Raw genomic sequence first — 55837 nt, forward strand, 5'->3', positions numbered from 1 at the left:
GGCCGAGCGGACGCTGACGGAGGAGGATCTCGAAGCGGTCAGCGCCAAGATCGTGGCGGCGGTCGCCAAGGCGACGGGCGGCACGCTCCGGGGCTGAGGCGCAGGCGTTTGGCGGGTCGGGTCGCCGCGCGCGGCGCGCGCCTCGATCCGTCCGCGCGGGCCGGTGGGAGGCCGGCCGACAGGTTCGGGCAAGATCCAGGGCGCCAGTGTCGGCTTTCGCCATCAAATGGTCGGACGGGCGCGGCATGGCCCCGAGCATTCCGCCCAAGGGGTTGCCGTCATGTTCTTCGAAAAGCCGAGCCGCGTGGCCGCCATCCTGGCGCTCCTCGCTCTGGCAACAGGTTCGTCGCCGGTCGCGGCCGAGCCGGCCGCGCGCGATCTGTTCGGCGCCAAGCCCGTTCCCTCGGCCCAGACGCCCGAGGCGATCGGCTTCTATTCGCACGGTTGCCTCGCCGGCGGCGTCGACATGCCGAAGGACGGGCCGACCTGGCAGGTGATGAAGGTGTCGCGGAACCGGGCCTGGGGGCACCCCGCCCTGATCGACTATCTCCAGCGCCTGTCCCGGCAGGCGGCGGCCGAGGACAATTGGCGCGGGCTTCTCTTCGGCGACATGGCCCAGCCGCGGGGCGGCCCGATGAAGAACGGCCATGCCTCGCACCAGATCGGTCTCGACGCCGACATCTACCTGACGGAGATGCCGAACCGCCGCCTCTCCGACGACGAGCGCGACAACATGGACCTGCCCTCGGTCATCGACCCCCGCACCAAGCGCGTGGACGAGCGGCGCTGGCGTCCCGAAATGCTGAAGCTCATCCGCACGGCGGCGAAATCGCGCGAGGTCCAGCGCATCTTCGTCAATCCCGGCATCAAGGAGAAGCTCTGCAAGACCGCGGGCGGCGACCGCGCCTGGCTGAACAAGGTCCGGCCGATGTACGGGCACGATTATCACTTCCATGTCCGCATGTACTGCCAGACCGGCGAGGCCGATTGTCAGCCGCAGGAATCGACCGGACGGGACGAGGGATGCGATCTCGACTGGTGGTTCAAGGTCGCGCTGAAGCCGGCCCCGCCCGGCGCCAAGCCGCCGAAGCCGCGTCCGCCGCTGACGCTGGCCGCCCTTCCCAAAGTCTGCCGCACCGTTCTGGCCGCTCCCGCCCGGCGCGGCGGCGAGCCGCAGATCGCCGCGCAGCCGGCGTCCGCACCGGCCGCCCCCGCCGCGCTGGCGCTGGACGCGCCCGATGGGGGCGCTGCCTTCCCGCCCCTTCCCGGCGCGGTGCCCATTCCGGGGTCGCGCCCTCTCCCGTGATTTCGCGAGGAAGCTCTCGGGAAAGGCGCGAGCGCGGCTTTACTTTGCCGCCTGCGATGCTTTATCGCTGGCGCATCCAAATCGATTGAAATGCAAGGCGGTGAGGCCATGTCCCTGACGCTCGACAGCACGCAGGCGCTGAAGTTTCCGATTCTCATCGGCGACATCGGCGGCACCAACGCGCGCTTCGCCATTCTCATCGACGCCTTCGCCGATCCCCGCTCCTTCCCGATCGTGCAGACGGCCGACTACGCCACGATCGACGAGGCGATCCAGGCCTCCGTCCTCGACAAGACCTCCGTGCAGCCGCGGTCTGCCGTGCTGGCGGTCGCCGGTCCGGTCGACGGCAACGAGATCCATCTGACGAACTGTCCCTGGGTCCTGCGTCCGACGAAGATGCTGGAATCGCTCGGTCTGGGCGAAATCATCGTCCTCAACGACTTCGAGGCGCAGGCGCTCGCCGTCTCCGCCTTGCCGGAGGCCTCGCGCCAGAAGATCGGCGGCGGCACGGCGCACGAGGGCGCGAGCCGCGTGGTGCTCGGACCCGGCACCGGCCTCGGCGTCGCCGGGCTCGTCCGCGCCCGGCGCATGTGGATTCCGGTGGCGGGCGAGGGCGGCCACATCGACCTCGGGCCGCGCACGGAGCGCGACCGCGCGATCTGGCCGCATCTGCGCACCATCGAGGGCCGCGTCTCGGCCGAGGAGGTCCTCAGCGGCCGCGGCCTCGTCAACGTCTACGACGCGGTCTGCCGCTCCGAAGGCGCCGAACCCGTGCTGACCACGCCGGCGGAAGTGACGGATGCCGCGATCGGCAAGAAGAACAGCCAAGCGTCCGAGGCCGTCGATCTCTTCGCGACCTATCTCGGGCGCGTGGCCGGCGATCTCGGCCTGATCTTCATGGCGCGGGGCGGCGTCTACATCGCCGGCGGCATCTTCCAGCGGATCATCCCGATTCTCCGGCAGGCGGAAATGCGCGAGGCCTTCGAGGACAAGGCGCCCCATCGCGCGCTTCTCAAGGACATGCCGCTCTACGTCATCACCGAGCCGCTCGCCGCGCTCGCCGGTCTTGCGACCTTCGCCCGGACCCCGCGCTTCTTCGGCATCGAGACGACGGGGCGTCGCTGGACGGTCTGAAACCGCAAAGCGCCCTCGACCGCGCGGCCGTCCGGGGGCGGCGGCGGGCCGGCGAGGCATCGACGCCATAGGCAGACCGGCGCGGGCGGTCTATAGAGCGGTCCGATCCGAACGGCCGACCGACTGGCCAAGCCCGAGCGCATGACGTCTTGAAGAAGCACCCGACCCCGTCCCTGCCGCGCGAACGCGGGCTCGTGATGCGCCTCCTCCGGCGGGTCTTCGCCGAAAACGGCCGGGACTATTTCGGAGCCTACGCGCTGGCGGTCCTCTGCCTCGTGCTGGGCTCGGCCGCCACCGCCTTCCTCGCCTGGATCATGCGGGACGTCATCGACCAGATCTTCGTCGAGCAGAACCGCGCGCTGCTCGTCTCTCTGCCGCTCGCCGTCTTCGGCGCCTTCCTAGTGCGCGGGATCGTGACCTATGGGCAGGGCGTCATCCTGTCCCGCATCGGCAACAACATCGTCGCGCGCTATCAGCGCCGGCTCTTCGCGCATCTGACGGACCTCTCCGTCGACTTCTTTTCCGAGAACCGCTCGGCGCATCTCGCCGCCCGGATCAACCAGAACGTCTCGGGCATCCGCGACACGCTCAACCTCACGATCACCTCGATCGCGCGCGATGCCCTGACGCTGGTCTTTCTCGTCGGCGTCATGATCTGGCAGGACCCGGTCCTCTCCGCGATCGCGCTGCTGGCCGGCCCGCCGGTCGCCTGGATGATCTCCAGTCTCGCCCGCAAGCTCCGCGTCGCCACCCGGCAGTCGATCGATCTCAACGCGCGCGTGCTCGGCGCCATGCAGGAGACCGCGCAGGGGATCACGGTGGTCAAGGCCTTCACGATGGAGGAGGTCCTGCGGGCTCGCGTCGAGACGCTGATCCTCGCGGCCGAGGAGCGCTCGAACCGCATCGCCGCGATCACCGAGCGCTCCGGCCCGGTCATGGAAGCGGTTGCCGGTCTCGCGGTTGCCGCGGTCATCGGCTATTCCGGTTATCGCGCCATCGTCTACGGCTATTCGCCAGGCTCGATGTTCGCCTTCATCACCGCGCTGCTGCTCGCCTACGATCCGGCACGGCGGCTCGCCAAGCTGCAGGTCCAGCTCGAGCGTGCGCTCGTCAACGCCCAGATGATCTACGAGATCCTCGACATCAAGCCGCGCCAGGCGGACGATGCCGAGGGGCGAGCTCTGGCCGTCACCGGCGGCGAGATCGCGTTTCAATCCGTCGACTTCGCCTATCACGCGGGCGAGCCGGTCCTGCGCGGCGTCTCCTTCCACGCGCCGGCGGGCAAGACGACGGCGCTGGTGGGCGGATCGGGCGGCGGCAAGTCGACGATCATTTCGCTTCTGCAGCGCTTCTACGATGTCGGCGGCGGGCGGATCCTCATCGACGGGCAGGACATCGCGCGCGTCACCAAGCGCTCGCTCCGCGCCCGGATCGCCTATGTCTCCCAGCAGCCCTACCTCTTCGAGGGCACGATTCGCGACAACATCCGCTTCGGCCGTCCCGATGCGAGCGACGAAGAGGTCGAGGAGGCCGCGCGCCTCGCACAGGCGCACGAGTTCATCCTCGCCCAGCCGAACGGTTTCGACACGCCGCTCGGCGAAAACGGCGCCAGCCTGTCCGGCGGCCAGCGCCAGCGTCTGTCGATCGCGCGCGCGCTCGTGCGCAACGCGCCGATCCTCCTTCTCGACGAGGCCACTTCGGCTCTCGACACGCGGTCCGAAACCCTCGTGCAGGCCGCCCTCGACGAGGTGATGAAGGACCGGACCGTGCTCGTCGTCGCACACCGGCTGTCGACCGTCGTCAATGCCGACCAGATCCTCGTCATGGAAAACGGTCGCATCGCCGAGACGGGGACGCATCGCGACCTCATCGGCCGGACGGGCGGGCTCTACGCGCGGTTCCACGGCCTGAACGAGTTTTCCGCGCCGGCCGAGGCCGACGCTCCGGCCTGACGGGCCGACCTTCGCGAAAGACGGGGCAGGACCATGGACGAGATGCGCTTGGTGGTGATGGGGGCGTCGGGCCGCATGGGGCGCGCGCTCATCGCCGCGATCGAGGAAACGACCGGTCTCGTTCTCCACGCGGCCGTGGAGCGGCCGGGATCGCCAGCAGTCGGCGCGACGGTCGGCGCGACGGTCGGTTCTGGTGCGATCGAGATCACGGACCGTTTGGACCACGCGCTGGACGGTGCGGACGGCGTCGTCGACTTCACGGCGCCGGCCTCCAGCGTGGCTGTCGCCGCCCTCGCGGCACGGCTCGGGCTCGTCCATGTCATCGGGACGACCGGGTGCTCGGCGGCGGACGACGAGGCCATCGCCGCCGCCGCTGCGGCGGGCGCGCGCATCGTGAAGTCGGGCAATATGAGCCTTGGCGTCAATCTTGTCGCCGGCCTCGTGAAGCTCGCGGCGCGGTCGCTGCCGGCCGACGCCTTCGACATCGAGATTCTCGAGATGCATCATCGTCACAAGGTGGATGCTCCCTCCGGGACGGCGCTGCTTCTCGGAACGGCTGCCGCCGAAGGCCGGGGCGTGCCGCTGGCGGAGGCCTCCGTGCGGGTCCGCGACGGGCATACCGGTGCGCGTCCGCAGGGCGCGATCGGCTTCGCGACGCTGCGGGGCGGCTCGGTCGTCGGGGACCATCAGGTGATCCTGGCGGGCGAGGGCGAGCGGATCGAACTGTCCCACCGAGCCGACGACCGCTCGATCTTCGCGCGGGGCGCCCTGCGCGCCGCTCTTTGGGCCCGATCGCAGGCGCCCGGCCTTTATTCCATGCAGGACGTTCTCGGTCTCGGCTGAGGCAGGACGCGGATCGGCAAGGCTGCGCCCCGAGCCTTTCTCCAGGTGCAAGGCCGGGGGCCGCGAGCGGTCACGCCGACGGAAAGACCGATGCTCGGGGAAGGTGGCTTTTCAAGCCGCCCGAACTGGTTCACACCGACAAGGCCACGAAGACGCTGCTCCGGAGCCTTGCCCATGACCCGTACCCTCGTCCTCGTCCGTCACGGACAGAGCGAATGGAACCTCAAGAACCTCTTCACCGGCTGGAAGGATCCCGACCTCACGCTCAAGGGCATCGAGGAAGCGCGCCGGGCCGGCCGTCTGATCAAGGCCTCGGGTCTCCACTTCGGCACGGCGTTCACGAGCGAGCTCTTCCGCGCCCAGCGCACGCTCCAGCTGCTGCTCGCCGAACAGGGCCAGGTCGGCGTGCCCGTCGTGCGGGACGTGGCCTTGAACGAGCGCGATTACGGCGAGCTCTCCGGCCTCAACAAGGACGATGCGCGCGCCAAGTGGGGCGAGGATCAGGTCCACATCTGGCGCCGCTCCTACGACATCGCTCCGCCCGGCGGCGAAAGCCTCAAGGATACGGGCGCGCGCGTCTGGCCCTATTACATCCACCGTATCCTGCCGAAGGTCCTGTCCGGCGACAACGTGATCGTCGCGGCGCACGGCAACTCCCTGCGCGCTCTCGTCATGGCCCTGGAAGGCCTGTCGCCGCAGGACATCGTCGCGCGCGAGATCGAGACGGGCGTGCCTCTCGTCTATCGGTTGAATGCCGATTCCACGGTGCACGAAAAGGAAATCCTCCACGGCTGAGACAGCAAACAACAACGCCCGGTCCAGGAGTGACCGGGCGTTCCGAATTTCGATCCTGACAGCCTTTTAATCAGGCGTCCTTGCTGCTCTCGTCGATGATGGCGAAGTCGTCCGCATCGACCTCCGCGTCGGTGTCGAAGCCCTCGGTTTCATCCTCGGGAACCACCGGCCGCGAGCCGTAATCGTGGCCGCCATCGGCCAGCATCGACAAGGCGTCGGTGATCTGGACGTCGAGCGGCACGTCTTCCGACTCGTCCCTATCGCGCGGCAGGGACGGGGCGTCCGCCGTCGGGGTGAACGAGCGGTTCAGTTCGGGGTTGATACCACCCGTCCCGACGTCGACGATGTCGTCGGCCGGCCACGGATCGGTGCGCGGCCCATCCGAAGAAGGCCCGCCCGTTCCGCCCATGTCGCGCGACTGGGTCATCTCTGTTCTCCCCATCGTTGCAGGCGTCAGTTCGAAGTGCCGTCCGTGCCGGGAGCCGTGCCGGTCGTGGCGTTCGGCGTCGTGGTCGTCGTGGCAGGCGTGCCGGCGGTATCGGTCGAGGTCGGCGCGGTCGTCGTGGACGTGTCGCCGCCGGCGGCCGAGCCCGGAATGTTTTCATCCGGCAGGATACTGCCGTAGATGCCCATGCCGATGAAGGCGATCACGGCGAGAACGAGAGCGATGATGAGAACGCGAAGGACCGGCGTTCCCTTCTTGCCCTGCCGGGCGTCCTGAGCGTCGAGACGGGGTGCCATGCGTGACTCCTGAACGGGTTCTCGCGCGAAAGGGCGCGGTGGATGAAGTGGCAACAAGGTGGGGGATGGAAGGTTCCGTCGCGGTTCCGGGGGCACGGCGGCGGATCGTCGCGAGACCGCCGGCCCTGCATCGACCGGTCGGGATCGGTCATCCCGGATCGGCCCCTATGCGGGGCGCGAGGCCGCGACGTCGGAGATGCAACGAGCCTCCGCGTCAATAGAAGCGTCCGGCGCGACAGGGCTCGACCCGATCGCGCCGGACGTTCCGGCACATGTGCGGGACCTCAGCGCCCGCGAAGGAACGACAGGATGCCGTAGAGCCCGGCAAAGCCGACCGCCGCTGCCGGAACGATCACCAGTCCCTTGCGCTGGCGCAGGACGCGAAGGAGTTGCGGCGCGTTGGAGAGCGCCGTCACGCCCGCGATCGACGCGATGTCGCGTTGAAGGCGATCGTCCGCCCGGTTTGCCGGCTTCCGGCCCGTGATCTTCGCCATGACGAAGGTCACCACGAGCAGCACGAAGGTCACGCCCGCGAAGATCAGCGCGGTCTCGATCACGCCGATATGCGACGCGATCCAGGCGAAGAGGGCCAGGAGAAGGAAGGCGAGCATGACCAGCGCGAGGATGGCCATGAGAAGATAGAGGCCGGCGAGCCTCTTCAGGCGAGCGAACATGATGCCCGCTTCGCCCGTGAAGAGGCGCATGATCAGCGCCAGAACCATGTCAGCGGAACAGGCGGGCGTAGAGGTAGCCGGCTGCCGCCGCGATCAGCACTGCCTTGATCGGCTCGGCCCGGACGCGCTCGGTGATCTCCGCCTCGAAGTCGGACGCCGCTTCCTGCGCCTGCTGGAGATAGCGCTCGCCGCGGTCGCGAACGTCGTCGCGCAGCGCGAAGGCCTGACGTTTGGCGCCGTCGGCGCGCTCGGACGCGAGCGACTTCAGGGCTTCCGCGACGCCGGCGACGTCTTCGCGCAGACGCGAGACCTGAACCTCCAGATCCTTGTCGGACGAACGCCCGGACCCGATCGGATCGGAATTCGAGGAAAAGTCGTTCGACGTGGTTTCGGGCTGCATGTGTCGACCTCGCGTGTGATGTATCAAAAGGGGGCGGCGACATCACGCCGTCCCGATGTGCTTCTCAAATGACCCCGCGAAAGCGAGGTTCCATGACATCCGGGGAAATTGCTCATGGAGCACCCGGCATGGTTCACGCCGCCGGCGTCAGCCCGATGATCTGCGAGGAGATCGAGTCCGGACCGTATTCGCCGTCGCCCTCGATGCCGAGAACGTCGGCGATCCGCGTGCGGGCGCGCGACACGCGGCTCTTGATCGTTCCGACCGCGCATTTGCAGATTTCGGCTGCTTCCTCATAGGAGAAGCCGGACGCGCCGATCAGGATCAGCGCCTCGCGCTGGTCGTCCGGCAACTGGTCGAGGGCCTTGCGGAAATCCTGCAGGTCGAGATGGCCGTGCTGCTCGGGATGGCCGGCGAGCTGCATCGCATGGATGCCGTCGACATCCTGGACCTCGCGGCCCTTCTTGCGCATCTGGGTATAGAACTCGTTGCGCAAGATCGTGAACAGCCAAGCCTTGAGATTGGTGCCCGGCTGAAACGTGTGCTGCTTGTCCCAGGCCTTGACCAACGTCTCCTGCACGAGATCGTCGGCCCGGTCGAACGAACCCGAGAGCGATGCGGCGAAGGCTCTCAGATTGGGGATGATGGAGATGAGTTCGCGACGGAATTCGGGATCCTGACTCATGACGACTGCCTCCTCAGGACCGCTCTGTCCGCTTGGACGCGGACTCGGCGGCATCCAGCGCATCGAGGAGCGACAGAAACCGATCTGGCACGGGCTCGCTGGCGAAGTCGTCGTAATAGGCTTTCAGCTTCTTCCCGATCGCGGAGTTCAAGCCGAGATCCACCGTTTGTCCGGATGTGGCGCCGTGCGGATTGTCCATCGGATCATCCTCTTTCTTGCGGTCTTCCATCAATCCTCACGTCACTCTCGAACGATCCTGTCGAAACGCGTGGCGATCAAGCCGCCGCCCGTTCCTGATGCAGGAAGATGTAAGCATTCCGCGATTCAGCAAGCCCAAACCAATCAAAAGGATGAGTCCATTGGATCGTCCGGCCGATCCAATGGAGGCACAGGGTTTCCTCCTTAGGACCTGACCGAATAAAACCCTGAAACGCGTGAAAGGTTCCTGTGCCGGGAACTTTTGGGCTATGATCACGTTGGCGGATCGTTCGTCTGCACTTACCAGTTCGACACGAGGGGAGAATTCATGTCGATGTCGTCGCGCATAGCGCCCCACATTCCCTATCTTAGACGCTATGCTCGCGCTCTCAGTGGTTCCCAGGCCAGCGGCGATGCCTATGTCGCTGCCGTGCTCGAGACCTTGATCGCCGATCCCTCGCTCTTCGATCCCGACGAGAGTCCGCGCCTGTCGCTCTACCGGCTGTTTTCGTCGCTCTGGCAGTCCGTCGAGGTGAACATCCGCGAGGATGCGCCGGTCTCGGCCTGGGAGGAGAAGACCTCCCGCAATCTTCGCGGCATCTCGCCCCTGCCGCGTCAGGCGTTCCTTCTCGTCGCGGTGGAGGGATTCACGACGAGCGAGGCGGCTTTGATCCTTTCGGTCGGCGAGGCGGACTTCTCCGCGCTGATCGATCAGGCGAGCATCGATATCGGTCGCCAGGTCTCCACGCAGATCATGATCATCGAGGACGAGCCGCTGATCGCGATGGACATCGAGCAGATGGTCGAGAGCCTCGGCCATGGCGTCACCGGCATCGCGCGCACGCACAAGGAAGCGATGACGCTGTTCGAGCAGCAGAAGCCGGGCATGGTCCTGGCCGATATCCAGCTCGCCGACGGTTCGTCGGGCATTGATGCGGTCAACGACATCCTGGCCAAGGTCTCGGTCCCCGTGATCTTCATCACGGCCTTTCCCGAGCGGCTGCTCACCGGCGAGCGGCCGGAGCCGACCTTCCTCGTCACCAAGCCGTTCAATCCCGACATGGTGAAGGCTCTGATCAGCCAGGCGCTGTTCTTTGAAGCGGACAAGAAGGCCGCAGCCTGACGAACGGTGGGAGGCGGCATCGTTTGCCATCCTTCAAACCGGCAGCCGGTGCCAAGATCCTCCCGGGGAACTTCTCCTGCGAAACATCGTTTGTTAGCCGGGTGCCGTGATGGCGCGGCACCCGCGTCTGCCTGTCGATCGCCGCCCCGCATTCCTTGACCATGAGGAATGGGCGACAGCTCTTTGCTGGGGGCGAGGGAGATCTTCGGGGCTGTTTGAGCGGGCGGGCCCCACGGCCCGGCGGACGTAGGCTGGACCAAGGTGGTCGTCAATTAACGGTTCGAGCGTCTGCACATGGTCGCGTTCAAGGCTCTCAAGGCCCTTGCCAGCACCGAGATGACGATCTTCGCGCAAGATCGGGATCTGCGGTACCTGTGGGTGTTCAATCCCGGCGACTCCTGGCTGACGGAGCAGGCCCATGGCCGCACCGACGAGGAAGTGCTGACCGGGCCGGTTTCCGAACGCGCGATCGCGGTGAAGCGGGAGGTGCTGGCGTCGCAGCGGCCGGCTCGTTTCGAACTCACCATGACCTCCGGTTCCGCGACGCGGTGGTTCGACGTTCGAGTCGACGTGGACCGCGACGAGGCGAACGGCGTCGTCGGGATCATCGGGTCCTCCTTCGAGATCACCGAGCAGAAGCGGCGTGAGGAGACCTTGAAGACCCTCCTGCGCGAGCTGTCGCACCGATCCAAGAATCTCCTCGCCATCATCCAGAGCCTCGCCAGCCAGACGGCCCGCCATTCCGTCACCGTACCCGAATTCCTTGTGCGCTTCCGCGGGCGCATCCAGTCGCTCTCCTCCTCTCAGGACATCGTGACCGATGCGGACTGGCGGGGGGCCGATCTCGGCAGTCTCATCGTCATGCAGGTCGAGCGCTACGCGCCGGACGGGATGGGGCAGGTCCGGTTCGAGGGGCCCGACGTCTACCTCTCGCCGACCGCGTCCCTGCATGTCGGCCTCGCGCTGCACGAACTCGCCGTCAATGCCGCGTCCTACGGTTCGCTTTCGGTGCCGGGCGGGCACGTCTCGATCGATTCCCGCTTCGTGACGAAGGAAGACGAGCGCTTCCTTCAGCTGACCTGGCAGGAGCGGGACGGTCCGCGCGTCCGGGTCGACAATGATGCGCGGTTCGGGACGTCGACGCTGGAGCGGATCGTTCCGAACTCCGTCGGCGGCGAGGCTGCGCTGGAATACAGGCCGGAGGGGATTTCCTACTCCCTGCTCATTCCCGATTCTCAGTTCGAGACCGCCCCCGCGACGGGTTGAGTTGCGCCGGGTCGCGCGTCCGTCGGCCGAATTCCCGAAAGCGCCTCCATCCCGCCATCCTCGCCTCCGGTCTGCAGAGGTCGCGACCGACCCGTCCGGCTGAACCCGCTGCGGATGATGGTGCGCCTCTTGCGCGTCCTCTGCCGCCGGGAGAGGCCGTCCCTTCGCGTGGATCGATGACGTTGCGTCCGGACGTGCCATGTCCTGCGTGCGATGCGTCCCAACCGAAGGAAATCCAACGCGCTGAGATCGCCCAGGAACGGCCGGATGGTCCGATGCTTCGCAGAGGGAAGCGCGGTTCCGATGCCGGAAAAAGCCGGTCAGTTCAGTGGCGTCATCAGTCTTCCTTAAAATCCAGTGCAAAATGGCGGCATCACGGACTCGTGATTTCCGGCTGCCGGGTTCCGGGAACCGCCCTGCGCCGAGTCCATTGTATCTGCAAAAGGAGATGCAGTCATGGAACATGTCGCCGCTTTCATGTTGCTTGTTGGTTGCAATGCCGACGCCAGCGTCTGCCAGGAAATTCCAGTTCCCGTTGCGGCATATGAGAGTGCCGACGAATGTCAGCAGGAGCTCGCGGTGCAAATCCGCTTGAGCGGTGCCGGCGAGGAAAAGGTCTACGGCGCCTGCAAGGAGATCGACGAGGAGGCGTTCGAGCAGTCGGCGACGATCGATTGGTCGATCAGCCGTTCAGGCAAGTTGCTCGTCACGTTCGATGCAGAACCGCAGGTCGTCGCGGCACGCTAAGATCCGCTCATCCCGACATCGTCGCTGCTGGATGCTGCCCGCGCCGCCGCATCCGTGCTTGCTGACGAGGCCGGGGAAAAAGTTTCCAGTTGATGGAACCAGGAACCGGCGCCATGGTTCAGCGTTCGGGACACACTGACAGTCAAAGGGCGTAGGGTCGATGAGAAAATTGATGATGGGGGGCCTGATCGGCCTGACGCTGGTTTCGGCCGGTTGCACGCAGACCGACCGCTCGACGGCGATCGGTGCGGGCCTCGGTGGCCTCGGTGGCGCGGCGATCGGTGCCGGAATTTCCGGTGACGCCAAGGGCGCGCTGATCGGCGGTGCCCTCGGTGCCGGTGCAGGCGCCATTGCCGGCAACGTGATCGGCCGCTCGCAGGCTGGCGATTGCATCTACCGCGATCCCCGCACGGGTCAGCGCTACGTGGCGGCTTGCCCGTAATTCTTTTTCTTTCTGCGAACGCGTGAGAAGGCACTGCCGAGAGGCGGTGCCTTTTTCATTGCGATGCGGTCATATCCGAACCATGGCGAGGGAGCGCTCGAGTTCATGTTGGGACTTATCCGATCGGTTGCGGCCACGAGCTTCCTTCTCCTGGGGGCCGCTTTTGGTTTGTCCGCCTGTGGCCAGCGCGATCGTCTTCCGCCGGTCTTCGGCGCGGTTTTCGGTGTGACCGGCGCCGAGGTGACGCCGTTCACGCAAGGACGGATTCCGGAGGCCGCCGTCCGGTCGAACTCCCGTCTCGTCGGCGCGGCCGCCGCCAATCCCGGTTCCTGCATCTGGCGCGATCCCGCGGGCCGGCGTTTCCGCGCGCCGTGCCCCGAAGGATCGGACGGTCTCGGCCCGTCGTCCTGACATCGGGTCGGTCCTCGACCGACGATCCATCGCCTCAACCTCACGGCCGGGTTGCCGAGAGGTGCGTTGGCGGTGTTTGCGCGGAGCGGCGTCGAGGTCTATCTCTCGGGCACGACGAGGCCTCGGCCTTTGCCGAACGACGGGATCGACATGAGCGAAGCTGCCAAGAACGACATCCTTTCCCTGCTGCGACAGATGCAGGCCCCGGACGGAGCGGGCGACGTCGTTGCGCGCGGCATCGTTTCCGACATCTTCATGGCCGATGGAAAGGCCTTCTTCTCCCTGACGGTCCCGGCCGATCGTGCGGAGCGGTTCGAGCCGTTCCGTCAGGAGGTCGAGCGGCGCGTCGCCGCGCTGCCGGGCATCGCGTCCGCGATGGTCGCGCTCACCGCCGAGCGGAGTGCCAGCTCGGCGCCGCCCGCGCGACCGCCCGTCCCTCGACCGCCCGTCCCAAGATCCGCGCCGTCCGCGCAGCCCCACGATCACGGGCATTCCCACGCTCACCCTCATCCCCATCGCCCGGCGCAGCCGCAGCGCACGCCGCCCGCTTCCGGAGGGGCGGCGCCTCGTTCGGGCAAGCCCGGCGTGCCCGGCATCGACCGGATCGTCGCCGTCGCCTCCGGCAAGGGCGGTGTCGGCAAATCGACGACGGCGGTCAATTTCGCGCTCGGCCTGCAAGCCCTCGGCCTGAAGGTCGGCTTGCTCGACGCCGACATCTACGGCCCCTCCGTCCCGCGCCTTCTCGGCCTCAAGGGCCGGCCGGAAACGGTGAACGGGCGGACCATGGTGCCGCTCGAGGCCTTCGGACTGAAAGCGATGTCGATGGGCTTCCTCGTGGAGGAAGACACGCCGATGATCTGGCGCGGCCCCATGGTCATGTCGGCCTTGACGCAGATGCTGCGCGAGGTGGAATGGGGCAAGCTCGACGTCCTCGTCGTCGACATGCCGCCCGGCACCGGAGACGCCCAATTGACCATGGCGCAGCAGGTGCCGCTCGCCGGCGCCGTGATCGTCTCGACCCCGCAGGACCTCGCGCTCCTCGATGCCCGCAAGGGTCTCGCCATGTTCCGCAAGGTCGACGTTCCGGTTCTCGGCATCGTCGAGAACATGAGCTATTTCCTCTGCCCCGAATGCGGAACGCGATCCGACATCTTCGGCCACGGCGGCGCGCGGGCGGAAGCAGAAGCCCTCGGGGTTCCCTTCCTCGGCGAGGTGCCGCTTCACATGACGATCCGCGAAACCTCGGACGCCGGACGCCCCGTGGTCGCCGCCGAGCCGGACGGCGTTCACGCCGCCATCTTCCGCCGCATCGCGGAGCGGGCGCTGGATGCGATGTCGGCATCCGCCGCCGCGCGAGGGGAAGGCCCGCGGATCGTTTTCGAAAGCTGACGGCAGGCGACGGTGGTCGGGCCAGGGCCGCTTCGCGGTCCCCGACCTCGGCCGTTTCGGCTGAATAGTAAGTTTATCGAATAAACCTGGGGAGATCGCTGCGCTGCAAAACGGCAGATGGGCGTATTGATCAAAAAATAGCTTGCAAGCCATTCCAGAACGTTATCGGATGCGGCTCCCTGCGGGGAGGCCCGCACCGATCTTCGGAGACGACAGGAATGAAGCGAGTATCGACGGTTCTGGCGGCGACGGCCCTGGCTCTGACCCTCGGCAGTGCGGCCTCCGCCAAGACCTTGGTTTATTGCTCCGAAGGCTCGCCCGAAGGCTTCGACCCCGGCCTCTACACGGCCGGCACCACGTTCGACGCCTCGTCGAAGACGACCTACAACCGCCTGACCGAGTTCAAGAAGGGCACGACCGAAGTGGTGCCGGGCCTGGCCGAAAGCTGGACCGTGTCCGACGACGGCCTCGTCTACACGTTCAAGCTTCGTCCCGGCGTGAAGTTCCAGACCACGGACTTCTTCACCCCGACGCGCGACTTCAACGCCGACGACGTGCTCTTCTCCTTCGACCGCCAGTCGAACAAGTCGAACCCGTTCGCCGCCTATGCCGGCGACAACACCTACGGCTACTACAGCGACATGGCCATGCCGACGCTGGTCAAGTCCTTCGAGAAGGTCGACGACCTCACGGTGAAGCTGACCCTGACGCAGCCGAACGCGCCGATGCTGGCGACGCTTGCGATGGATTTCGCGTCCATCATGTCGAAGGAATATGCCGACAAGCTGATCGCCGACGGAACGCCGGAAAAGCTGAACCAGGCGCCGCTCGGCACCGGTCCCTTCGCCTTCGTCGCCTACCAGCAGGACGCCGTCATCCGCTACAAGGCCCATGCCGACTATTGGGGCGGCAAGCAGGCGATCGACGATCTGGTCTTCGCGATCACGCCGGACGCCTCCGTGCGCATCCAGCGCCTGAAGGCGAACGAGTGCCAGATGGCGGCCTACCCGAACCCCGCCGACGTTCCCGCGCTGAAGGCGGACACGACGCTCAACGTCATGGAGCAGTCGGGTCTCAACGTCGGCTACATCGCCTGGAACACGACGCAGGCGCCCTTCGACAAGCCCGAGGTTCGCCGCGCCATGAACATGGCGATCAACAAGCAGGCGATCCTCGACGCGGTCTATCCCGGCGTCGGCCAGATCGCCAAGAACCCGATCCCGCCGACCCTCTGGAGCTACAACGACGCGGTCGAGGACGACAAATACGATCCGGATGCCGCCAAGGCAGCGCTTGAAGCGGCCGGCGTCAAGGATCTCTCGATGAAGCTCTGGGCCATGCCCGTGGCGCGTCCCTACAACCCGAACGGCCGGCGCATGGCCGAGCTGATCCAGGCCGATCTCGCCAAGGTCGGCGTGACCGCCGAGGTCGTCAGCTACGATTGGACGCAGTATCTGAAGCTCGCGGGCGACCCGAAGCACGACGGCGCCGTCATGGCCGGCTGGACCGGCGACAACGGCGATCCCGACAACTTCTTCACCCCGCTGCTCGGCTGCAACGGCGTCGGCTCCGGCAACAAGGCCGCCTGGTGCAACAAGGAGTTCGACGCGTTGATCCAGAAGGCTTCGGCGACGCCGGATCAGGCGGCCCGCACGAAGCTGTACGAGGAGGCGCAGCTCGTCTTCAAGAAGGACGCGCCCTGGGCGACCATCGCCCACTCGCTCGTCGTTCTTCCCATGGCCAAGTCGATCACCGGCTACGCCATGGACCCGCTTGGCTCGCATCGTTTCGACGGCGTCGACATCGCCGAGTAAACCGGCTGTGACCGACGGGCGCCGCGGGACGAGGATATCCTCCCGCGGCGCCCGTTGCGTTTTGGTCGGTCAGTCCTGTAAGGGCCCCTTATGCTTAGCTTCATCCTGAAACGGATCGGGCTCCTGATACCGACCTTCTTCGGCGTCACGCTCATCTCGTTCTTCTTCATCCGCATGCTGCCGGGCGATCCGATCATCGCGATGGCGGGCGAGCGGGGCCTCAGCCCGGAGCGCTACGCGGCGCTTCAGGCGTCGTTCGGCTTCGACAAGCCGCTGATCACCCAGTACGGCATCTTCCTCGGCAAGCTCCTGCAAGGCGATCTCGGCCAGTCGATCGTCACCAAGCAGCCGGTGATCTCCGAATTCTGGACGCTCTTTCCCGCGACGCTGGAACTCTCGCTCGTCGCGATCCTCCTCGCCGTCGTCATCGGCATTCCCGCCGGCGTCTTCGCCGCGGTAAAGCGCGGCTCGTGGCTTGACCAGACGATCATGGGCACCGCGCTCGTCGGCTATTCCATGCCGATCTTCTGGTGGGGCCTCCTGCTCATCATCTTCTTCTCCGGCACGCTCGGCTGGACGCCCGTCTCGGGCCGTATCTCCCTGTTTTACTTCTTCCCGCCCGTCACCGGCTTCATGCTGATCGACAGCCTTCTCTCCGGTGCCAAGGGCGCCTTCTCCTCGGCGGTGAGCCACCTCATCCTGCCCGCCATCGTCCTCGGCACGATCCCGCTCGCTGTCATCGCGCGCCAGACGCGCTCGGCCATGCTGGAGGTGCTGGGCGAGGACTATGTGCGCACCGCGCGCGCCAAGGGCCTGTCGCGCTTTCGCGTCGTCGCGGTCCACGCGCTGCGCAATGCGCTGATTCCGGTCGTCACGACGATCGGCCTTCAGATCGGCACGCTGCTGGCCGGCGCGATCCTCACCGAGACGATCTTTTCCTGGCCGGGCATCGGCAAGTGGATGGTCGAGTCCGTCTTCAAGCGCGATTACCCCGTCGTGCAGGGCGGGCTTCTCATGATCGCGGTGATCGTCATGGCGGTGAACCTCATCGTCGATCTCCTCTACGGCACCATCAATCCGCGAGTGCGCGTCAAATGAGCCAGATCGACGCCGGCAAGGCCGCCGAGGGCATCGGCACCGACATTCCGACCCGGCCGATGGAGCCGAGCGTCCGCCGCCGCCAACTCTCCGAGTTCTGGTTCTACTTCTCGGTCAACAAGGGCGCGGTGATCGGCCTTGCGGTCTTCGCGGCGATCGTCCTCATCGCGATCTTCGCGCCCTGGCTCGCTCCGCACGATCCCGCGATCCAGGACCGCTCGGCGCTTCTCGTGCCGCCCGTCTGGCAGGATGGCGGAACCTGGACCTACATCCTCGGCACGGACGCGGTGGGCCGGGACCTTCTGTCCCGCCTGATCTACGGGTCGCGCTTCTCGCTCTTCGTCGGCGTCATCGTCGTGTCGATCGCGGTTTCGACCGGCATCGTGCTCGGCCTTCTCGCCGGCTATGTCGGCGGCTGGGTCGATACGCTGATCATGCGCGTCATGGACGTGATTCTCGCCTTTCCCTCGCTTCTCCTCGCGCTGGTGCTCGTCGCCATTCTCGGACCGGGCCTCGGCAATGCGATGATCGCGATCGCCCTCGTTCTCCAGCCGCACTTCGTCCGCCTGACGCGGGCGGCCGTGCTGGCGGAAAAGAACCGGGAATACGTCATCGCCGCCCGCGTCGTCGGGGCGGGGCCGATCCGCCTGATGGTCTCGACCATCCTGCCGAACTGCCTGGGGCCGCTGATCGTGCAGGGCACGCTGTCCTTCTCGAACGCGATCCTCGAGGCCGCCGCTCTCGGCTTCCTCGGCATGGGTGCCCAGCCGCCGACGGCCGAATGGGGCACGATGCTGGCCGAAGCGCGCGAATTCGTGCTGCGCGCCTGGTGGGTCGTGACCTTCCCGGGCCTTGCCATCCTCATCACCGTGCTCGCCATCAACCTCGTCGGCGACGGGCTGCGCGACGCGATGGATCCGAAGCTGAAGCGGAGCTGAGGCGATGACGGCGCTGATCGGGCTCCTCGGCGTCGTCATCGGCATTCTGCTCGGCAAGGGACTGGATCGCCTGCTGGACCTTCGGCGGCGACGGGACCGGCAGATCGATATGGTGTTTGCGCTTCATGCCGAGATTGCCGCGGGACTGGGAGCCGTGGAGGAACAGACGGAGACGAGCCAAGCCGCCTATCTCGTGGAAGATGAATGGCCTTTCGGCCCATCCGATCGAACCGACTTCGTTTTCGAAGGGTTGAAGGCCGATCTCACGGTCCTGCCGCAGGAGGTCATCCATCCCGTCGTCCGCTATTATCGTCTGGCCCTGCAGTCGAATCTGATGATCGATCACATCGAACACGAGGGCTATGCCCGCCAGCCTCCGGCCGCACGAAAGCGCTACGCGATCAACCTGATCGCGCTTCTGAACACGCAGAAGATGGCTGCCGATGCAGCGCTTCTCGCATTGGAACTTCGAATGAAGGAATGGGGGCTCGCCTCTCCCCAACGGGGGAGAGGGCCGTCAGACGAGAGGCTTGATGGGTCCGCGCATGGCTCGACTCCGCAAGGTTGACGCATTCAACATAAACAGTGACCGGAAGATTTCCTAGCCCATGCCCCTTCTCACCGTCCGCAACCTCTCCGTCTCCTTCGCCACCTCGACCGGGCCGTTCCGGGCCGTGGACGGGATCGACTATTCGGTCGATGCCGGCGAGGTGCTGGCGATCGTCGGCGAATCCGGCTCCGGCAAGTCCGTCGGCATGCTGGCCGTCATGGGCCTCCTGCCGGCCACCGCCACCGTCACGGCCGACGAGATGCGCTTCGACGGGCGCGACATGCAGACGCTCACGGCCGCCGAGCGGCGCGAGGTGATCGGGCGCGACGTCGCGATGATCTTCCAGGAGCCCAATGCCAGCCTCAATCCCTGCTTCACGGTCGGCTACCAGCTGGAGGAGGTGCTGCAGCAGCACCTGAAGCTCGGCCGCCGCGAGCGCCGGGAGCGGGCGGTGGAGCTGATGCGCTCCGTCGGCATTCCGAGCCCGGAGGAGCGGTTGTCGAGCTATCCGCACCAGATGTCGGGTGGCCAGTGCCAGCGCGTGATGATCGCCATGGCCATCGCCTGCAGCCCGAAGCTCATCATCGCCGACGAGCCGACCACGGCGCTCGACGTGACGATCCAGAAGCAGATCCTCGATCTCCTGATGAAGCTCCAGGCCGACAAGGGCATGGGCCTCATCATGATCACCCACGACATGGGCGTCGTCGCCGAAACCGCCGATCGCGTCATCGTGCAGTACAAGGGCAAGAAGATGGAGGAGTCCGACGTCCTGACCCTCTTCACCGCGCCGACGAGCCCCTACACCAAGGCGCTGCTCTCGGCCCTGCCGGAAAACGCGACGGGCACGCGCCTTCCCACCGTTTCCGACTTCATGGCCCATGCGGGAGCCACGGCATGAGCGCACCCATTCTCGAAGTCCGCGACATCCGCCAGGACTACGTCGTCCATCGCGGCCTCTTCGCCAAGAAGAAGATCGTCCATGCCGTGAAGGGCGTCAGCTTCTCGGTGGAGAAGGGCCGGACGCTGGCGATCGTCGGCGAAAGCGGCTGTGGAAAGTCGACGCTGGCGCGCATCCTGACGCTGATCGACGCGCAGACGAGCGGCGAGCTGATCATCGAGGGCAAGCGCGTCGACATCGCCCGGGAGAAGACCTCGCCGGAGCTGCGCCGCAAGGTGCAGATCGTCTTCCAGAACCCCTACGGCTCGCTCAATCCGCGTCAGAAGATCGGCAGCGTCCTCACCGAACCGCTGATGCTGAACACCGACAAGCCGGCCGCCGAGCGGCGCGACCTCGCCATGGCCATGCTGGTCAAGGTCGGGCTGCAGCCCGAGCACTACAACCGCTATCCCCACATGTTCTCCGGCGGACAGCGCCAGCGCATCGCGATCGCGCGCGCGCTGATGCTCAATCCCTCGATCCTCGTCCTCGACGAGCCGGTCTCGGCGCTCGATCTCTCGGTCCAGGCGCAGATCCTGAACCTCCTCGCCGACCTCCAGGACGAACTCGGCCTCACCTACGTCTTCATCAGCCACGACCTTTCGGTCGTGCGCTTCATCGCCGACGAGGTGATGGTCATGTATCTCGGCGAGGCCGTGGAGCACCGCTCCACGGACGCGATCTTCGCCGACCCGCAGCACCCCTACACCCGCACCCTCTTCGCCGCGACCCCGAGGGCCGATCCCGACACGATCCGGGCGCGCGTGGCGGCGAAGGCGCGGGCGCGGGCCTGAGATCCGTCAGGTTTCCGGCGTGTTGGAAATGATCTCCATCGCGCGTCTTTCGATCCGGTAGCACCAGGTGAGCGCCTTTCCGATGAAGGCGAGGGCGGCAGCGTAGAAGGCGATGTTCAGCGGCCAGACGATGCCGAACATGTCGCCGAGATAGGCGACGAACACGGCGATCAGGAAATAGCGGATCGCACGGCTCTGGGCGATCCCGAACGCGAAGGGCGCATAGGGGCTGCTCGCCTTCAGAGCGCCTTCGAACAGATCCTGCGCTTGCTTGGATCGGATCAGGGTCTTGCGGCTCGCCGACAGCGCGTTCCGGGATATGAAAAGGAGGATCGAGACGATGATCGCGGCGAGGATCGAGGCGAGCACCCCTCCGATAAATCCCTCGCTCGCGAAGAGCGCCGTCCAGTTCTGATAGGCCATCCACCATCTCCAGAAAGCCGCCTGATCGCGATGCGCGCAATCACACCAAGGGCGGACTATCTGAGATTGTATAGAGAAGAGCCTATCAATGTCTTATCCCGGTGCGCGCGCCTCGACATGGACGGTGCGGGAGGACTGCCGCGTCATCTTGATCCTCTATCCGCCCTTCGCCTGATGCCGCCCGAGCGCCTCCACGATCTCGCGCGTGCCGATGCGGCCGAGGAGGCGGCCCTGATCGGTGACGACGACCTCGCCCCGGTCCTCGCCCCTCTCCCCGCCTTGGCCGCCCGTCAGCGCGGCCATCACGCGGCGGAGCGAGGTGCCGGGCTGGGCCATGGCCGCGACGCGCGCGGGCGCCTCGTTTGTCCCCGGCGCCAGCGGCGTCATCACGTCGCCGGCGGTGAGGACGTTCAGCGGGTTCATGTGCGCGACGAAGGCCGTGACGTAGTCGTCCACCGGACGCAGGACAATGTCCTGCGCGGTGCCGACCTGCACGATCCGCCCGCCCTCCATGATCGCGATGCGATTGCCGATCTTGAAGGCCTCGTCGAGATCGTGGCTGACGAAGATGATCGTCTTCTTCAGCCGCTGCTGGAACTCCAGAAGCTCGTCTTGCAGGCGCGAGCGGATGAGCGGATCCAGCGCGGAGAAGGGCTCGTCCATGAGGAGGATCGGGGCGTCCGTCGCAAACGCCCGGGCGAGGCCGACGCGCTGCTGCATGCCGCCGGAGAGCTCGCCCACCAGCGAGTTCGCCCGCTCGGCGAGTCCGACGAGTTCGAGCTGGCGCATCACCGCGGCGCGCCGCTCCGCCTTGGGGCTGCCCGCGAATTCGAGGCCGAGCCCGACATTTTCCGCGACCGTGCGCCAGGGCAGGAGCGCGAACTGCTGGAACACCATCGCCACCTCGTGGCGGCGAAGCTCGCGAAGCCGGCGCGACCCGCAGGCGGCCGGATCCACCGCGCCGCGCCCGGTGTCGATGAGGACGCGCCCGCGCGTGATCGGGGCGAGCCCGTTCACGGCGCGGATCAGCGTCGACTTGCCGGAGCCGGACAGGCCCATCAGGACGGCGATCTCGCCGCGCCGGATCTGGAGGCTCGCGTCGGCGACGCCGAGCATCAGGTCCGTCGCCTCGCGGATCTCGGCGCGCGTCGCGCCGCGATCGATCAGCGGCAGCGCCTTTTCCGCCTTCTTGCCGAAGACGATCGAGACATTGTCGAAGGTGACGATCGGCGCCTCGTCGGCGGCCGTCGCGGGAACGGTCGCGCTCATCGGCGGCCTCCTTCCTCGATCCGGAAGAAGCGATCGAGGATGATCGCGAGGAGGACGATGGCGAGACCGGACTCGAAGCCCATGCCGACATCGATCGAGTTCAGCGCCCTGAGCACGGGGACGCCGAGGCCGGGCGCGCCGACGAGCGCGGCGATCACCACCATCGAGAGCGACAGCATGATCGTCTGGGTGAGGCCCGCCATGATCTGCGGCAGGGCATAGGGGATCTCGACCTTGATCAGCCGCTGCATCGGCGTCGCGCCGAAGGCGTCCCCGGCTTCGATCAGCTGAAGGGGCGTCGAGGCGATGCCGAGCCGCGTCAGCCGGATCGGCGAGGGCAGGGCGAAGATGACGGTCGCGACGAGCCCGGGCACCATGCCGAGGCCGAAGAGGATCAGCGCCGGGATCAGGTAGACGAAGGTCGGGATCGTCTGCATGAGGTCGAGAACGGGCCGGAGCACGGCGTAGAGCCAGGGCCGCCGCGCCGCCGCGATGCCGACGGGCACGCCGATGATCATGCAGACGGCGGTGGAGGCAAGGACGAGCGCCAGCGTGTCCGTCGTCTCCTTCCAGTAGCCGAGATTGACGATCAGCAGGAAGCCGAGAACCGTGAAGAGGAAGGCCGGGATCGAGCGCCGCATGAGCAGCGCGACGAGACCGAAGACGCCGATCACGACGAAGGGATGGGGCGCCTGGAGAAGAAAGAGAAGCGCGTCGATGAAGGCTTCGAGGCCGGCCTGGATGGCGTCGAAGACGCCCGATGCGTTCGTCGTCAGCCAGTCGACGAAGGCGACGGCGAAATCGCCGATGTGCAGGCGGTGGGCTTCGAGCCATTCCACGGGGCAGGGCGCTCCTCAGACGGGGTTGGGATCGTGCGGCGCCGTTCGGGCGCGGGGACCGGCGCAGCGATGGCCGGTCCCCTGTTCGTCCGGGATCAGGAGGCGCCGAGCGAGGACTTCACGGCGGCGAGGCCGTCCTGGCCGTCGAGCGTCGTCACCCCGGCGAGCCAGGCGTCGAGCACGCCCGGATTGGCCTTCAGCCAGGCCTTGGCCACGGCGTCCGGCTTCTCCTTCTGGTCGGTGATGGCGCTCATCATCGCGTTTTCCGCCTCGAGCGAGAAGGTGAGGTTGGTCAGGAGCTTGCCGATGTTCGGGCATTCGGTCGAATAACCCTTGCGGGTGACGGTGTGGACCGTCGCGCCGCCGAAGTTCGGCCCGAAATAGTCGTCGCCCCCTGCCAGATACTCCATCTGGAAGTTGGTGTTCATCGGATGCGGTGCCCAGCCGAGGAAGACGATGGGCTTTTCGCCCTTCGTGGCGCGCGCGACCTGCGAGAGCATGCCTTGCTCGGACGAGGCGACGAGCTCGAAGTCCTTGGTGCCGAAATCGTTCTTCTCGATCATCTTGACGACGAGGCTGTTGCCGTCGTTGCCCGGCTCGATGCCGTAGATCTTGCCGTCGAGGTCGTCGTGGAACTTGGCAAGGTCCGCGAAGCTCTTGAGGCCCTTGTCGTAGAGATATTTCGGGACGGCGAGCGTGTACTTGGCGCCTTCGAGATTGGTGTGGACGCGCTCGATCGAGCCCTCGTCCACGTATTTCGAGATGTCGCCGGTCTGCGCGGGCATCCAATTGCCGAGGAAGACGTCGAGATCGTTGTTCTTGAGAGAGGCGAAGGTCACGGGCACCGAAAGGATCTTCACGTCCGGCGTGTAGCCGAGGCCGGCCAGAAGCTCCGCGGCGACGGCGGTCGTCGCGGTGATGTCCGTCCAGCCCACATCGGAAAGGCGAACCGTGCCGCAACTGGCGGCATCCTGCGCAAAAGCCGGGAGGCTTGCGGACATTGCGAGGACGAAGGCGAGGGTGGACGTCAGGCGCATGGGAAAACTCCTCCGGAAGAAAATCGCTTGGGCTCGACTATCGCCAAGCCGCGGGCCCGGTGCAAGGCGAGGCGGTGTCCGGTGGCGGCTATACGAACGCGAATGCGAGGCGCCGGAACGCCGGATTACGACGACCCGTGGCGCAAAATCGGTCAGAGGGCGATCGCTGCCGTATTTTTGATCTCTTCCATCACGGCATAGGTGTGGGTCTCTCGGATGCCGGGCAGATTCAGGAGGGCGTCGGAGAGAAAGGCCCGGTAGGCGTTCATGTCGGCGACGCGCGCCTTCAGGAGATAGTCGAAGCCGCCGGCCACCATGTGGCATTCCATGATGTCGGGATTGGCCTTGGCCGCCGCGGCGAAGGCGCCGAACACGTCCTCGCTGGTCCGCTCGAGCTTGACCTCCACGAAGACGATGAGCCCGCGTCCGAGCTTTTCCGGACACAGACGAGCGGTGAAGCCGAGGATGTAGCCGTCCCGCTGCAATCGCTTCACGCGCTCGGCGGTCGCGGTGGGGGAGAGATGCACACGCGTGGCGAGATCGAGATTGCTGAGGCGCCCGTCGCCCTGCAACTGGCGGAGGATCTGCCGGTCCTTGTCGTCGATCTCGCTCATCGTCACCTTCATAGCGGCTTTCCCCCGTGATTGTCACGGGAAGCGGTGCCAAGATTGGTGAGATCGCCTTTCGGGAAAATGTTAGTCATGGCGCATCCCGAAGACGCCTTTTCCATCCGAGGAACCGTCGATGTCGCAGCGCGCCGTGCCCGCCTTCTCCGCTCCCTTCGCGCCCGAGGACGAGGCGGCGGTTGCCGCGCTCCTGCGCCGCGCCGGCGACTTCGGCCATGACGAAGGCGCCGTCGACCGCACGGCGCGCCGGCTCATCGGGGCGATCCGCGGCCAGTCCGGCGGCATCGGCGGCGTCGAGGACTTCCTGCGCGAGTTCGGGCTGTCGACGCGCGAGGGCCTCGCCCTCATGGTGCTCGCCGAAGCGCTGCTGCGCGTGCCCGATCCCGCGACGCAGGACAAGCTGATCGAGGACAAGATCGGCGCCGGCGACTGGACGAACCACGAGGGCGGCGAGGACCGCATGCTCACCGCCGCCTCCGCTTGGGCGCTCGGCGTCTCCGCCCGCATCATCCGCCCCGGCGAGACGCCGACCGGCGTCATCGGCTCGCTCGTCAAGCGCATGGGCGCGCCGGCCGTGCGCACCGCGACGCGTCAGGCCATGCGCTTCCTCGGCCGCCAGTTCGTGCTCGGCGAGACCATTTCCGACGCGCTCGACCGGGCGCGGGGCCTGGAGAAGAAGGGCTATCGCCACTCCTACGACATGCTGGGCGAGGGCGCGCGCACGCAAGGCGACGCCGATCGCTACTTCAAGTCCTATGCCGACGCGATCGAGGCGATCGGGCGCAAGGCCGGCAACAAGGCGCTCCCCGATCGCCCCGGCATCTCGGTCAAGCTCTCCGCGCTCCATCCGCGCTATTCCGCGGTGAAGCAGGGCCGCGTGATGGAGGAGCTCGTTCCGAAGGTGCGCGATCTCGCGGAGCGGGCGAAGAGCTACCAGCTGAACTTCACCGTCGACGCCGAGGAGGCCGACCGGCTGGAGCTCTCGCTCGACGTGATCGACGCCGTCGTCCGCGCGTCCGACTTCACCGGCTGGGACGGCTTCGGTCTCGCGATCCAGGCCTATCAGAAGCGCGCGCTCGCCGTGATCGAGCACGTGGACGCGCTCGCCGAGGAGGCCGGCATCCGCATGATGGTGCGCCTCGTGAAGGGCGCCTATTGGGATTCGGAGATCAAGCATGCGCAGGAGCGCGGCGTCGACGGCTTCCCCGTCTACACGCTGAAGCCCGCCACCGACCTGTCCTATCTCGTCGCGGCGCAGTCGCTGCTCGGCCGACGCGCGCGGCTCTATCCCCAGTTCGCGACCCACAACGCGCTGACGGTCGCCACCATCCTCGAAATGGCCGGACCCGACGCGTCCGGCTTCGAGTTCCAGCGCCTGCACGGCATGGGCGAGGCGCTCTACGAGGCCGTGCGCGCCGAGCGCGGCGGCCAGCTCTCCTGCCGCATCTACGCCCCCGTCGGCGGCTATCGCGATCTTCTCGCCTATCTCGTGCGCCGGCTTCTGGAGAACGGCGCCAACTCCTCCTTCGTCGCCAAGGTCGGCGACGAGGACGTGCCCGTCGAGGAGCTTCTGGAGCGACCGCGCGATCTTCTCGCCAACGGTCCCGTCCGCCATGGCCGGATCGCGCGGCCTGCCGCGATCTTCGGCGCGCGTGTCAATTCGGCCGGCGTGGAGCTCGGCGACCGCAAGGCTCTGGCGAAGTTCCTGAAAAGCCGCGACGCCGCCGATCTCGGCACGCCGGACGCTCGCTGCGGCTCGAAGGCCGCGGGGTCGGACACCGTCTCGGTCGAGATCCGCTCGCCCGCCGACGGCCGGCGGGTCGGCACCAGCCACCACCTTTCCGCCGACGCCGCCCGTCGCGTGATGGATGCCGCGAAGCTGCAGGTCGCCGCCGCCGAGCGCGTGCCGGCCGCCGCCCGTGCGGGCGCGCTCCGCAAGGCCGCCGATCTCATGGAGGCGCGGCAGGGTCCGCTGATGGCGCTGCTTGCCCGCGAGGCCGGCAAGACCGTCGAGGACGGCATCGCCGAAATCCGCGAGGCCGTGGACTTCCTGCGCTTCTATGCCGGCGAGACCGAGCGCCTCTTCTCCGCGCCCGTGCCGCTGCCCGGCCCGACCGGGGAGGAGAACAAGCTGCGCTATCGCTCGCGCGGCGTCATCGTCGCGATCTCGCCCTGGAACTTCCCGCTCGCGATCTTCGCGGGGCAGGTCGCGGCGGCCCTCGCCGCCGGCAATGTCGTCGTCGCCAAGCCCGCCGAGCAGACGCCGCTGATCGCCGCCGCTGCCGTCGCGATCCTGCACGAGGCGGGATTTTCCGGGGACGTGCTGATTCTGGCCCCTGGCGACGGGGCGACGGGCGCGGCTCTCGTCTCCCATCCCGCCACGTCCGGCGTCGCCTTCACCGGCTCCACCGACACGGCCTTCGCGATCAACCGTTCGCTCGCGGCCCGCAACGCGCCGATCGCGCCCCTCGTCGCCGAGACCGGCGGCATCAATGCGCTGATCGTGGATGCCACCGCCTTGCCCGAGCAGGTCGCCGACGACGTCGTCGCCTCGGCGTTTCGCTCCGCCGGCCAGCGCTGCTCGGCGCTGCGCCTGCTCTTCGTGCAGGAAGACGTCGCCGAGCGCATGACGCAGATGATCGCGGGCGCCGCCGCCGAACTCTCCCTCGGCGATCCCCGCGACGTCGCGACCGATATCGGACCGGTGATCGATGCCGAGCAGAAGGCGATGCTGGAGGCGCACATCGCCCGCATGCGGCGCGAGCAGAGGGTCCGGTTCGCCGGTGCCCTGCCGGCCGACCTTCCCGGGGACGGTCACTGGATCGCCCCGCACATCGTCGAGATCGACCGTCCGGAAGCGCTCGATCGCGAGGTCTTCGGCCCGGTTCTCCACATCGTCCGGTGGAAGGCGGGCGAGCTCGGCAAGGTCTGCGAGGCGATCGAGCGAACCGGCTTCGGCCTGACGCTGGGTGTCCACAGCCGGATCGACGAGACGATCCGCGAGGTGACGGAGCGCATGACGGTCGGCAACATCTACGTGAACCGCAACATGATCGGCGCCGTCGTCGGCTCCCAACCCTTCGGCGGATCCGGCCTCTCCGGCACCGGCCCGAAGGCCGGCGGCCCCAACTACGTCGCCAGATTCGCCCGCGAGCAGGTGGTCTCGACCAACACGGCCGCGGCCGGCGGAAATGCCAGCCTCATCGCGATGGATGCGGGGGCGTGAGGTCAGGGCGAGGGGCGGAGAGCGCGGAGTTTCAGTGCGCGCCCCCCTCTGCCTGCCGGCATCTCCCCCTCAAGGGGGAATCAGGCTGATCTTCGCCGACAGAGCTCTGCCGATCTTCCCCCTTGAGGGGGAGATGTCCGGCAGGACAGAGGGGGGCGCCTCGCGCGAAGTGACGAGCGTAAGGCGATCCCTCACGCGTCGAGGATCACCGCGAAGCCGCCGTAGATCATCCGCTTTCCGTCGAAGACCATGTTCGCCATCGACAGGCGCTCGTCGCTCATCAGCTTCCCCATGCCGGCATCGCGCGTCGCCTTGTCCGGCCACTCGATCCAGGAGAAGACCACCGTCTCGGTCGGCTCCGCCTTCACCGCCATCTTGAAGTCGGTCAGCTTGCCGTCCGGCACGTCGTCGCCCCAGGTCTCGACCATGCGCAGCGCGCCGTATTCCTTGAAGATGGGAAGCGCCAGTCTCGCCTGTTCGAGATAGGCGTCCTTCTTGTCGCTCGGCACGGCGACCACGAATCCGTCGATGTAATTCATCTCTCGTTCCTCCCGGTGTCTCGTCGTTCAGGCGCTGTCTCGCTGATCAGGCAGCGGCTACGGCCCCGGCGCCGGGCGATCCGTCCGTGCCGCCCGCGGCGGCGGCGGGGTCCATCCACATGACCTCCCAGATGTGGCCGTCCGGGTCCTCGTAGGAGCGGCCGTACATGAAGCCGAAGTCCTGCGTCGGGGTCGGATCGCGGGACCCGCCGGCAGCGCTCGCGGCCTCGACCGCGCGATCCACCGCTTCCCGGCTCTCGCAGGAAATGCAGAGGAGGACCTGTGCCGTGGAGCGTGCGTCCGCGATCGCCTTCGTCGTGAACTGCGCGAACTTCGGATGGGTGAGCAGCATGACGAAGATCGTCTCGGACAGGACCATGCAGGCCGCGGTCTCGTCCGAGAATTGCGGGTTCTTCACCGCGCCGAGACGCTCGTAGAAGGCGACGGATCGCGCAAGGTCCGCAATCGGCAGATTGACGAAGATCATCATCGGCATGGCGTTCGTCCTCCCAGGCCGTTTGCTCGGCCGTTTCGTTTGACCCATGCTGCCGCAGTCGGTTATCATTCGCAACGATGACATTACAAAAAATAACCAACCGGGAAGCGACCGCGGAAACGGCGCGGCGCCGGCGCTACGACGATGCCTGCGCCGCCGCCCATGCGCTCGACCTCCTGGGCGAGCGATGGGCGCTTCTGGTGGTCCGCGAGCTCATGACGGGTCCCAAGCGCTTCGGCGACCTCCGTCGCGATCTGCCCGGCATCAGCGCCAATGTCCTGACGCAGCGCCTCGCGGGGCTGGAGGAGGAGGGCATTCTCGTTCGCCGCCGCCTGCCGCCGCCCGCCGACGTCCCGGTCTACGAACTGACGCAATGGGGTCTGGAGGCCGAGCCGATCTTCCAGGCGCTCGGTCGCTGGGCCGCGCGCTCGCCGTCCCACGATCCGACGCGGCCCTTCAGCGCCGCATCGCTCGTCCTGTCCATGCGCACCATGCTGGATGCCGGCCGGGCGACCGGCTTGGACGCCCGCATCGGCTTTCGCCTCGGTCGCGAGACCTTCCTCGCCCGTCTCGTGGACGGCGCGATCGAGATAGCGGCCGGTCCGCTCGACGGTGCCGACCTCGTCCTCACCGGACCTCCGGCCGTCGTCGCCGCCGCGCTCTACGGCTCCGTGCCGCTGCGCGATCTGGAAGCCGCGGGCGAGCTTCGACTGGAGGGCGACCGCGCCTTGGCGGACCGCTTCGTCACGCTATTCCCTTTGCCGGCCAAGGCGGAGAAAGCCGGGACGGCAGCGAAGAGGCAGCGGGCAGGCTGAACGCCCGCACCGATCCGGTCGCGCAAGGGGCGCGGCGGCACCGGTCCGCTGCCGTTCCAGCCTCGCGCCAGCCCGATCCGGCATTCTGTTCCCTGTCGGATCGATGTCCGCGGCGCCCAGAGGTCCTCCTCCTCCCACCGCGCCGGGCATGGGTCAGGCGGCAAGAACCGGATGGCGGCGATCCTCCCGCGCGGTCGACCGGTCGCATGGAAATGACGAAAGGCCCGGACGTCCTCCCCGTCCGGGCTTTTCGCGTTTTGCTCGATTGGCGTGGGGCCTCCCTCCCTTTATGGTCCCGCCCGGGCATGCCGGCCGGTTCGGCCGATGAAGGCGGAGGCGGTCGATGGACGGCAGCGCAATGGAGTTCAAATCCGATATCGAGATCGCGCGCGCCGCGACGAAGCAGCCGATCCGCGAGATCGGGGCGAGCCTCGGCATCCCCGAAGAGCATCTCGTGCCCTACGGCCATGACAAGGCGAAGATCTCCGCCGTTTTCATCGAAAGCCTGAAGGACCGGCCCGACGGCAAGTTGATCCTCGTCACCGCCGTCAACCCGACGCCGGCCGGCGAAGGCAAGACGACCACCACCGTGGGTCTCGGCGACGGGTTGAACCGCATCGGCAAGCGCGCCGCGATCTGCATCCGCGAGGCCTCGCTCGGGCCCTGCTTCGGCGTCAAGGGCGGCGCGGCGGGCGGCGGCCATGCCCAGGTGATCCCGATGGAGGACATGAACCTCCACTTCACCGGCGACTTCCACGCCATCACCAGCGCGCACAATCTTCTCTCGGCCCTTCTCGACAATCACATCTACTGGGGCAACGAGCAGCGGATCGACACGCGCCGCGTCGTCTGGCGGCGCGTCATGGACATGAACGACCGCTCGCTCCGCCAGATCGTCTCCTCGCTCGGCGGCGTCGCCAACGGCTATCCCCGCGAGACCGGCTTCGACATCACGGTCGCCTCCGAGGTCATGGCGATCCTCTGCCTCGCGACCGATCTCGACGACCTCGAGCGCCGGCTCGGCGGCATCGTCGTGGCCTTCCGCGTCGACAAGAGCCCGGTCTTCGCGCGCGACATCAAGGCGGACGGCGCGATGGCCGTGCTTCTGAAGGACGCGATGCAGCCGAATCTCGTGCAGACGCTGGAGAACAATCCGGCCTTCGTCCACGGCGGCCCCTTCGCCAACATCGCCCATGGCTGCAACTCCGTCGTCTCGACGAAGACCGCGCTGAAGCTCGCCGACTATGTCGTGACCGAGGCCGGCTTCGGCGCCGATCTCGGGGCGGAGAAGTTCTTCGACATCAAGTGCCGCGCGGCCGGCCTTGCGCCCGCGGCCTGCGTCCTCGTCGCGACCGTGCGCTCGATGAAGATGAACGGCGGCGTCGCCAAGGACGCGCTCGGAGCCGAGGACGTCGCGGCGGTGACGCGCGGCTGCGCCAATCTCGGCCGCCACATCGAGAACATCCGCCTCTTCGGCGTTCCCGTCGTGGTCGCCATCAACCATTTCTCCTCGGACACCGCGGCCGAGATCGAGGCGGTGAAGGCCTATGTCGCAGGACACGGCACGGAGGCCGTCCTCTGCCGCCATTGGGCCGAGGGCTCCGCGGGCATCGAGGATCTCGCCCACAAGGTCGCGAGCCTCGCCGATGGCGGCACGTCCCGCTTCGAGCCGATCTACCCCGCGGAGATGGGGCTCTTCCAGAAGATCGAGACCGTCGTGAAGCGCATCTATCGCGGCTCTGCCGTCACGATGGAGCGTGGCGTCATCCGCCAGCTCGCCGACTTCGAAGCCCTCGGCTACGGCGACCTGCCGGTCTGCATGGCCAAGACCCAGTATTCCTTCTCCACCGACCCGACGCTTCGCGGCGCCCCGGACGGCCACGTCGTCCACGTCCGCGAGGTCCGCCTGTCGGCCGGCGCCGGCTTCGTCGTCGCCATCTGCGGGGAGATCATGACCATGCCCGGCCTGCCCCGCGAGCCCTCGGCGAACCGGATCTTCCTCAACCGGGACGGGGCGATCGAGGGACTGTTCTGAGCGCATGGCAGGGCAGTGCCGGACCGCGCTGCCGGGTGAAGCAGACCTCATCCCGCGACCTGACGCGGTCGCGGGATGAATGACACCGACGATCGCTCATCGGCATAGGATGGCTCCTTCAGCCCCAGATGACGCGCTCGACCTCGATCGGCTGGGCAGGGGGTGCCGAGAACACCTCCCGCCGCGCGACGAAGGCGGGCTCGCCTCCCTCCTGCCAGAGAGCATGCATCTCCTCGGGCAGCCCGTCCGCATCCGTGTAGGCGATGATCCGGCGCGGCTGGCCGTGCGGCGGAGGCACCGCGGCGAGCGCCTTCATCTCGTTCGCTTCAAGGGCGAAGTACGCGTCGAGAGCGATGTTCGCCGTGCTCACCTCGCCGAGCGAGGCTCGGCTTTGTTCGGGCGTGGCATGCTGCAGGCGCAGCGAGACGTGGAAGAGAAACTGCTCGCTCGCCAGCGCGTAGAACCAGCGTCCGCCCGAGCCGCGGCCGACATATCCGAAGGCAAGTCCCGAACGCGGCCAACCCTGTTCCAGGAGCCCGGTCAGTCCGGCAAGACTGTCGGCTTCGAGCAAGGTCTCGTCGCTCGCGTAGATCGCGCCGAGCGCGACCTCGGACAGACGATCCGCGTAGAGCCTGGGAACCGGCGGCATGGCGATGCCGAGATCCTGCGCCATCCAGACGGCGCTCTGCAGGACGCCCTCGTCGTCGTCCTCCTGCGGCGCAACATCGTGAGCGACTGCGACCGTTCCGTCATTGATCAAGGTGTTCGTTCCTTCTGCCGTCCTGTTTCAGCGCTCAGTGCTTGCCGAGATCGAGCGGGATCGGAACGTCGATCTTGTTCAGCGTCGTCTGATCGCGCTTGACGTAGCTTCTGAAATCGGAGGCCATCAGAAAATCGCTGGCGTTCATCTCCTCGCCCGATGTCGGATCGATGCCCTTCCAGGTCTCGAAGTTGTCGACGATCATCCCGTCATTCTTGAGCGCGTTGGCGTGCTCCTTGAGCTTCGCCAGTCGCGACAGTCCGGCATCGACCTCCTCCTGGGTGAATTCCGGGCCGATCGCCTCCTTGAAGCTCTCGGGGGTCATCGCCTGCAGCTTGTCGAACATCTCCCGGCTCATCAGCGGCGGCGGACCGCCATAGGTCTTCTTCAGATCGGGGCGCGTCGGCTCGAGGTCCGTCATGGCCTTGCCCATGCACATGTCGTTGTCGATGCCGATGATCTGCGCTGAGGTCCCGGAAATCTGGATGAAGATGTTCTCCGGCTGGCGGTCCATCTGCGCCATCAGGCAATCGGCGACTTGAAGGTCGAGAAGCCCCTTCTGGATGTTGGCTGTCAGTGGCGGATTGCTGGTCCCTGTATAGGGAATATCCTTGAAGCCGGTCTGCTTCTTCGTCCAGTCGCCGTTCTCGGTCCGCGTGACGCCGTAGCCCTTGAGATTGTCATGCCAACCCTTGTCGAACTCGTGGTTGTATTGTTGGACGAGCTTCTGATCGGTAACGGGAACGTCGGTCTTGAGGATGAGGGACTCGCTCTTGGCGAGCTTCATCGCGATGGCGGCCTGGCCGTTGTGGACGACGATGTCGGACATCGGGATCGTCTTGCCGATGCCGAGCTTCTCCGCGACGTTCGAAGAGGCGATGTTGCGCGCGGCGGTGCGCATGTCCGATTGATCGAAGCCGCTCGACGACTCGCCGGCCATCAGTTTCTCGGCTTCCTTGCTGATGCTCTTCACCACCCGCATCTCGGTCCCGTAGGAAATCAGCGACACCGAGTTCGCCTTGCCGGAGGCGAAACTGTCCTTCGACTTCCCCTTGTCGATGATGGAATCGTTGAGGTCCTTGTTGTAGCCGGACGCATCGGTCACGCCACCGCGCAAGAGGACAAGGCCGTCGGCGACCGTGATGCCCTTGCCCTTGGTGTTCACGAGGTCGCCCAGCCGGTCGAGCAACTGGAGTTCCTTCTGCGCCATCGCCTTGAGGTCCGCCATGACCTCGCGGCGATCGGATTTCGTGCTGCTTCCGGCATGCTTGTCGGCATAGGCGTCGGCATCGGTGATGACCTTGTTCAGGTCCGTCTTCAACGCCTGAATGTCTCGGGTCCGGACGTCGCCGACCTCGCCGCCAAGCTTCGAAAGCTTCGTCTGATACGTTTCCAGATGCGAAAGCGCCGCCTTGTACTCGTTGGAGTTCGTCTTCAGCGTCTTTCCCATGATGGTGAAGTCGCTCTTCGGCGCGCCGCCCATCTTCTCGATCAGCTCGCTGCCGGACATCATGCCGCTGCTGGCCTTGACGTCCCTCGGTGCGATCTTCGGCTCTTCAGGAACGTCGACCTTCCCCTGGTAGAGAGGATTCATGAAAACCTTCGTGCCAGATATGGTGTTGCTCATGACGCCGTTCTCTCTGATGGCAAGTGGTGGTATCGACTGGCTTAGACGGCCGGCCGATATCCCACTGTCACGAACGTGATAGCTCCACCGAGACGCTGACATTCCGGGCGAGGGCATCGTGGCCACCGCGCTCGAAGAGCACGCGCACGTTGCCGAGCGTATCGGCTCGGCAACGCGGCTCGACGTCTTGATGAAGCTGCCCGACCGCTCCTTCACCGAGGAGGGGGCAACCATCTCTACACGTGATGCTCGACCGTCCGATCGCCGCCCCTACGTCGCCTGCCCCGGCTTTAGCGGCAGGAACTGATACGCGCAGGTTTCCGTCAGCGTCCTGTCCCCCTGCGAGACGTAAATGCGTAGCTCCACCGGCTCCTCGCCCTCGGCGGTGATGTCGAAGGTGGCGCGCCAGGCGGTGCCGACCTTCAGCGAGTAGCAGTCGAGGCGGGAGATCTCGCCCCGCGAGGCCGAGACAACCGCCTTGACGTCCTTGGCCTCGCGCGAAAGGGCGGCGATGGCGCCGTCGTCGAAGTCGATCGTGACCTTGGTGGCGTCGGCCGGACGCGGCTGGCCCGGAACGCCGCCGCGCCCGAGGCGGGTGGCGACGACGCGGCCGAGGTCGACGTCGCGCGGCGCCTCGTTCGCCCAGGTCATGACGTAGTCGTAGCTCAGCGCATCGCCCTTTTTCGTTGGGTTCGCCGAAACGAAATAGGCCGCGATGTTGTCGTGGATCTCGTCGTCGGTCGGGATCTCCACGAGCTGCACGCCGCCCGGCCCCCAGTCCCCCTTCGGCTGCACCCAGACACTGGCGCGGCGTTCGTAGAAGACGCCGTCGTCCTGGTAGTGGTCGAAGTTCCGGTCGCGCTGGAGAAGGCCGTAGCCCTTCGGGTCGGCGCCGGAAAAGGTCGAGGTCATCACGCGGTCCGGATTGTTCAGGGGGCGCCAGAGCCGCTCGCCATTGCCGGACCAGATCGCGAGCCCGTCCGAATCGTGGACCTCCGGCCGCCAGTCGATCCGGCGCAGCTTGTCGGTTTCCGAATACCAGTACATCGAGGTCAGCGCCGCGATGCCGAGCCGCTCGATGTCCTCGCGCAGGAAGAAGCGGTTGGTCACGTCCATCACGATCGGGCCGTTCTTGGAAATGTCCATCCGGATCGCGCCGGACATGCGCGGTCCGTTCATCAGCGCGTTGACGACGAGCGTGCCCGTGGCGGAGGCTTCGAGATAGAAGGCGGTGAAGCGGGGAAACTCCTCCGGCCGGGGCAGCGCGACGTCGATGGCCACGGCCCGGGCCGACATGCCGAACTGGTTGTCCTCGCCGGACGTGCGGAAATAGGCGCCGCCGAGAAAGGCGATCCAGTCCCGCTCCGAGCCCGGCTCCAGCACGCGGAAGCCGGCAAAGCCCACGTCCCTCGGAAGCTCCTGCGCCGGACTGTCCGCCGGCATCTCGAAGAGGCCGGGATCGTAGACGACCTCGCGCGAGGCGCCGTTCTCGACCACGGCGATCGTCACGGGCAGCTGGAAGTAGCGGCCGAGATGGAACATGCGCACCGGCGCATCCTCGCCGGGCACGACCAGCGTCTCCTCCGGCCGGTACTTGATCTTCCAATGCGCGTCGAAATCGATCCGGTCGAGCACGGCCGGGTTCACCGAGATCTCCGGAACATAGGGAGCCTCGGCCAGCCTTCGCGCCTCTTCCACGAGGAGATCGAACGAAAAGGGCCGCGCGGGCTGGAACGACAGATGCGCGGCATCGCCGCCGATGCCGGAGGCATCGCCCCCTGCCGCGGCGGCGGCATCGGCGGCGGCATGGGCCGCTGCGGGCGCGAGGCCGAGGGCGGCGAGGGCGAGGATAAGCTGGCGGCGGTCGATCATGAACAGCTGTCCTTTCCAGGTCGGGCGAACGGGGGCGGATCGCGCTCCGCCCCCCGGCGACAGCGCTCGAACCCGCTTCCTCGTCTCCGCGTCGCGGGAACCGTCTTCGGCGTTCCCCTTGCGGCGGAAGCGGGCGGATTTCAGACAGCGCGGCGACGAAATTGCAAGCCCGGTCTCGGCAAACGGCCTCGTCTTGCGGGAAGACGGCGACGTCGCCTGCCGCTAGAAGGAGGCGCGCCGAGGGGTGGCAAAGCCCGGCCCGGAGGGGGCGGGGCGCCAGGGAGCCCGGCGGGAAAGGACCGCGTGATGACACTCGTGCTCTACACGCATCCCATGTCGCGCGGACGCACCGCGCGCTGGATGATCGAGGAAATCGGCGTCCCCTATCGGACGGAGATCCTGGACTTCGGCTCGACCGCAAGGGCGCCGGACTATCTCGCCGTCAATCCGATGGGCAAGGTGCCCGCGATCCGCCACGGCGATACGGTCGTCACCGAGACCGCCGCGATCTGCGCCTACCTCGCCGACGCCTTTCCCGAGGCGGGGCTCGCGCCGCCCCTGCCGGACCGGGGCGCCTATTATCGCTGGCTCTTCTTCGCGGCGGGGCCGATCGAGGCGGCGGCGGCCAACCAGGCGCTCGGCGTCGACGTGCCGGCGGACAAGCGCGGGATGGTCGGCTACGGCTCGATGGAGGCCGTCGTTGCCGCCGCCCAAAGCGCCGTCTCGGCGACGCCCTTCATCGCGGGGGAGCGGTTCTCGGCGGCGGACGTCTATGTCGGAGCCAGCATCGCCTGGATGACGCAGTTCGGCATCTTCCCCAAGACGCCGGCCTTCACCGCGTATTGGGATCGTATCAAGGACCGTCCGGCGCTGCAGCGCGCCAACGGCATCGACGATGCCCTCATCGCCGAACGCAAGGCGCGGGCGGACCGTGAGACGAAGGGCGTCTGACCGGCGAGGGGACAGGGCGGCGTGATCGGGATCCGCCGGCTCCCCTCCCGAGATGTCGGGCGGCACGGCATCCCCCATTGCCCTTCGGCCCGTCTCGCGCTAACGATTTCGCCATGACGACGATCGCGCTCAATGGTCTTTGGTGGCAGGCTCGCTGATAGGCGGCCTTTGAGCGTTTCTGCGTGTTCGAAGACGAGGTCGCCCTGGTTCATCCGGCGGCCTTTTTTGTTGGGCGTGTCCGGGCGGCGGGGCCGAGGAGAGACAGGCGATGACCCATACGGCTGCCCCCGGCGGGGCCGATCTCTACGTGACCGAAGGCGGCGTCGCCATCACGCGCCGGCGCGAAGCCGTGCCCTATGCCGGGGCGATCGAGCCCTATGTCGATCGGCTGGACACGCGGCGCGGCGCGGTCTTCTCGTCCAACTACGAATATCCCGGCCGCTACACGCGCTGGGACACGGCGATCGTCGATCCCCCTCTCATGATCACCTCCGCCGGCCGCGCCCTGACGATCGAGGCGTTGAACGATCGTGGCGAGGTGCTTCTCGGCTTCGTCGCGCAGGCCCTCGCGGGTCACGGGGACATCGCCTCGCAAACCGTTTCGTCGCGCCGGATCGACATCGCCGTCAAGCATCCCGATCGCGCCTTCACCGAAGAGGAGCGCTCGCGCATGCCGAGCGTCTTCTCGGTGCTGCGCACGGTCGTCGCGCTCTTCAAGTCCGACGAGGACGGCGATCTCGGCCTCTACGGCGCGTTCGGCTACGATCTCGCCTTCCAGTTCGACCCGGTCGAGGAGACGCTCGCGCGCCCCGGCGATCGGCGCGACGTCGTCCTCTATCTCCCCGACGAGATCCTGATGGTCGACCATTACGCGGCCAAGGCCTATCTCGACCGCTACGACTTCGAGAAGGACGGCGTCTCGACCCAGGGGCGCGCGGGCGGCGGGCCGGAGGCCCCCTTCGCGTCCTCCGGCCGCATTCCCCCGCGCGGCGACCACGTGCCCGGCGAATACGCCCGGCTCGTCAAGGCCGCCAAGGAGAAGTTCATGCGCGGCGACCTCTTCGAGGTCGTTCCCGGCCAGACCTTCTACGAGCGCTGCCAGAGCGCGCCCTCGGCCGTCTCGCGCAAGTTGAAGAGCCTCAATCCCTCGCCCTATTCCTTCTTCATCAATCTCGGCCAGAACGAGTTCCTGATCGGGGCGAGCCCGGAAATGTTCGTGCGCGTCAACGGCCGGCGCGTCGAAACCTGCCCGATCTCCGGCACGATCAAGCGCGGCGACGACGCCATTTCAGATTCCGAGCAGATCCTGAAGCTTCTCAATTCCAAGAAGGACGAGTCCGAGCTGACCATGTGCTCGGACGTCGATCGCAACGACAAGAGCCGGGTCTGCGAGCCCGGATCCGTGCGCGTCATCGGCCGGCGTCAGATCGAGATGTATTCGCGCCTGATCCACACGGTGGACCATATCGAGGGGCGCCTGCGCGAGGGCATGGACGCGTTCGACGCCTTCCTGTCGCATGCCTGGGCCGTCACGGTGACGGGCGCGCCGAAACTCTGGGCCATGCGCTTCATCGAGAAACACGAGAAGAGCCCGCGCGCCTGGTACGGCGGCGCCGTCGGCATGATGCACTTCAACGGCGACATGAACACCGGCCTCACGCTGCGCACGATCCGCCTGAAGGACGGCATCGCCGAAGTGCGCGCCGGCGCGACGCTTCTCTACGATTCCAATCCGGAGGAGGAGGAGGCCGAGACCGAGTTGAAGGCCTCCGCCCTCATCGCCTCGATCCGCGAAGCCGGCACGGCCAACGCCGTGGCGGGCGAACGGGCGAGCGCGCGCGTCGGCGAAGGTCTGAAGATCCTCCTCGTCGACCACGAGGACAGTTTCGTCCACACGCTCGCCAACTACTTCCGGCAGACCGGCGCGGAGGTGACGACGGTCCGGACCCCGGTGCCGCAGGAGATCTTCGATCGCGTGGCGCCGGACCTCGTCGTCCTGTCGCCGGGGCCGGGCAACCCGACCGACTTCGACTGCAAGGGCACGATCGCCGCCGCGCGGGCGCGCACGATCCCGATCTTCGGCGTCTGCCTCGGTCTTCAAGCGCTGGCGGAGGCTTACGGCGGAACGCTGCGCACCCTTCACGTGCCGGTGCACGGCAAGCCCTCCCGCATCCGCATCTCCAAGCCCGGCATCATCTTCTCAGGGCTTCCGAGCGAAGTGACGGTCGGCCGCTACCACTCGATCTTCGCCGATCCGGTGCGCCTCTCCAAGGACTTCGAGGTGACGGCCGAGACCGAGGACGGGGTGGTCATGGCCTTCGAGCACAAGACGGAGGCCGTCGCCGCCGTGCAGTTCCATCCGGAAAGCATCATGTCGCTCGGCGGCGGAGCCGGCATGCGCATGATCGAGAACATCGTCGCCCACCTGCCGCGCCGGGCTCGCATCAAGGCGGCCTGAGCATCATGAAGAGAACGGACGGCCGCCATCCCGACGCGGTTCTGGTGACGCGCATCGCGATGGCCTCGGTCGGCATCGGCATCGCCGTGCTGGCGATCAAGACCGCGGCCTGGTGGGTGACGGGATCGGTCGCGCTCTATTCGGATGCGCTGGAATCGATCGTCAACGTCGTCGCGGGGCTCGTCGCGCTCTGGGCGGTGACGGTGTCCTTCACGCCGGCCGACGACGATCACCCTTTCGGCCATACCAAGGCCGAGTATTTCTCGGCCGTTGTCGAGGGGGCCCTGATCATCGTCGCGGCGCTCCTCATCCTGCGCGAGGCCTGGTTCGCGTACCTGACGCCGCGCAGTCTCGAAGCCCCGATGCTCGGCATCGCGATCAACGGCGCGGCGACGCTGATCAATCTCGGCTGGGCGCAATTCCTGATCCGCCAGGGCCGCGAGCGCCGGTCGCCCGCGCTCAGCGCCGACGGTCGCCACATCATGGCGGACGTCGTCACCTCCGTCGGCGTCCTCGCGGGTCTCGCGCTCGCCAGCGTCACCGGCTGGACCCTGCTCGATCCGATCATGGCCGCCCTCGTCGCGGTGAACATCCTGCGCGAGGGCTGGCACGTCGTCACCGCGTCCTTGTCCGGCCTGATGGATCAGGCGATGGACCCCGCGGCCGAGGAGCGCGCCCGCGCCCTCATCTCCGAGCATGCGGAGGGCGCGCTGGAGGTTCATGACGTGAAGACCCGCATCGCCGGCCGCGCGACCTTCATCGAGTTCCACATGGTCGTCCCCGAACTCATGACGGTGGGCGCCGCCCACGACATCTGCGACCGGATCGAAGATGCGCTGAAGGCCGAGATCGAGAACGCGACCGTGCAGATCCATGTCGAGCCCGACAGCGAGATCAAGCAGACGGGCGTGCCGATCGTCTGATCGGGATTGACGTTCGACACCAGCGTCGTCGGCGCCGGCTGGGCCGGCTGCGTTCGCGTCGCCCGCCTCAGCGCCGATCCCGCGCGCCGGGTGCCGGTGCCGAAAGCCGGCGGCGCTCGGTCTCTCGCTTCCGACGATCAGGATCGCGGAACGCGCTTCGGCGAGGATCTCGCCGAGTGCGACGGGTGGCGTCGGTCACGAGGCACGCGCGTGCCGGCCCCCGGCCACGCCGTGTCCAACGGTCCTTGCGGCGAAGAACCGATGTCGGGTCGATCCGGCAGGCCGCCAGGCGACGGCGGACAAAGCGCGGGTAACGGTGGACCGATCGGTCTCTGCATCAGTAAGCTCAAGTTATCTTGCGGAGCTTTTCTGACAAGTGTTGATTGACGCAATCTTTCAACTTCGACTTGGACATGACGCGATCGAAACGGCGTCTGATCGAGTCTTCGATCGGGATTGATCGCCATTCATACTGAAATTCCTTTGGGGAAGTCGGGGCCATGTTGCCGATGACTTCTCCTCGAAACATCAACCTCATGCCCGACAGGGCCCATGTGAGAAGGCGGAAATGACGGCTCGAATTCTTGCGTCGATGCTCGCAATGCTCATCGTGTCGGCGTCCCTTCCGGGCGCGGAGGCGGCGAGCCTGCGTTACAATGCGTCGGAGACCGACACCCAATCGCTGCCCTTCAAGGCCCTGCGGCTGGCGCTCGACCACGCCGGAAGCAAGATCGACCTCGTTCCGTCGTCCGTCGCCTATCCACGCAGGAGGCCGCCGTGGAGGCCTTGGACGCCGGCCAATCGATATCGCGTGGTTCAGCGCCACGAACGAACTCTGGAACCGCCTGCGCCCCGTGCGCTTCCCGATCGACGGCGGCCTCCTCGGCAACCGCCTGATGCTGATCGACGGAAAGCGGCAGCCGGAATTCGACAAGGTGACCAACGCCGAGGATCCCAAGGCGTTCGTCGCCATCCAGGGCAGGGGCTGGGGCGACATCGAGACCCTGCGCCACGGCGGCGTCACCGTGCGCACGGGACCTTACAAGAGCCTGTTCCGCATGACGGTCGGCGGTCGGGCCGACTTCTTCCCCCGCGGTGCCTTCGAAGCCTTGCACGAGCGGGAGGATCATGTCGGCGAGGTGCCCGATCTCGCCGTGGAGACCTCGCTCGTGGTTCAGTATCCCCTGGCGCTCCTGTTCTATGTCGCACGCGACAAGGCCGGTCTGCAGGACGATATCGAGCGCGGGCTGAAGGCGGCCTGGGCCGATGGCTCCTATGAGCGCATGTTCCGATCCGATCCCAACATCAAACTCGCTCTCGAAAAGGGCGATCTGTCGACGCGCCGGCTGATCGCGCTCGACAATCCGTCCTTTTCCGCCGAGCTCATCACCCTCGGCAAAGACTATCTCTACAAGCGCTGATCGGTTCCGGAAGTCTCGAGCGCCGCGCTTCTTGCGCGGTGGCCGCGGACCTGCGGCTCCCTCGGGTCATCCCGCCTCTTCACCTGCTCTTCCTATCCAGGCCGCTTTCCTCGACGGTCATCCCAGGAGACCTTTTCGTGAACAGCCAATCCATTCGAACGCAGGTGATCGTCCCGTCCGTCACCCTGATCGTCGTGGGCCTTGTCAGCCTCGCCGCTTATGCCGGCTGGTCGCGTGGCAACACGCTGCAGGCGATGTTCCGGAACAAGGTCGAGATCACCGCATCCCTCGCCCGGCTCGGCGCGGAGACCGCGCTCTGGCAGTTCGATCGTGAGATCGCGCAGCAAACCTTCGCACCAGCGGCGGCCGAAGCCGACTTCCGGGCGGCGCTGATCCTCGACGACAAGGGCAAGGCCTTCTTCACGATCGGCGAGCCGGCCGCGGTGCAGGCGGCGATGGACGGGGCCAGCGGGCCGGGCGAGGCCGCGGATTCGACGAGCCTGCAGCGGGTCGTGGTGCCGCTCGTGCACAGCGAGGGCGGCAAGGAGATGCCGACCGGAACGATGGTCCTTGCCTTCGACGACGAGACACTCGTCCGCGACACGCGCGATTCCCTCATCGCGCTCGGCTTGATCTCTCTCGGCGTCACCGCCGTGTCGATCCTCGCCCTGTTCCTGCTCCTCAGCCGGATCACCGGCCCGATCGGGCAATTGGTGGACATCATGCGCCGGATGGCCGGCGGCGGGCTCGACGTGACGATCCCGCACCAGTCTCGTTCCGACGAGGTCGGCGCGATGGCGCAAGCCTTGCAGGTCTTCAAGACCGGCGCCCTCGATCAACGACGCCTCGAAGCGGAAACCGCCGAAACGCGGAGCGCCCAGACCGCGACGCTTCATCGGCAAGCCGCGATCGAAAATGCCAAGGCGGAAGATCTCAAGCTCTTCGTCCACCATGTCGAGATCGGTTTCGACCGCCTGTCATCCGGCGACCTGACGGTGCGGATGGAGCAGGCGGTTGCGCCGGAATTCGAGGCGATCCGGGAGAAGTTCAATCGATCGGTCCAAGCGCTGGAGCAGACGATCGGCTCCGTCGTCGGCGCGGTCGGATCGATGCGCGTCGGCATCAACGGAATCACCGATGCAGCGAGCGACCTGTCGCGCCGGACCGAGCAGCAGGCGGCGAACCTAGAGGAGACGGTCGCCGCGCTGTCCGATATCGCGCGCGGCGTGACGCTGACGGCCAAGAACGCCGACGACGCGCGGGGCGCGGCAGCGAGCGCGCAGGACGAGGCGGGCAAGGGTGGCGTCATCGTCGCCCGTGCCGTCGCCGCGATGACCGAGATCGAGGCCTCCTCCGAAAAGATCTGGAGCATCATCGGCGTCATCGACGAGATCGCGTTTCAAACGAACCTCCTCGCCCTGAATGCGGGCGTGGAAGCCGCGCGGGCGGGCGATGCCGGGCGCGGCTTTGCGGTCGTCGCCCAGGAGGTGCGCGGGCTTGCCCAGCGGTCCGCCGAAGCGGCGCGGGAAATCAAGCAGCTGATCTCGACGTCGTCCAATCAGGTCAAGGAGGGTGTCGAACTCGTCTCGGCGTCCGGGCTCAGTCTGGAGCAGATCGTCTCGCAGGTCGGGGGCGTGGCGTCCCTCATCTCGCAGATGGCCAGCGCGGCTCGCGAGCAGGCCGTCGGCCTTCGCGACGTGTCCGTCGCGGCGGACCAGATGGACAAGGTGACCCAACAGAACGCGGCCATGGTGGAAGAGACCACCGCTGCGGCGCAGAGCCTGGCCAGCGAGACCGATGGACTGGCGGGCCTTGTCGCTCAGTTCCGAACCGGTGCCATGGGCAAGGCGCCCCGCAGCGCCGTCGCGGCGCTGCCGTCGACCTCGAAGCCCGCAGCTCCAAGGCCCGTGGCGCGGCGTCGCGCCACGGGGACAGGCGGAGCGGCGCCCGAGCGAGCCGACGAATGGGCCGAATTCTGACGAGGCCGGACAGCGCCGGTCGGCCGTGACCGGAAACGTCGCAGGGTGCGCGTCGACGGAAGGTCCCCGGGTTCGGATCGGCCAACGGGATCTGCTTCTCCCCAACCCCTTTGTCCGATATCGGCGGACCGACGCCGGCGATCCGGTCGCGCGCGAAACCCGTGACCCTTCGCGCCAAGACAAAGTCGCCGTCCCAGATGGTTCCGTTGACGGCCGCCGCGGAGCTCCAGCGTCGGTCCTGCGGCACGTCCATCCGGAGCGGCGCCGACCTCCTTGGACATGTGCCGCGATGCGGTCGTCGGTCGATGGGCCGACCGACGACCGCAGCCGGCCATCATTGCCGCGGCACCTTCGGTCGACCTGCCGAAACAGCCGGGAAAACGGACGCGATCATCCGCCGCGCGATCCTCTGGCCCGTAACCGGCGACGGCGTGGGGAGCCGGCCGGCATCAGCGGTGGAGACCATGGCGGACCACGATACGATCCGAGGGGATGCGATCCGAGGGTCGGGGAACACGCTCCCGCCCGGCCGAGAGCACGTCGGGACCTCCGAACGGCCAGACCTGTCACGGCCAGGGATCCAGACCTGTCATGGCCAGGGATAATGTGCGAGCGTCACGCCTTCCGTCTCGAGCCGCGCGACGAGGGCTCGGCGATAGGCGATGAGATCGGGCATCGGCGCCGCCCGGCGGCGGACGACCTCCTCGCTCGTGAAGGGCGCGGGTGCGCCATCGCTCCAGCGGGCGGCGATATAGTTGAGGACGGCCGCGATCTCGGGATCGGACAGGCCTGTTCCGACGACGCCCGGAACGTGCATCACGTAGGTGCGTCCGGCATCGTCGGCGAGGAGCGGACCGATGAAGCCTGGAAAGGGCGGTATGCCGCCGAGCTCCGCGCCGGCGCCCTCCGTGCCGTGGCATCCCGAGCAGCGCAGGAGATAATTCGCCTTGGGGCCGAGTTCGCCGGCGACGACCGGCGTGGCGACGGCGAGTCCCCCTCCGATCATCGCCCCGAACATCCCGGCGACCGCACGGCGCTGGAGGGACCGGTCTCTCCGCATGGGGACGACCCTCACTCGCCCTTGCGCAGCGCCCGAAGCGCCTTGTGCGTCGGAGGCGCGGCCTTGGCTGCGGTGATGGCGGCTTCGTCCGGCGCGACGGTGAGGCCGTTCAGGTCCTTCAGCACGTAGGTGGCGATGGCGGCGAGATCGGCATCGGGGACCTCCGTCTGCGCCGGCATCACGAGACCGACATAGTCGATGCCCTTCGCCGTGATCTTTCCACCCATTCCGCCGGCCATGACGCCGGCCAGATAGTCGGGCGCCTTGTCCCCGAGCCGCGTCCAGAGCTCCGCGTCGACCAGAGGAGGCGCGAGACCCTCGATGCCGACGCCGGCCTCTCCGTGGCAGGCCGCGCAGATCTCCGCAAAGCGCGCCGGCCCGTCCGCCGCGGCGGCGGGAGAGACGGCGCAGGCGACGAGCGCCGCGAGGACGGTTCGGCGGTCAACCATCGGCGAGGCCCACCAGCACGGCGACGGTGCAGTGATAGCCCTTGTCGTCGTTGGCCATGCACCAGTTGATGTCATTGTAGAGCCCCATCCGGTAGCCGGGTCGTTCCCTCTCGCTCGTGAAGCAGAAGGTCGAGGCGCTGACGTCCGCCTTGCCGCAGCAATCGTTGTAGGAGACGAGATAGTCCTTGGCGTCATCGGGATTGCGGCAGGTGCCGACCCAGGCGACCTTGGAGGCGGAGGAGCCGGGCGGGCAGGAGGTCGTCGTGCCGCCCGACGTGTTGCAGAGCTGGCCGTCGAGCGCGCAGTAGCGCCAATAGGCGCAGTCCGTTTCTTCGATGCCGTTCACGGTCTCCGCCGCTTCGGCGCGCCCGGAGCGGTCGAAAGGCAGCATCGGCAGGAGCGTGCCGCCGACGAGGGCGGCGCCCGCCTTGGCGAGGAAGCTGCGCCGGCCGTGCTGGCAGGCCGTGCGCCGCGAGCCGGCCTCGGCAGCCCGGTCCATGAGGCGCATCAGGCGATCGATGGGATTCATGACGGTTTCTCCGCTGGCGTTCGTATCGGCTGGCAGGGGTCTTGAGGGCATCGGACGGGATCCGATGCCTGGAAAACGAGCCTCCTCATGCGGACCGGGGAAGATGGGTCGGGAGAGGAGAGACGGGTCGGGCGAGGAAAGACTGGATCGAGGCTTCGCCGCTTTCGGCCGCGTTGAAGAGGCTTTCGAGCTGCTCGCGATTGTTGATGAGACCTTTCGCGCGCACGACGCCGTCCGCATCGATGAGGACGGCGAAGGGGAGGCGCGCCACCCGGTAGGTGATGCCGAGATCCGCCGAAAGCGCGTAGGGGAACGACGTGAGGTCCGCCTTCTCGATCAGGGCCCGATGCTTGGCTTCGTCGCCGTCGCTGGCGAGAACGACGTCGAGCCAGCGCCCTTCGCTCTCGCGCACGGATTTTAGGACCGGCAGCATCTTCTTGCAGATGGGACAGGTGGTGGAGAGGAAGAAGACGAGCGTCGCCCGCGACCGCGGCGTGCCGATCTGGACGAGGCCCCCGTTGAGGCTCGGCAGCGTGAAGACCGGCGTCGTCTCGCCGATCTTGGGGCCCGATTCGTTGACGAGCGCGCCGACCGGGGAAATGCGCTCGAAGAGGACGCCGATCTGCCGCGCCAGGGCGAAGATCACGGCCAGTTGAGCGATCACGACGATCCAGAGAACCACGACGACGAAGGTGAGGGCGCTCACGACGGGGCTCCTTTGCCCGAGAGGGACGCGCGCAGCCGTTGGACGTGACCGTCATTGGCGAGAAGCTGTTCGGCAAGCGCGACGAAGAGGACGAGAAGAAGGCCGGACGAGACAGCCGCCGCCGCCTCGCCGAGCGAGAGGGCGTTGAAGCCGGCGACGAGCGGCAGCAGCGCGAGCGCGCCGAGAAGGCCGTTGCGCAGGACGAGGGCGGCCGAGAGCATCTGCGCCGGTCCGCCGCAGCCGCATTCGATGCGCCGGCGTCCACGTTTCAGGTTGATCGCGATGCCGCCTGCATAGACGAGAAGAAGCGCGAGCGCGAAGGCTGCGCCGACGGACACTGTCATGGGAACGACGAGGAGCGCGACCGTCAGCAATTCGGCCGCCACGAGGCCTTTGGCAACGGGTTCGACCAGTGGTTCCGGCAGGAGAGCGTAATCGTCGACATAGCCCTGGAAGCGCACGAGGTCCGAGGCCTTGTGGAAGGCGGCGCGCAGGAAGAGGACGACGAAGAGAACCGTCGCCGAGGCTGCAGCCATGGCGAGAAGGCGCGGTTCCGCGGTCATTGGCCGGCCGCCACGAGCCCGGTGAACGTGCCCAGATTCTCCGCCGTCGCGGTGAGCTTTGCGGCGAACTTGGCCTCCGGGTCGATCTCGTAGCGGGTGACGACGCCTTCTTCGGGATCGCTTCCGAACAGCACGGGTGCCGCGTCCTGAGTCACCGAGATCGACTTCACGCCATGGACGGCGGAGCGGTAGAGCAGCTTCTTCTCGCCGACCTTGATCGCCCAGATCTCGGTCGCCGCGTCCTTGTGCGAGCCCTCCTTGCCGGCGGCGTGCATGGTGACGAAGAGCACGTCATGGACGCGGTTGTAGGCCATGATCTCGACGCCGCCCGGCCGCCACTCGCCCGGAACGCCCTCGACGAACGAGAAACGGTCGACCAGCTTGGGCGTCTCGTCCTCATCCGAGACGCGATAGAGATCGCCGTTGAACGAGGTGAAGACGAGATCGTCGCCGACGCGTCGGGCGGGAATGAAGAGGGCGTTCTTGTCGGCGTCGAAGATCTTTTCGCTTTTCTTCGGAGCGGACGCCTTGCCGTCGGCCGCGATGGTGAAGCTGGTGAGCGTGCCGTCGCCGCAGATGGTCGTGAACTTCGCGCCGGACGCGGCGGGAAGGACCGCGAAGCAGCCCGGCGTCGGCACTTCGGAGACGCTCTTGCCGCTCGACAGATCGACGACCGACACGGAGGTCGCGGGCGTCGCGTTCTGGACGAAGGCGAACTGACCGTCGGCTGAAAGGGCGAGAGCCGAGGTCGTGGGAGCCGTCTGCGCGAATTTCTCGGAAATCGCGATCTCGCGGCGCAGCTTCAGCGTCTCGGCGTCATATTCCTCCAGCACGGCCTCGGTCGGGCCGCGTACGATGCGCTTGGCATAGGCCGAGGTCAGGTAGGCGGTCTTTCCATCGGACGAAAAGGCCACCTGGCCGACGAGCCCGACGCTGATATTGCCCTTGATCGAAAGATCGTCCGCGGACAGCACGTTGAGGCGGCTCGACCCCCTCCAGCTCTGATCGAGCACGAAGATGTTCGGGCCCGGCCTCACCTTGGCCTCGACCGTCAGCTGCTCGGGCTCGAACTCGTCCGCGGCCTGGACGGACCCGAGCGCCGTCGAGCTGAAAGCGATGGCGAAGAGGAGGCTCAAGATCCGCATCGGGTGACTCCGTGAACTGATGTCGGCCGAGCCTAACCAGCTTGGGCAACCCGCTCTATCCACACCGAGCCGTCAAAAATGCCCTAGAAATAGGCATGCATCGAACATGCGCACCTAAGCTTTCCTTACCCTCTATCCCGGCGCTAAACTCCTGCGATGAACGTAAAGTTGGATGCGACAACATGGGATCGGGTGCCGGTCGGCCCCTCCGCGACCCGACGCTTCGATGAGGCCAGCGAGCAGGAGCGTTCGCTTCCGGGCTTCATGCGCCACTCCATCCAGCTTTCCCCCGGCCGGTTCGATGGTTCGATCTCCTCGCTCGTCCTTTCTGGCTTTTCCATCCTGCGCGAGCGCATCAACGTGGCGGTCGCCCACATCTTCATGGCACCCGAAGCCTCGATCGTCGCTGTCTGCCAGCCCTCCCATCCCGTGGGCTGCTGGGTCGATGCCGGGAGCCGGACCGGCGGCACTTTCGGCATTGGACGCGGCTGCTCGCGGATCGGCATCCGCGCGGAGAACAGCGACGTCATCATGGTCGTCGCCGACAGGGCCGCGTTCTCATCGGCGAACTGGCGGACGGCGGGAGACGTGCAAACCCGTCCGTCCCCGGTCGCGGCGGACGCGCTCTTCGACTGGCTGGCCTCGCTGCTGGCCGTCTATGCCAACGGCGAGGCGGAGCGATCGCCGGGGCACGATGCGCTGCTCGCCGATCTTCTGCGAGACCGGCTCGAAACCCTCTCCGCTTCGACGTCGACGGCCCCGGCCGACCGAGCCGTCTTCAACCGGCAGGCCCATGCGCTGAGCGGGGTGATGCACGAGTGGTTGTTGTCCCATCCCCGGGAGCCCACGACGGTCACCGGCCTGTCCCGAGCCATCGGCGCTTCGCCGGCCGAGCTTCGGCGCGCCTCCATTGCGGTGCTCGGCACGCCGCTGGATGCGCTCTTGCTGGCCCGTCGGCTCGGTCAGGCCCGCCGCGACATCATCGCGGCACGCCAGGACCGACGGCGCATTTCAGACATCGCGCTCGATGGAGGCTTCTTGCATTGGGGGCGCTTTTCCGGCGCCTATCGCGGTCTCTTCGGCGAGACGCCGTCTCAAACGCTCCGGGGCGTCTGACACCATGGCCCGCGTCCCCGCGGGCGGAGCCGGACCACGAAGGAGACGGGTCCGCTTGTTCCGGCTCCGATCGTCCAGGGGACGATAGCGGGACTTCCAAGGCTCTCAGTACCTGACGCGTCATGTAATCGGACTCACCTCCCCAATTAAGTGTCTGATTTTGCTCACTTCAAAAAAGGTCTGCGTCACCGATGACTCATGATTTCGACGTTAAAAGATGACTCACCCTTGGGCATTCGCCTCCTGCCCCTGGACAGATCGTCAAAGTAGAGCTGACGGATGGCTGAAAGCGAGTGCGCCGACGGACGGCATTCGGCGATCACGTTGATCCCGAAGCCAGCCAATGCCCGACTTTTCCGTTCCCACGCCGGCCATTGGGACGAGCGATTCCCGGTCAAGTTTCAATCGCGATGCGTCTCGGCCGCTCATGGTATGCGACCCTTCTTCATGGATCGGCATAGGCTGCCAAAACACTGTCCATGATGGCCTGCGCGTCCACTTCCGCGAGTCCGCGGACCCTTGCTAGGCAATGCGGATCGTTGACCGCTTGTGCAAGCTGGCTCGATCCTCGTTGCCCGCGGCTTGACCAAAAACCACTGCCATCCGGCCCGAACAACTGCAGGTCCACCGCCCTAAGGTCGATTTGACCGGCGTCGGGCGCCGTGTCGGGATCGATGAACAACCTCGCGATGCAGCCGCGTTGGGTCTCGAAGAATGTTTCCCGAGATCCGATTTTCTCCGTTCCGATGTTGACGTCTCGTATCTGCTACCTCCCCTGGACCGGTGAGGTTTCCGCTGCGATGCCGCCGCGATCTCTACGTGACCTCCGGCACCGTCTTTGCCTACCGGAAGCTGCCCTTCAAAAAGCTGATCGCCGCGATGTGGCTTTCGGTGAACGCCGTGAAGGGTTTGGCGGCGCTGCACCTGTCCCGACTGATCGACACCCAGTTCAAGACCGCCTGAGTCATGGTGATGAAGATCCGCGAGGCGCTGGGCTACCGTTACGAGGGCATGGTTCTCGTTGGCTAGATCCAGATGGACGGCAAGTACGCGGGCGGTCACGTCAAGCAGGCCAATCGCGCTGAGGACCGGATCGACTGCCGCTTGAAGAGGCATCAGAACATGAAGCGGGTCTGCGTCCTTGCCCTCCGCGAGAAGAACGCCCGCGACAGGGAGCGCACGTTCACGCGGATCGTACGGGAGGAGAACGGCCCGGCCGCCTTCGCGAACGTCACCCACCACGTCGACTGCAAGGCCGTGGTCGCCACCGACGAGCACCCGAGCTACAACGACATCGTCGCCAAGAACGAACACAGGCAGGTCAACCATTCCGAGGCGTTCCGCACCAATGACGGCGTGAACACGAACCACGTCGAGAGCTTCTTCTCGCGCGTCGAGCGCGCCTACGTCGGAATCCACCACCACTTCTCGCTCAAGTACTTCGACTGGTACATGGCGGATGTCGCCTGGCGCGAGGACAACAGGAAGCGGGATAACGGCCGCCTGACGGCTATGGTCCTGATGACGGTCATGCAGGCCCCGACGTCGAGGGACCTGTGCGGCTACTGGCAGGGCTACGGCCCGCCGGAACTGGACTTCTCCGACGTGCTGAAGGCGTTCAAGCCGATCTGAGGCTTAGGCGATCTCCCACTGCCGTCGGCGGGGATCGGCGGTCTCGGCGTAGCGGACGAGATCCTGCATCTCGAGGATATTGAGCGTCGAGGACAGGCGGTTGGTGATCGTCGGCACGGCGGCGTGATTCGCAGGCAGCTCGTAGCGTTTGGCGAACGCCTCTGCGCATTCTGCCGTCGAGAGCGGCCGCCTGGCGGTGCGCCGGATGTCGAGCGTCATCCGGCGTTTATTCGTGCCACCAATGATCCGGTCGAGCTCAGCTATGACCTCGGATTGCCGATTGTGGGTACGGTACCTAGAGGGATCGGCGAAGAGCGCAGCCGGGATAGGCGGTCAGCGCGGGGAACACCGCCTCACTATCGCAATGCGCAAGACAACATGACCTGATGCATCGACCGCATGGCACTGGACGATGCGCTCGGTCAGTTATAGGCCGACTGTGGCAAACCGCATGGCGGACGGCATCTTCGGCTAGGATTGACCCGTGCGGTATTATCGGCAGCCAGCCTCTGAACGGAACCGACTTCATGATCCGTCTTGGCGCCTATCACGGACCCGAACTCTCCGATGATCCCTACGTCACCGACCTTCGGCGACGACTTTGGGAGTACCTGCGACGCCCTCCCGCAGAGCGCGCTCAGCGTCGAGTGCCGATCGAAGAAAACTTCTACTTTTCCGATTCCCTGCGGGACGCCGTCACCGCCAGGTGTCTTGGCAAGTGCGTCTTCTGCGAGCGCAACGAAAAGCTCGTCAGTACGCAAGTCCAGACTTTTCGTCCGATCCGGGAAGCACGGCAACTTGGCTTGGAGGTGGCCCCCAACCATTATTCCTGGCTGGCGTACGAAACAGACAACCTGATCCTGATGTGCATCGAATGCATCAGTCGGAGGAGCACTGAATTCCCGCTTCAGGGACCTCGGGCGCCCTATCTGGCATCAATAACCGAAACCCGACGGCGCGAACGTCCCTTGATCGTCGATCCCTATCAAGGACAACCCAACCGACATTTCTTGTTTCTGGCTGACGGGCGGTGTCGGGGACGCACGCTCGAGGGCCGCGTGACCACGGCTACCTTCGGTCTGGATGAAGAGAGGATTGTAGAGCAGCGCCGGAATAGCCTTCGACAAATGCTGGACGAGCTGCGGTCGGCAATCACGTCCGTAGCCGACCTCTCTCTCGACCATCTTTTAGATCGCGAACGCCCCTTCGCCGGAGCGCGCCTCAGTCTGACCAAACGGCTTTTCGACGGAATGGAAATCGGTGGGAGAATATTTGAGGGTTCAACGACCTCCCTGCCACGGCAGCTCGCGCGTGCGTTATCCCGCCTCGACTTGAGGGACCAGAAGCGCCTCTTCCTGCGCATCGATCAACTCGTCAGCGAGGATGGGGCGCTGCGCTATGACCGTGAACCGAACCCGGCTGCAGGCTTGGCAGCGCCCAGTCCGCCCGGCGTTCGTCTCCGGCGAGAGCGGCAGCCAGTCGGCGGGATTTCTTGGGTAGACCTGATCGAGTTCAAGGGTATCGAGCGGCTGCACATCGAAGTACCACGAGAGCGCAAGCGGTCCAGGGGAGCTCCTTGTCTGATGCTGCTAGGCGAGAACTCGGTAGGCAAATCGAGCGTTCTGCAAGGGATTGCTCTGGCGGTCATCGGCGACGGGGAGGTGAGGCGGCTCAGACTGGATCCGACCAACCTGTTTCGAGCAGGCGGAGGCGAGCGCTGGGATCAGCTCACGCCGAACGACGCATACGTGGAAGTGAGTTTCAGGCTGCACGGCGATAGCGCCAACTTCCACTTGGATGCCACTAGCCGAAGGGTGGTCGGCTTCGATCCTTCGTCTGCGCTCGTGCTTGGTTACGGGCCACGTCGCTACTTCGATCCGCGTAAGTCGGAGCGACCCAACACCGATCATGCCCGTGTTCGCACCCTGTTCGACTCAACGGCGGCGCTGCCTTTCCCGGGAACGTGGCTTAACGAACTCGACGATTGGCGCTTCAACGAGGTAGCCAAAGTGCTGCGGGTGGTACTCGCCCTGAGCGACTCCGACGAATTGGTCCGCGACATCGATGGCCGAATATGCGTCTCGCTTGCTGGCAATTCCATTCCCGTCGAGCGCCTAAGCGAGGGCTATCGATCCATCTTTGCCCTGGTCGCGGACATCGTCCGCGAACTCACCCGTGAATTTCGGCATCTGGAAGAGGCAGAGGCGATCGTTCTCATAGATGAGATCGAAACCCACCTCCATCCTCGCTGGAAGATGCGGGTGATGTCAGCCCTGAGGCAGGCCTTCCCTCGGGTTCAGTTCATTGTCACTACGCACGACCCGCTTTGTCTTCGTGGCATGGACGACGGAGAGGTGGTTGTCCTACAGCGCGATGACCGGGGCCGTATCGTCACTCTCAAGGACCTACCCAGCATCAAGGGCATGAGGGCGGATCAGCTTCTCACGTCAGATTACTTCGGTCTTTCCAGCACGATTGATCCGGAAACGGAGCTGGATGTGGCTCGCTTTGTAAGCCGGCTTGGCGACTTGCCTGCCGAACGCGCTGATGAGGCGAACGAGGTAATCCAGCAGCTTGTGCTCGGCGACACAGCACTAGAACAGGTTGTGCAGGAGGCGTTGGTGCGTTTTCTAGCTGAACGTGAACGGCCGAGCGGGGCCTTGCGCCCAGATGTTCGGGCTGAAGCAGTGCAGGCGATAATCGCTGCGTTGGAGGACGGCGACGTGGCGGAACGTTCCGGTCGGGCCCCTGGCACATGATCTTCGTCGAAAGGAAGGGAGAGGAACCCGTCTCGCTCGGGTCGCTTGCTACTCTCGCGCAGGCTCAGGCGGCGGAACAGTATTATGCGACTTGGAGCATAGGCGATCCCGGCTTCGACAACTTTACCCGATACCGTGAGTACGACATCCAACAAGCGCTGCGGAAACTCTTCCATGGCAAATGCGCTTACTGCGAGAAACTGATCGAAAAAGGCATCGCCGAGGTTGAGCACTACAGGCCGAAGGCTGGGGTCAAGGGTAGCACACATTCCGGCTACTGGTGGCTCGCATACAAGTGGACGAACCTGCTGCCGACATGCCCAGGTTGCAATCAGGGTTTGAAGCAACACGTCATAACGGTTGAGATGACCGTGGCCGAGGTCGAGGCGATGCAGGCAACGCCACCGCAGAAACTTTTAGGGAAGGCAACGCAGTTTCCGGTGGGGGCCACGCGCCTCGTGGCACAGGACGACAACCATGACGCCGAGCAGCCGCATCTGATCGACCCCACCCGTACGGATCCCACATGCGAACTGCTTTGGCGGCACGAGGCAGATTATAGCGTCGTGGAGGCTGCACTTGGCGCAACCGGACCAAGCGTACTGGGGATGGCTACGATTCATTGCGTAGCTCTAAACCGCAGCGACCTTGTGCAGAGCCGAACCGCGATACTCAATCGGCTGAAGGCCCACCGAACCCGCATCTTAGGCGATCTGGAGAAAGAGGCGGTCGAGATCGATGACCCAGGGCTGCTCTCTCTTCATCTCCGCGCCGCGCTTCGACGGGTCGATGACATGAAGCTTGCCTGCGCGCCGGAGCAGCCTTTCTCAGCCATGGCAAGCGCGTTCGTCGACGATTTCAGGACCGAGCTTCGGCAATGGGCGTCCGAAAAAGCGGCAGGTGGGTAAGCGCAATTGGCGCATAGCGATTTCAGCCGATCGTCTGCCGCAAGGTCGTGGCGGAAGTTGGTATCTGGCCTTTCGATGGGGAACCAAGCTTCATCGCCTCGCTAGCCTACGGCGACGACTTCTTGATTCATTCGAGGAAGCCCGGGTCGATACAGTTCTAACGGATCAGGCATCCATTCGGCCTTGCCCGACCCGGGTCGAGCGGATCCGGACACCATTTGAGAAATGCCACTGGCGCGATATCTGTAGTTCCGGAAACCGACGTCGAACTTGTCGACATTTGCGGGTGCGTCCATCGTTCGTTCGCGCACAATCCTAAATCCTATCGGAGTTCACCAGCAGACATGCTGCGTGCTCGCTACGGTCAGACGTCCTCTACCGGATACATTGCCCGGGCCTCCTTCAACGCTCGCCTTCGTGACGAACTCCACGAAGGCGAAATCTTCTACAGCCTGCGCGAGGCAAATCGTCATCGAAAGCTGGCGGAGACACTACAACACCATCCGGCCACACGGATCGCTCGGCTACAGGCTGCCCGCACCAGAAGTCTTCGTGCCAGCCTTTGCCGCTTGGCCGGCTGCGCTTACCCGACCGGCTTCGACGGTCAAGCTACCGCTGTTCAACAACCAACCCTGAACTAACTTTCAACCTGGACCACACAATGGGCGGATCAGTATCCAATCGTCGATTGCCCGCCTTGGCCGCATCCGGGGTCCTCACACCGTTGGCGCCACGGCCGTATCCCCGAGGACCTTGGCCTCGACCCCGTCCTTTCGAGGGAGCTGCGGAATCGGGCGGGTTGGGAGCCGAAGGCCTTGGGGGGAACAGCTCAGCTTCGCACTATGATCCCGGTTCGATCCCGAACGGCTGAGCGGATGGTTGCCTGCCTGTTCGCTTTCCGGCGAACCGCTCGGGACGGCAGTCATTCCTTGATCGATGATCGGGATCCATCAGCTGCCGCTCAGTCTGCCACGAAAGGGTGTCTGCCGACAGGCAGCCATGGATCATCTTGACCCCGTCACCAGTCGACCCTCTGCTTCGACAGAATTAACGCCCATTAGGTTTCAGCGGGGATGCGCTTAACGAGACCGACTTTCCAGTCGATCGCTGCCATGTGTAGGTTGGCATGCCAGCGAGCCGAACCGGAGTACGGATCCCACCCCGATTTGCCCCACGGGAGAGCCATCGCAGCGCCTATCGCCTGGTAGGCTGGGCCTTCCTCAGTGACAAATGCAACAGGTTGCTCTGTCGCTGGCCTAGGGCCGAAGGGTTGCTTAGTCGAAAGGGATTGCGGGGCGAGACGGACCGTGCCAACAAAAGTGACGATGTCGAGGCCATTCGAAACGCTCACGCCGTTCTTGGCCTCGGCCGGCAGAGCAGTCAGCGCCACGACGAAAATGGCGATACTGGTCGTAAAACGGATCATGATTGAGC

At 66.2% G+C, this 55837-nt stretch carries 55 protein-coding genes and 1 pseudogene (2 of these 56 running past the window's edge); 31 read left to right on the forward strand and 25 right to left on the reverse strand.

Annotated features, from left to right (window positions below; genetic code table 11):
- From pheT to ASG43_RS21470, 6 genes are all read left to right on the forward strand, one after another.
- Positions 1–97, forward strand: the final stretch of a protein-coding gene (gene pheT / locus ASG43_RS21445; RefSeq protein WP_056509412.1) for a phenylalanine--tRNA ligase subunit beta. It extends 2330 nt beyond the left edge of the window; only the last 97 of its 2427 coding nucleotides appear in the window; its start codon lies off the left edge, out of view; its stop codon occupies positions 95–97.
- A 183-nt stretch (positions 98–280) separates the two neighbouring features.
- Positions 281–1306 carry a penicillin-insensitive murein endopeptidase gene (mepA, locus tag ASG43_RS21450; RefSeq protein WP_056509414.1) on the forward strand — a complete coding sequence of 342 codons (1026 nt, stop codon included), beginning with the start codon at positions 281–283 and terminating at the stop codon, positions 1304–1306.
- 108 nt (positions 1307–1414) lie between these two features.
- A complete protein-coding gene (locus tag ASG43_RS21455) occupies positions 1415–2440 on the forward strand; it encodes a glucokinase (protein ID WP_056509417.1) in 1026 nt (341 codons plus the stop codon).
- A 197-nt stretch (positions 2441–2637) separates the two neighbouring features.
- Positions 2638–4392 carry an ABC transporter ATP-binding protein gene (locus tag ASG43_RS21460; protein ID WP_056509652.1) on the forward strand — a complete coding sequence of 585 codons (1755 nt, stop codon included), beginning with the start codon at positions 2638–2640 and terminating at the stop codon, positions 4390–4392.
- A gap of 33 nt (positions 4393–4425) precedes the next feature.
- Positions 4426–5235 (forward strand): 4-hydroxy-tetrahydrodipicolinate reductase, encoded by an 810-nt coding sequence (gene dapB / locus ASG43_RS21465; RefSeq protein ID WP_056509419.1) that lies wholly within the window; start codon positions 4426–4428, stop codon positions 5233–5235.
- A 174-nt stretch (positions 5236–5409) separates the two neighbouring features.
- The gene (locus ASG43_RS21470; RefSeq protein WP_056509422.1) at positions 5410–6030 is read left to right on the forward strand and encodes a 2,3-bisphosphoglycerate-dependent phosphoglycerate mutase; all 621 of its coding nucleotides are present in this window, start codon (positions 5410–5412) and stop codon (positions 6028–6030) included.
- Positions 6031–6100: 70 nt separating this feature from the next.
- Here the strand turns inward: ASG43_RS21470 and ASG43_RS21475 are convergent, their stop codons facing one another.
- From ASG43_RS21475 to ASG43_RS21500, 6 genes are all read right to left on the reverse strand, one after another.
- On the reverse strand, positions 6101–6457 hold the full coding sequence (locus ASG43_RS21475) for a hypothetical protein (RefSeq protein WP_056509427.1): 357 nt from the start codon (positions 6455–6457) through the stop codon (positions 6101–6103).
- 26 nt (positions 6458–6483) lie between these two features.
- The gene (locus ASG43_RS21480; protein ID WP_056509430.1) at positions 6484–6771 is read right to left on the reverse strand and encodes a hypothetical protein; all 288 of its coding nucleotides are present in this window, start codon (positions 6769–6771) and stop codon (positions 6484–6486) included.
- Positions 6772–7055: 284 nt separating this feature from the next.
- Positions 7056–7493 (reverse strand): hypothetical protein, encoded by a 438-nt coding sequence (locus tag ASG43_RS21485; RefSeq protein WP_056509432.1) that lies wholly within the window; start codon positions 7491–7493, stop codon positions 7056–7058.
- A 1-nt stretch (position 7494) separates the two neighbouring features.
- Positions 7495–7845 (reverse strand): hypothetical protein, encoded by a 351-nt coding sequence (locus ASG43_RS21490; protein ID WP_056509434.1) that lies wholly within the window; start codon positions 7843–7845, stop codon positions 7495–7497.
- Between the two features lie 133 nt (positions 7846–7978).
- Positions 7979–8530, reverse strand: a complete 552-nt coding sequence (locus ASG43_RS21495) for a sigma-70 family RNA polymerase sigma factor (protein ID WP_056509437.1) — start codon at positions 8528–8530, stop codon at positions 7979–7981.
- A 13-nt stretch (positions 8531–8543) separates the two neighbouring features.
- Entirely contained in the window at positions 8544–8729 is a 186-nt protein-coding gene (locus tag ASG43_RS21500; protein ID WP_056509655.1) for a NepR family anti-sigma factor, read from the reverse strand.
- A 327-nt stretch (positions 8730–9056) separates the two neighbouring features.
- Between ASG43_RS21500 and ASG43_RS21505 the strand changes: the two genes are divergently transcribed.
- The 11 genes from ASG43_RS21505 to ASG43_RS21560 all read left to right on the forward strand — a co-directional run bounded on the left by ASG43_RS21505 (position 9057) and on the right by ASG43_RS21560 (position 20240).
- On the forward strand, positions 9057–9851 hold the full coding sequence (locus ASG43_RS21505; RefSeq protein ID WP_056509440.1) for a response regulator: 795 nt from the start codon (positions 9057–9059) through the stop codon (positions 9849–9851).
- Positions 9852–10145: 294 nt separating this feature from the next.
- Positions 10146–11117 (forward strand): PAS domain-containing sensor histidine kinase, encoded by a 972-nt coding sequence (locus tag ASG43_RS21510; RefSeq protein ID WP_056509443.1) that lies wholly within the window; start codon positions 10146–10148, stop codon positions 11115–11117.
- A 456-nt stretch (positions 11118–11573) separates the two neighbouring features.
- Positions 11574–11864 carry a hypothetical protein gene (locus tag ASG43_RS21515; protein ID WP_056509446.1) on the forward strand — a complete coding sequence of 97 codons (291 nt, stop codon included), beginning with the start codon at positions 11574–11576 and terminating at the stop codon, positions 11862–11864.
- Positions 11865–12024: 160 nt separating this feature from the next.
- Positions 12025–12306 carry a hypothetical protein gene (locus ASG43_RS21520; RefSeq protein ID WP_056509449.1) on the forward strand — a complete coding sequence of 94 codons (282 nt, stop codon included), beginning with the start codon at positions 12025–12027 and terminating at the stop codon, positions 12304–12306.
- A 561-nt stretch (positions 12307–12867) separates the two neighbouring features.
- On the forward strand, positions 12868–14106 hold the full coding sequence (apbC, locus tag ASG43_RS21530; protein WP_056509657.1) for an iron-sulfur cluster carrier protein ApbC: 1239 nt from the start codon (positions 12868–12870) through the stop codon (positions 14104–14106).
- A gap of 218 nt (positions 14107–14324) precedes the next feature.
- On the forward strand, positions 14325–15920 hold the full coding sequence (locus tag ASG43_RS21535) for an ABC transporter substrate-binding protein (protein WP_056509453.1): 1596 nt from the start codon (positions 14325–14327) through the stop codon (positions 15918–15920).
- Between the two features lie 90 nt (positions 15921–16010).
- On the forward strand, positions 16011–17018 hold the full coding sequence (locus ASG43_RS21540) for an ABC transporter permease subunit (protein ID WP_056509456.1): 1008 nt from the start codon (positions 16011–16013) through the stop codon (positions 17016–17018).
- A 59-nt stretch (positions 17019–17077) separates the two neighbouring features.
- Positions 17078–17956, forward strand: coding sequence for an ABC transporter permease subunit (locus ASG43_RS21545; RefSeq protein ID WP_056509659.1), 879 nt, complete (start codon positions 17078–17080; stop codon positions 17954–17956).
- Positions 17957–17960: 4 nt separating this feature from the next.
- On the forward strand, positions 17961–18524 hold the full coding sequence (locus ASG43_RS21550) for a hypothetical protein (protein WP_056509458.1): 564 nt from the start codon (positions 17961–17963) through the stop codon (positions 18522–18524).
- A gap of 40 nt (positions 18525–18564) precedes the next feature.
- Positions 18565–19407, forward strand: a complete 843-nt coding sequence (locus tag ASG43_RS21555) for an ABC transporter ATP-binding protein (RefSeq protein ID WP_082491115.1) — start codon at positions 18565–18567, stop codon at positions 19405–19407.
- Positions 19404–20240, forward strand: a complete 837-nt coding sequence (locus ASG43_RS21560) for a dipeptide ABC transporter ATP-binding protein (RefSeq protein WP_056509460.1) — start codon at positions 19404–19406, stop codon at positions 20238–20240. The genes ASG43_RS21555 and ASG43_RS21560 overlap by 4 nt, the downstream gene beginning before the upstream one ends.
- Positions 20241–20246: 6 nt before the next feature.
- Here the strand turns inward: ASG43_RS21560 and ASG43_RS21565 are convergent, their stop codons facing one another.
- The 5 genes from ASG43_RS21565 to ASG43_RS21585 all read right to left on the reverse strand — a co-directional run bounded on the left by ASG43_RS21565 (position 20247) and on the right by ASG43_RS21585 (position 24422).
- A complete protein-coding gene (locus ASG43_RS21565; protein ID WP_056509463.1) occupies positions 20247–20663 on the reverse strand; it encodes a hypothetical protein in 417 nt (138 codons plus the stop codon).
- Between the two features lie 156 nt (positions 20664–20819).
- The gene (gene choV, locus ASG43_RS21570) at positions 20820–21932 is read right to left on the reverse strand and encodes a choline ABC transporter ATP-binding protein (RefSeq protein WP_056509466.1); all 1113 of its coding nucleotides are present in this window, start codon (positions 21930–21932) and stop codon (positions 20820–20822) included.
- Positions 21929–22771 carry a choline ABC transporter permease subunit gene (choW, locus tag ASG43_RS21575; protein WP_056509469.1) on the reverse strand — a complete coding sequence of 281 codons (843 nt, stop codon included), beginning with the start codon at positions 22769–22771 and terminating at the stop codon, positions 21929–21931. The genes choV and choW overlap by 4 nt, the downstream gene beginning before the upstream one ends.
- A 95-nt stretch (positions 22772–22866) precedes the next feature.
- Positions 22867–23808: a choline ABC transporter substrate-binding protein gene (locus ASG43_RS21580; protein WP_056509472.1), complete on the reverse strand. Its 942-nt coding sequence runs from the start codon at positions 23806–23808 to the stop codon at positions 22867–22869.
- A 152-nt stretch (positions 23809–23960) separates the two neighbouring features.
- Positions 23961–24422: an Lrp/AsnC ligand binding domain-containing protein gene (locus ASG43_RS21585; protein WP_056509662.1), complete on the reverse strand. Its 462-nt coding sequence runs from the start codon at positions 24420–24422 to the stop codon at positions 23961–23963.
- A gap of 130 nt (positions 24423–24552) precedes the next feature.
- Between ASG43_RS21585 and putA the strand changes: the two genes are divergently transcribed.
- Positions 24553–27660 (forward strand): bifunctional proline dehydrogenase/L-glutamate gamma-semialdehyde dehydrogenase PutA, encoded by a 3108-nt coding sequence (gene putA, locus ASG43_RS21590; protein ID WP_056509475.1) that lies wholly within the window; start codon positions 24553–24555, stop codon positions 27658–27660.
- A 191-nt stretch (positions 27661–27851) separates the two neighbouring features.
- Here putA and ASG43_RS21595 read toward each other — a convergent pair whose 3' ends face one another.
- Together ASG43_RS21595 and ASG43_RS21600 are read right to left on the reverse strand one after the other, a co-directional pair.
- Entirely contained in the window at positions 27852–28199 is a 348-nt protein-coding gene (locus ASG43_RS21595) for a DUF1428 domain-containing protein (protein ID WP_056509478.1), read from the reverse strand.
- A gap of 46 nt (positions 28200–28245) precedes the next feature.
- Positions 28246–28695 (reverse strand): VOC family protein, encoded by a 450-nt coding sequence (locus ASG43_RS21600; RefSeq protein WP_056509481.1) that lies wholly within the window; start codon positions 28693–28695, stop codon positions 28246–28248.
- A 77-nt stretch (positions 28696–28772) separates the two neighbouring features.
- Here ASG43_RS21600 and ASG43_RS21605 point away from each other — a divergent pair, with 77 nt between their 5' ends.
- Both ASG43_RS21605 and ASG43_RS21610 read left to right on the forward strand, forming a co-directional pair.
- Positions 28773–29510, forward strand: coding sequence for a winged helix-turn-helix transcriptional regulator (locus tag ASG43_RS21605; protein ID WP_056509482.1), 738 nt, complete (start codon positions 28773–28775; stop codon positions 29508–29510).
- Positions 29511–29853: 343 nt separating this feature from the next.
- Positions 29854–31545 carry a formate--tetrahydrofolate ligase gene (locus ASG43_RS21610; protein ID WP_244488196.1) on the forward strand — a complete coding sequence of 564 codons (1692 nt, stop codon included), beginning with the start codon at positions 29854–29856 and terminating at the stop codon, positions 31543–31545.
- 118 nt (positions 31546–31663) lie between these two features.
- Here ASG43_RS21610 and ASG43_RS21615 read toward each other — a convergent pair whose 3' ends face one another.
- The 3 genes from ASG43_RS21615 to ASG43_RS21625 all read right to left on the reverse strand — a co-directional run bounded on the left by ASG43_RS21615 (position 31664) and on the right by ASG43_RS21625 (position 35804).
- Positions 31664–32305: a hypothetical protein gene (locus tag ASG43_RS21615; RefSeq protein ID WP_056509489.1), complete on the reverse strand. Its 642-nt coding sequence runs from the start codon at positions 32303–32305 to the stop codon at positions 31664–31666.
- 34 nt (positions 32306–32339) lie between these two features.
- Positions 32340–33932 carry a hypothetical protein gene (locus tag ASG43_RS21620; protein WP_156386833.1) on the reverse strand — a complete coding sequence of 531 codons (1593 nt, stop codon included), beginning with the start codon at positions 33930–33932 and terminating at the stop codon, positions 32340–32342.
- A gap of 270 nt (positions 33933–34202) precedes the next feature.
- Positions 34203–35804: a glucan biosynthesis protein gene (locus ASG43_RS21625; protein WP_082491116.1), complete on the reverse strand. Its 1602-nt coding sequence runs from the start codon at positions 35802–35804 to the stop codon at positions 34203–34205.
- Positions 35805–36110: 306 nt separating this feature from the next.
- Between ASG43_RS21625 and ASG43_RS21630 the strand changes: the two genes are divergently transcribed.
- The 5 genes from ASG43_RS21630 to ASG43_RS21650 all read left to right on the forward strand — a co-directional run bounded on the left by ASG43_RS21630 (position 36111) and on the right by ASG43_RS21650 (position 43536).
- On the forward strand, positions 36111–36755 hold the full coding sequence (locus ASG43_RS21630) for a glutathione S-transferase family protein (RefSeq protein WP_056509500.1): 645 nt from the start codon (positions 36111–36113) through the stop codon (positions 36753–36755).
- Between the two features lie 268 nt (positions 36756–37023).
- A complete protein-coding gene (locus ASG43_RS21635; RefSeq protein ID WP_056509503.1) occupies positions 37024–39213 on the forward strand; it encodes an anthranilate synthase in 2190 nt (729 codons plus the stop codon).
- A gap of 59 nt (positions 39214–39272) precedes the next feature.
- Positions 39273–40136, forward strand: coding sequence for a cation diffusion facilitator family transporter (locus ASG43_RS21640; RefSeq protein ID WP_244488206.1), 864 nt, complete (start codon positions 39273–39275; stop codon positions 40134–40136).
- 854 nt (positions 40137–40990) lie between these two features.
- Positions 40991–41557: a hypothetical protein gene (locus tag ASG43_RS21645; RefSeq protein ID WP_056509511.1), complete on the forward strand. Its 567-nt coding sequence runs from the start codon at positions 40991–40993 to the stop codon at positions 41555–41557.
- Positions 41558–41694: 137 nt separating this feature from the next.
- Positions 41695–43536: a methyl-accepting chemotaxis protein gene (locus tag ASG43_RS21650; RefSeq protein WP_156386834.1), complete on the forward strand. Its 1842-nt coding sequence runs from the start codon at positions 41695–41697 to the stop codon at positions 43534–43536.
- Between the two features lie 589 nt (positions 43537–44125).
- On the opposite strand, the gene ASG43_RS21655 is transcribed toward ASG43_RS21650, so the two are convergent.
- The 6 genes from ASG43_RS21655 to ASG43_RS21680 form a co-directional block, all read right to left on the reverse strand.
- Positions 44126–44596, reverse strand: a complete 471-nt coding sequence (locus ASG43_RS21655) for a cytochrome c (RefSeq protein ID WP_156386835.1) — start codon at positions 44594–44596, stop codon at positions 44126–44128.
- Positions 44597–44607: 11 nt separating this feature from the next.
- Positions 44608–45045, reverse strand: coding sequence for a cytochrome c (locus ASG43_RS21660; protein WP_056509521.1), 438 nt, complete (start codon positions 45043–45045; stop codon positions 44608–44610).
- A complete protein-coding gene (locus ASG43_RS21665; protein WP_056509525.1) occupies positions 45038–45574 on the reverse strand; it encodes a methylamine dehydrogenase light chain in 537 nt (178 codons plus the stop codon). The genes ASG43_RS21660 and ASG43_RS21665 overlap by 8 nt, the downstream gene beginning before the upstream one ends.
- An 85-nt stretch (positions 45575–45659) precedes the next feature.
- Positions 45660–46280, reverse strand: a complete 621-nt coding sequence (locus ASG43_RS21670; RefSeq protein ID WP_056509528.1) for a redoxin domain-containing protein — start codon at positions 46278–46280, stop codon at positions 45660–45662.
- Positions 46277–46843, reverse strand: coding sequence for a MauE/DoxX family redox-associated membrane protein (locus ASG43_RS21675; RefSeq protein WP_082491118.1), 567 nt, complete (start codon positions 46841–46843; stop codon positions 46277–46279). The genes ASG43_RS21670 and ASG43_RS21675 overlap by 4 nt, the downstream gene beginning before the upstream one ends.
- Positions 46840–47988, reverse strand: coding sequence for an amine dehydrogenase large subunit (locus ASG43_RS21680; protein WP_056509533.1), 1149 nt, complete (start codon positions 47986–47988; stop codon positions 46840–46842). Before ASG43_RS21680 ends, ASG43_RS21675 begins: the two co-directional genes overlap by 4 nt.
- Before the next feature lie 168 nt (positions 47989–48156).
- Between ASG43_RS21680 and ASG43_RS23780 the strand changes: the two genes are divergently transcribed.
- The 3 genes from ASG43_RS23780 to ASG43_RS21695 all read left to right on the forward strand — a co-directional run bounded on the left by ASG43_RS23780 (position 48157) and on the right by ASG43_RS21695 (position 50736).
- Positions 48157–49104: a helix-turn-helix domain-containing protein gene (locus tag ASG43_RS23780; RefSeq protein ID WP_162244759.1), complete on the forward strand. Its 948-nt coding sequence runs from the start codon at positions 48157–48159 to the stop codon at positions 49102–49104.
- 819 nt (positions 49105–49923) lie between these two features.
- A complete protein-coding gene (locus ASG43_RS21690; protein ID WP_156386836.1) occupies positions 49924–50067 on the forward strand; it encodes a hypothetical protein in 144 nt (47 codons plus the stop codon).
- 72 nt (positions 50068–50139) lie between these two features.
- The gene (locus ASG43_RS21695) at positions 50140–50736 is read left to right on the forward strand and encodes an IS1595 family transposase (RefSeq protein WP_056509542.1); all 597 of its coding nucleotides are present in this window, start codon (positions 50140–50142) and stop codon (positions 50734–50736) included.
- Between the two features lie 3 nt (positions 50737–50739).
- Here ASG43_RS21695 and ASG43_RS21700 read toward each other — a convergent pair whose 3' ends face one another.
- Complete coding sequence (locus ASG43_RS21700) at positions 50740–50955, reverse strand: hypothetical protein (protein WP_056509546.1); 216 nt, start codon at positions 50953–50955, stop codon at positions 50740–50742.
- Positions 50956–51263: 308 nt separating this feature from the next.
- Here ASG43_RS21700 and ASG43_RS21705 point away from each other — a divergent pair, with 308 nt between their 5' ends.
- The 3 genes and pseudogenes from ASG43_RS21705 to ASG43_RS22395 all read left to right on the forward strand — a co-directional run.
- Positions 51264–53495 carry an AAA family ATPase gene (locus tag ASG43_RS21705; RefSeq protein ID WP_162244760.1) on the forward strand — a complete coding sequence of 744 codons (2232 nt, stop codon included), beginning with the start codon at positions 51264–51266 and terminating at the stop codon, positions 53493–53495.
- Positions 53492–54403 (forward strand): HNH endonuclease, encoded by a 912-nt coding sequence (locus ASG43_RS21710; RefSeq protein WP_056509551.1) that lies wholly within the window; start codon positions 53492–53494, stop codon positions 54401–54403. The genes ASG43_RS21705 and ASG43_RS21710 overlap by 4 nt, the downstream gene beginning before the upstream one ends.
- A 398-nt stretch (positions 54404–54801) precedes the next feature.
- Positions 54802–55039, forward strand: a pseudogene (locus ASG43_RS22395) (transposase); the annotation flags it as partial.
- Between the two features lie 421 nt (positions 55040–55460).
- Here ASG43_RS22395 and ASG43_RS21715 read toward each other — a convergent pair.
- Positions 55461–55829 carry a hypothetical protein gene (locus ASG43_RS21715; protein ID WP_056509553.1) on the reverse strand — a complete coding sequence of 123 codons (369 nt, stop codon included), beginning with the start codon at positions 55827–55829 and terminating at the stop codon, positions 55461–55463.
- Positions 55826–55837 carry the end of a hypothetical protein gene (locus tag ASG43_RS21720; protein WP_056509555.1) on the reverse strand. It continues 1128 nt past the right edge of the window, so 12 of the gene's 1140 nt are visible here — the last part of the coding sequence; the start codon falls outside the window, past its right edge — the gene reads right to left on this strand; the stop codon is at positions 55826–55828. Before ASG43_RS21720 ends, ASG43_RS21715 begins: the two co-directional genes overlap by 4 nt.

The organism is Aureimonas sp. Leaf454 (assembly GCF_001424685.1).
GTDB lineage: Bacteria > Pseudomonadota > Alphaproteobacteria > Rhizobiales > Rhizobiaceae > Plantimonas.

Coding starts and splice junctions, on each gene's coding strand:
- mepA (WP_056509414.1), top strand. CDS start 281: ATGTTCTTCGAAAAGCCGAGCCGCGTGGCCGCCATCCTGGCGCTCCTC.
- ASG43_RS21455 (WP_056509417.1), top strand. CDS start 1,415: ATGTCCCTGACGCTCGACAGCACGCAGGCGCTGAAGTTTCCGATTCTC.
- ASG43_RS21460 (WP_056509652.1), top strand. CDS start 2,638: ATGCGCCTCCTCCGGCGGGTCTTCGCCGAAAACGGCCGGGACTATTTC.
- dapB (WP_056509419.1), top strand. CDS start 4,426: ATGGACGAGATGCGCTTGGTGGTGATGGGGGCGTCGGGCCGCATGGGG.
- ASG43_RS21470 (WP_056509422.1), top strand. CDS start 5,410: ATGACCCGTACCCTCGTCCTCGTCCGTCACGGACAGAGCGAATGGAAC.
- ASG43_RS21475 (WP_056509427.1), bottom strand. CDS start 6,457: ATGACCCAGTCGCGCGACATGGGCGGAACGGGCGGGCCTTCTTCGGAT.
- ASG43_RS21480 (WP_056509430.1), bottom strand. CDS start 6,771: ATGGCACCCCGTCTCGACGCTCAGGACGCCCGGCAGGGCAAGAAGGGA.
- ASG43_RS21485 (WP_056509432.1), bottom strand. CDS start 7,493: ATGGTTCTGGCGCTGATCATGCGCCTCTTCACGGGCGAAGCGGGCATC.
- ASG43_RS21490 (WP_056509434.1), bottom strand. CDS start 7,845: ATGCAGCCCGAAACCACGTCGAACGACTTTTCCTCGAATTCCGATCCG.
- ASG43_RS21495 (WP_056509437.1), bottom strand. CDS start 8,530: ATGAGTCAGGATCCCGAATTCCGTCGCGAACTCATCTCCATCATCCCC.
- ASG43_RS21500 (WP_056509655.1), bottom strand. CDS start 8,729: ATGGACAATCCGCACGGCGCCACATCCGGACAAACGGTGGATCTCGGC.
- ASG43_RS21505 (WP_056509440.1), top strand. CDS start 9,057: ATGTCGATGTCGTCGCGCATAGCGCCCCACATTCCCTATCTTAGACGC.
- ASG43_RS21510 (WP_056509443.1), top strand. CDS start 10,146: ATGGTCGCGTTCAAGGCTCTCAAGGCCCTTGCCAGCACCGAGATGACG.
- ASG43_RS21515 (WP_056509446.1), top strand. CDS start 11,574: ATGGAACATGTCGCCGCTTTCATGTTGCTTGTTGGTTGCAATGCCGAC.
- ASG43_RS21520 (WP_056509449.1), top strand. CDS start 12,025: ATGAGAAAATTGATGATGGGGGGCCTGATCGGCCTGACGCTGGTTTCG.
- apbC (WP_056509657.1), top strand. CDS start 12,868: ATGAGCGAAGCTGCCAAGAACGACATCCTTTCCCTGCTGCGACAGATG.
- ASG43_RS21535 (WP_056509453.1), top strand. CDS start 14,325: ATGAAGCGAGTATCGACGGTTCTGGCGGCGACGGCCCTGGCTCTGACC.
- ASG43_RS21540 (WP_056509456.1), top strand. CDS start 16,011: ATGCTTAGCTTCATCCTGAAACGGATCGGGCTCCTGATACCGACCTTC.
- ASG43_RS21545 (WP_056509659.1), top strand. CDS start 17,078: ATGGAGCCGAGCGTCCGCCGCCGCCAACTCTCCGAGTTCTGGTTCTAC.
- ASG43_RS21550 (WP_056509458.1), top strand. CDS start 17,961: ATGACGGCGCTGATCGGGCTCCTCGGCGTCGTCATCGGCATTCTGCTC.
- ASG43_RS21555 (WP_082491115.1), top strand. CDS start 18,565: ATGCCCCTTCTCACCGTCCGCAACCTCTCCGTCTCCTTCGCCACCTCG.
- ASG43_RS21560 (WP_056509460.1), top strand. CDS start 19,404: ATGAGCGCACCCATTCTCGAAGTCCGCGACATCCGCCAGGACTACGTC.
- ASG43_RS21565 (WP_056509463.1), bottom strand. CDS start 20,663: ATGGCCTATCAGAACTGGACGGCGCTCTTCGCGAGCGAGGGATTTATC.
- choV (WP_056509466.1), bottom strand. CDS start 21,932: ATGAGCGCGACCGTTCCCGCGACGGCCGCCGACGAGGCGCCGATCGTC.
- ASG43_RS21580 (WP_056509472.1), bottom strand. CDS start 23,808: ATGCGCCTGACGTCCACCCTCGCCTTCGTCCTCGCAATGTCCGCAAGC.
- ASG43_RS21585 (WP_056509662.1), bottom strand. CDS start 24,422: ATGAGCGAGATCGACGACAAGGACCGGCAGATCCTCCGCCAGTTGCAG.
- putA (WP_056509475.1), top strand. CDS start 24,553: ATGTCGCAGCGCGCCGTGCCCGCCTTCTCCGCTCCCTTCGCGCCCGAG.
- ASG43_RS21595 (WP_056509478.1), bottom strand. CDS start 28,199: ATGAATTACATCGACGGATTCGTGGTCGCCGTGCCGAGCGACAAGAAG.
- ASG43_RS21600 (WP_056509481.1), bottom strand. CDS start 28,695: ATGCCGATGATGATCTTCGTCAATCTGCCGATTGCGGACCTTGCGCGA.
- ASG43_RS21605 (WP_056509482.1), top strand. CDS start 28,773: ATGACATTACAAAAAATAACCAACCGGGAAGCGACCGCGGAAACGGCG.
- ASG43_RS21610 (WP_244488196.1), top strand. CDS start 29,854: ATGGACGGCAGCGCAATGGAGTTCAAATCCGATATCGAGATCGCGCGC.
- ASG43_RS21620 (WP_156386833.1), bottom strand. CDS start 33,932: ATGAGCAACACCATATCTGGCACGAAGGTTTTCATGAATCCTCTCTAC.
- ASG43_RS21625 (WP_082491116.1), bottom strand. CDS start 35,804: ATGATCGACCGCCGCCAGCTTATCCTCGCCCTCGCCGCCCTCGGCCTC.
- ASG43_RS21630 (WP_056509500.1), top strand. CDS start 36,111: ATGACACTCGTGCTCTACACGCATCCCATGTCGCGCGGACGCACCGCG.
- ASG43_RS21635 (WP_056509503.1), top strand. CDS start 37,024: ATGACCCATACGGCTGCCCCCGGCGGGGCCGATCTCTACGTGACCGAA.
- ASG43_RS21640 (WP_244488206.1), top strand. CDS start 39,273: ATGGCCTCGGTCGGCATCGGCATCGCCGTGCTGGCGATCAAGACCGCG.
- ASG43_RS21655 (WP_156386835.1), bottom strand. CDS start 44,596: ATGCGGAGAGACCGGTCCCTCCAGCGCCGTGCGGTCGCCGGGATGTTC.
- ASG43_RS21660 (WP_056509521.1), bottom strand. CDS start 45,045: ATGGTTGACCGCCGAACCGTCCTCGCGGCGCTCGTCGCCTGCGCCGTC.
- ASG43_RS21665 (WP_056509525.1), bottom strand. CDS start 45,574: ATGAATCCCATCGATCGCCTGATGCGCCTCATGGACCGGGCTGCCGAG.
- ASG43_RS21675 (WP_082491118.1), bottom strand. CDS start 46,843: ATGACCGCGGAACCGCGCCTTCTCGCCATGGCTGCAGCCTCGGCGACG.
- ASG43_RS21680 (WP_056509533.1), bottom strand. CDS start 47,988: ATGCGGATCTTGAGCCTCCTCTTCGCCATCGCTTTCAGCTCGACGGCG.
- ASG43_RS21695 (WP_056509542.1), top strand. CDS start 50,140: ATGGACGGCAAGTACGCGGGCGGTCACGTCAAGCAGGCCAATCGCGCT.
- ASG43_RS21700 (WP_056509546.1), bottom strand. CDS start 50,955: ATGACGCTCGACATCCGGCGCACCGCCAGGCGGCCGCTCTCGACGGCA.
- ASG43_RS21705 (WP_162244760.1), top strand. CDS start 51,264: ATGATCCGTCTTGGCGCCTATCACGGACCCGAACTCTCCGATGATCCC.
- ASG43_RS21710 (WP_056509551.1), top strand. CDS start 53,492: ATGATCTTCGTCGAAAGGAAGGGAGAGGAACCCGTCTCGCTCGGGTCG.
- ASG43_RS21715 (WP_056509553.1), bottom strand. CDS start 55,829: ATGATCCGTTTTACGACCAGTATCGCCATTTTCGTCGTGGCGCTGACT.